General features: G+C 69.3%; 53 protein-coding genes (1 of these 53 running past the window's edge). 31 read left to right on the top strand and 22 right to left on the bottom strand.

All coding sequences use genetic code 11. The annotated features are described in order from the left end of the window. The coding region (locus CEP50_RS13835; protein ID WP_146134811.1) for a sulfite exporter TauE/SafE family protein at positions 1-476 on the top strand (476 nt) is incomplete at its 5' end. Between the two features lie 134 nt (positions 477-610). On the opposite strand, the gene CEP50_RS13840 is transcribed toward CEP50_RS13835, so the two are convergent. Further along, complete coding sequence (locus CEP50_RS13840) at positions 611-1,102, bottom strand: MarR family winged helix-turn-helix transcriptional regulator (protein ID WP_181188388.1); 492 nt, start codon at positions 1,100-1,102, stop codon at positions 611-613. A 149-nt stretch (positions 1,103-1,251) separates the two neighbouring features. On the opposite strand from CEP50_RS13840, the gene wrbA reads away from it, so the two are divergent. From wrbA to CEP50_RS13855, 3 genes are read left to right on the top strand one after another with little or no spacing between them, the layout of a single operon-like run. Further along, entirely contained in the window at positions 1,252-1,866 is a 615-nt protein-coding gene (wrbA, locus tag CEP50_RS13845; RefSeq protein ID WP_106114376.1) for an NAD(P)H:quinone oxidoreductase, read from the top strand. 28 nt (positions 1,867-1,894) lie between these two features. Next, positions 1,895-2,863 carry a ring-cleaving dioxygenase gene (locus CEP50_RS13850; RefSeq protein ID WP_106114377.1) on the top strand — a complete coding sequence of 323 codons (969 nt, stop codon included), beginning with the start codon at positions 1,895-1,897 and terminating at the stop codon, positions 2,861-2,863. After that, a complete protein-coding gene (locus CEP50_RS13855) occupies positions 2,860-3,528 on the top strand; it encodes an alpha/beta hydrolase (RefSeq protein ID WP_219905478.1) in 669 nt (222 codons plus the stop codon). The genes CEP50_RS13850 and CEP50_RS13855 overlap by 4 nt, the downstream gene beginning before the upstream one ends. Here the strand turns inward: CEP50_RS13855 and CEP50_RS13860 are convergent. Further along, positions 3,502-4,701 (bottom strand): hypothetical protein, encoded by a 1,200-nt coding sequence (locus CEP50_RS13860; protein ID WP_106114378.1) that lies wholly within the window; start codon positions 4,699-4,701, stop codon positions 3,502-3,504. The two genes, CEP50_RS13855 and CEP50_RS13860, sit on opposite strands and share 27 nt — an antisense overlap. A gap of 213 nt (positions 4,702-4,914) precedes the next feature. Between CEP50_RS13860 and cysC the strand changes: the two genes are divergently transcribed. From cysC to CEP50_RS13905, 9 genes are all read left to right on the top strand, one after another. Further along, positions 4,915-5,529, top strand: a complete 615-nt coding sequence (gene cysC / locus CEP50_RS13865) for an adenylyl-sulfate kinase (protein WP_258175235.1) — start codon at positions 4,915-4,917, stop codon at positions 5,527-5,529. Positions 5,530-5,814: 285 nt separating this feature from the next. Continuing rightward, a complete protein-coding gene (locus CEP50_RS13870) occupies positions 5,815-6,636 on the top strand; it encodes a CoA transferase subunit A (RefSeq protein WP_106114380.1) in 822 nt (273 codons plus the stop codon). After that, positions 6,633-7,433, top strand: coding sequence for a CoA-transferase subunit beta (locus tag CEP50_RS13875; protein ID WP_106114381.1), 801 nt, complete (start codon positions 6,633-6,635; stop codon positions 7,431-7,433). Before CEP50_RS13870 ends, CEP50_RS13875 begins: the two co-directional genes overlap by 4 nt. Then, complete coding sequence (locus CEP50_RS13880) at positions 7,430-8,611, top strand: thiolase family protein (RefSeq protein ID WP_258175237.1); 1,182 nt, start codon at positions 7,430-7,432, stop codon at positions 8,609-8,611. The genes CEP50_RS13875 and CEP50_RS13880 overlap by 4 nt, the downstream gene beginning before the upstream one ends. 69 nt (positions 8,612-8,680) lie before the next feature. Further along, positions 8,681-9,436 carry a protocatechuate 3,4-dioxygenase subunit beta gene (pcaH, locus tag CEP50_RS13885; RefSeq protein WP_106114383.1) on the top strand — a complete coding sequence of 252 codons (756 nt, stop codon included), beginning with the start codon at positions 8,681-8,683 and terminating at the stop codon, positions 9,434-9,436. Between the two features lie 102 nt (positions 9,437-9,538). After that, a complete protein-coding gene (gene pcaG / locus CEP50_RS13890) occupies positions 9,539-10,129 on the top strand; it encodes a protocatechuate 3,4-dioxygenase subunit alpha (RefSeq protein WP_106114423.1) in 591 nt (196 codons plus the stop codon). Further along, the gene (gene pcaB, locus CEP50_RS13895) at positions 10,101-11,489 is read left to right on the top strand and encodes a 3-carboxy-cis,cis-muconate cycloisomerase (RefSeq protein WP_219905480.1); all 1,389 of its coding nucleotides are present in this window, start codon (positions 10,101-10,103) and stop codon (positions 11,487-11,489) included. Before pcaG ends, pcaB begins: the two co-directional genes overlap by 29 nt. After that, positions 11,473-12,678, top strand: a complete 1,206-nt coding sequence (gene pcaDC / locus CEP50_RS13900; RefSeq protein ID WP_106114385.1) for a bifunctional 3-oxoadipate enol-lactonase/4-carboxymuconolactone decarboxylase PcaDC — start codon at positions 11,473-11,475, stop codon at positions 12,676-12,678. Before pcaB ends, pcaDC begins: the two co-directional genes overlap by 17 nt. Before the next feature lie 12 nt (positions 12,679-12,690). Then, positions 12,691-13,491 (top strand): IclR family transcriptional regulator, encoded by an 801-nt coding sequence (locus CEP50_RS13905; RefSeq protein WP_106114386.1) that lies wholly within the window; start codon positions 12,691-12,693, stop codon positions 13,489-13,491. Positions 13,492-13,641: 150 nt separating this feature from the next. Here the strand turns inward: CEP50_RS13905 and CEP50_RS13910 are convergent, their stop codons facing one another. Together CEP50_RS13910 and CEP50_RS13915 are read right to left on the bottom strand one after the other, a co-directional pair. Next, the gene (locus CEP50_RS13910) at positions 13,642-15,561 is read right to left on the bottom strand and encodes an ABC transporter ATP-binding protein (RefSeq protein WP_106114387.1); all 1,920 of its coding nucleotides are present in this window, start codon (positions 15,559-15,561) and stop codon (positions 13,642-13,644) included. Between the two features lie 107 nt (positions 15,562-15,668). After that, positions 15,669-16,076, bottom strand: a complete 408-nt coding sequence (locus CEP50_RS13915; protein ID WP_106114388.1) for a MarR family winged helix-turn-helix transcriptional regulator — start codon at positions 16,074-16,076, stop codon at positions 15,669-15,671. A gap of 188 nt (positions 16,077-16,264) precedes the next feature. On the opposite strand from CEP50_RS13915, the gene CEP50_RS13920 reads away from it, so the two are divergent. The 4 genes from CEP50_RS13920 to CEP50_RS13935 are packed head-to-tail and all read left to right on the top strand — an operon-like array spanning position 16,265 to position 18,863. Continuing rightward, positions 16,265-16,843: a UbiX family flavin prenyltransferase gene (locus CEP50_RS13920; RefSeq protein WP_106114389.1), complete on the top strand. Its 579-nt coding sequence runs from the start codon at positions 16,265-16,267 to the stop codon at positions 16,841-16,843. Between the two features lie 36 nt (positions 16,844-16,879). Next, positions 16,880-18,316, top strand: coding sequence for a non-oxidative hydroxyarylic acid decarboxylases subunit C (locus tag CEP50_RS13925; protein ID WP_106114390.1), 1,437 nt, complete (start codon positions 16,880-16,882; stop codon positions 18,314-18,316). Next, positions 18,313-18,588: a non-oxidative hydroxyarylic acid decarboxylases subunit D gene (locus CEP50_RS13930; protein ID WP_106114391.1), complete on the top strand. Its 276-nt coding sequence runs from the start codon at positions 18,313-18,315 to the stop codon at positions 18,586-18,588. Before CEP50_RS13925 ends, CEP50_RS13930 begins: the two co-directional genes overlap by 4 nt. Positions 18,589-18,596: 8 nt before the next feature. Next, entirely contained in the window at positions 18,597-18,863 is a 267-nt protein-coding gene (locus CEP50_RS13935; RefSeq protein ID WP_106114424.1) for a hypothetical protein, read from the top strand. A gap of 84 nt (positions 18,864-18,947) precedes the next feature. Here the strand turns inward: CEP50_RS13935 and CEP50_RS13940 are convergent, their stop codons facing one another. Together CEP50_RS13940 and CEP50_RS13945 are read right to left on the bottom strand one after the other, a co-directional pair. After that, positions 18,948-21,314 carry a Tex family protein gene (locus tag CEP50_RS13940; protein ID WP_106114392.1) on the bottom strand — a complete coding sequence of 789 codons (2,367 nt, stop codon included), beginning with the start codon at positions 21,312-21,314 and terminating at the stop codon, positions 18,948-18,950. A gap of 192 nt (positions 21,315-21,506) precedes the next feature. Continuing rightward, positions 21,507-23,333 (bottom strand): transketolase, encoded by a 1,827-nt coding sequence (locus CEP50_RS13945; RefSeq protein ID WP_181188389.1) that lies wholly within the window; start codon positions 23,331-23,333, stop codon positions 21,507-21,509. Between the two features lie 186 nt (positions 23,334-23,519). On the opposite strand from CEP50_RS13945, the gene CEP50_RS13950 reads away from it, so the two are divergent. The 9 genes from CEP50_RS13950 to CEP50_RS13990 all read left to right on the top strand — a co-directional run bounded on the left by CEP50_RS13950 (position 23,520) and on the right by CEP50_RS13990 (position 34,020). Continuing rightward, positions 23,520-24,383 (top strand): mechanosensitive ion channel family protein, encoded by an 864-nt coding sequence (locus CEP50_RS13950; protein WP_106114394.1) that lies wholly within the window; start codon positions 23,520-23,522, stop codon positions 24,381-24,383. Positions 24,384-24,425: 42 nt separating this feature from the next. After that, positions 24,426-25,232 (top strand): PRC-barrel domain-containing protein, encoded by an 807-nt coding sequence (locus CEP50_RS13955; protein WP_258175238.1) that lies wholly within the window; start codon positions 24,426-24,428, stop codon positions 25,230-25,232. A 154-nt stretch (positions 25,233-25,386) separates the two neighbouring features. After that, positions 25,387-27,153: a squalene synthase HpnC gene (gene hpnC / locus CEP50_RS13960; protein WP_258175239.1), complete on the top strand. Its 1,767-nt coding sequence runs from the start codon at positions 25,387-25,389 to the stop codon at positions 27,151-27,153. Continuing rightward, positions 27,150-28,502, top strand: coding sequence for a hydroxysqualene dehydroxylase HpnE (hpnE, locus tag CEP50_RS13965; protein WP_106114397.1), 1,353 nt, complete (start codon positions 27,150-27,152; stop codon positions 28,500-28,502). The genes hpnC and hpnE overlap by 4 nt, the downstream gene beginning before the upstream one ends. Positions 28,503-28,505: 3 nt before the next feature. Beyond that, the gene (locus CEP50_RS13970; protein ID WP_106114398.1) at positions 28,506-29,516 is read left to right on the top strand and encodes a polyprenyl synthetase family protein; all 1,011 of its coding nucleotides are present in this window, start codon (positions 28,506-28,508) and stop codon (positions 29,514-29,516) included. After that, positions 29,513-31,519 (top strand): squalene--hopene cyclase, encoded by a 2,007-nt coding sequence (gene shc, locus CEP50_RS13975; RefSeq protein WP_181188390.1) that lies wholly within the window; start codon positions 29,513-29,515, stop codon positions 31,517-31,519. Before CEP50_RS13970 ends, shc begins: the two co-directional genes overlap by 4 nt. 3 nt (positions 31,520-31,522) lie before the next feature. After that, positions 31,523-32,179, top strand: coding sequence for a phosphorylase family protein (locus CEP50_RS13980; protein WP_106114399.1), 657 nt, complete (start codon positions 31,523-31,525; stop codon positions 32,177-32,179). Continuing rightward, the gene (gene hpnH, locus CEP50_RS13985) at positions 32,146-33,147 is read left to right on the top strand and encodes an adenosyl-hopene transferase HpnH (protein ID WP_026449011.1); all 1,002 of its coding nucleotides are present in this window, start codon (positions 32,146-32,148) and stop codon (positions 33,145-33,147) included. The genes CEP50_RS13980 and hpnH overlap by 34 nt, the downstream gene beginning before the upstream one ends. 171 nt (positions 33,148-33,318) lie before the next feature. Next, complete coding sequence (locus CEP50_RS13990) at positions 33,319-34,020, top strand: VC0807 family protein (protein ID WP_106114400.1); 702 nt, start codon at positions 33,319-33,321, stop codon at positions 34,018-34,020. Between the two features lie 19 nt (positions 34,021-34,039). On the opposite strand, the gene CEP50_RS13995 is transcribed toward CEP50_RS13990, so the two are convergent. The 4 genes from CEP50_RS13995 to fdxA form a co-directional block, all read right to left on the bottom strand. Then, complete coding sequence (locus tag CEP50_RS13995) at positions 34,040-34,792, bottom strand: SDR family NAD(P)-dependent oxidoreductase (protein ID WP_106114401.1); 753 nt, start codon at positions 34,790-34,792, stop codon at positions 34,040-34,042. A gap of 7 nt (positions 34,793-34,799) precedes the next feature. Continuing rightward, the gene (locus CEP50_RS14000) at positions 34,800-35,720 is read right to left on the bottom strand and encodes a DMT family transporter (protein ID WP_106114402.1); all 921 of its coding nucleotides are present in this window, start codon (positions 35,718-35,720) and stop codon (positions 34,800-34,802) included. Further along, positions 35,717-38,233: a wax ester/triacylglycerol synthase domain-containing protein gene (locus CEP50_RS14005; protein WP_258175240.1), complete on the bottom strand. Its 2,517-nt coding sequence runs from the start codon at positions 38,231-38,233 to the stop codon at positions 35,717-35,719. Before CEP50_RS14005 ends, CEP50_RS14000 begins: the two co-directional genes overlap by 4 nt. 136 nt (positions 38,234-38,369) lie before the next feature. Continuing rightward, the gene (gene fdxA, locus CEP50_RS14010; RefSeq protein WP_106114404.1) at positions 38,370-38,693 is read right to left on the bottom strand and encodes a ferredoxin; all 324 of its coding nucleotides are present in this window, start codon (positions 38,691-38,693) and stop codon (positions 38,370-38,372) included. A 243-nt stretch (positions 38,694-38,936) separates the two neighbouring features. Between fdxA and CEP50_RS14015 the strand changes: the two genes are divergently transcribed. Then, positions 38,937-39,725: a DeoR/GlpR family DNA-binding transcription regulator gene (locus tag CEP50_RS14015; protein WP_106114405.1), complete on the top strand. Its 789-nt coding sequence runs from the start codon at positions 38,937-38,939 to the stop codon at positions 39,723-39,725. Positions 39,726-39,765: 40 nt separating this feature from the next. Here the strand turns inward: CEP50_RS14015 and CEP50_RS14020 are convergent, their stop codons facing one another. Together CEP50_RS14020 and CEP50_RS14025 are read right to left on the bottom strand one after the other, a co-directional pair. After that, a complete protein-coding gene (locus CEP50_RS14020) occupies positions 39,766-40,173 on the bottom strand; it encodes a DUF2267 domain-containing protein (RefSeq protein ID WP_106114406.1) in 408 nt (135 codons plus the stop codon). A 99-nt stretch (positions 40,174-40,272) separates the two neighbouring features. Continuing rightward, positions 40,273-40,929, bottom strand: a complete 657-nt coding sequence (locus CEP50_RS14025) for an O-methyltransferase (protein WP_106114407.1) — start codon at positions 40,927-40,929, stop codon at positions 40,273-40,275. A 152-nt stretch (positions 40,930-41,081) separates the two neighbouring features. On the opposite strand from CEP50_RS14025, the gene qcrB reads away from it, so the two are divergent. Together qcrB and CEP50_RS14035 are read left to right on the top strand one after the other, a co-directional pair. Then, positions 41,082-42,728, top strand: coding sequence for a cytochrome bc1 complex cytochrome b subunit (gene qcrB, locus CEP50_RS14030; RefSeq protein ID WP_106114426.1), 1,647 nt, complete (start codon positions 41,082-41,084; stop codon positions 42,726-42,728). Between the two features lie 214 nt (positions 42,729-42,942). Continuing rightward, on the top strand, positions 42,943-43,368 hold the full coding sequence (locus CEP50_RS14035) for an SPW repeat protein (RefSeq protein WP_258175241.1): 426 nt from the start codon (positions 42,943-42,945) through the stop codon (positions 43,366-43,368). A 107-nt stretch (positions 43,369-43,475) separates the two neighbouring features. On the opposite strand, the gene CEP50_RS14040 is transcribed toward CEP50_RS14035, so the two are convergent. Further along, on the bottom strand, positions 43,476-43,919 hold the full coding sequence (locus tag CEP50_RS14040; protein WP_106114409.1) for a universal stress protein: 444 nt from the start codon (positions 43,917-43,919) through the stop codon (positions 43,476-43,478). Between the two features lie 327 nt (positions 43,920-44,246). Between CEP50_RS14040 and CEP50_RS14045 the strand changes: the two genes are divergently transcribed. Together CEP50_RS14045 and CEP50_RS14050 are read left to right on the top strand one after the other, a co-directional pair. After that, complete coding sequence (locus CEP50_RS14045; RefSeq protein WP_106114410.1) at positions 44,247-44,555, top strand: hypothetical protein; 309 nt, start codon at positions 44,247-44,249, stop codon at positions 44,553-44,555. A gap of 311 nt (positions 44,556-44,866) precedes the next feature. Continuing rightward, positions 44,867-45,892 carry a DUF5914 domain-containing protein gene (locus tag CEP50_RS14050; RefSeq protein WP_106114411.1) on the top strand — a complete coding sequence of 342 codons (1,026 nt, stop codon included), beginning with the start codon at positions 44,867-44,869 and terminating at the stop codon, positions 45,890-45,892. Here CEP50_RS14050 and CEP50_RS14055 read toward each other — a convergent pair. The 9 genes from CEP50_RS14055 to CEP50_RS14095 all read right to left on the bottom strand — a co-directional run. Then, complete coding sequence (locus tag CEP50_RS14055) at positions 45,889-47,436, bottom strand: NAD(P)/FAD-dependent oxidoreductase (RefSeq protein ID WP_106114427.1); 1,548 nt, start codon at positions 47,434-47,436, stop codon at positions 45,889-45,891. The genes CEP50_RS14050 and CEP50_RS14055 overlap by 4 nt on opposite strands. Positions 47,437-47,486: 50 nt before the next feature. Next, positions 47,487-48,056, bottom strand: coding sequence for an isopentenyl-diphosphate Delta-isomerase (idi, locus tag CEP50_RS14060; protein WP_106114412.1), 570 nt, complete (start codon positions 48,054-48,056; stop codon positions 47,487-47,489). A 3-nt stretch (positions 48,057-48,059) separates the two neighbouring features. Next, positions 48,060-49,046: a phytoene/squalene synthase family protein gene (locus CEP50_RS14065; protein WP_106114413.1), complete on the bottom strand. Its 987-nt coding sequence runs from the start codon at positions 49,044-49,046 to the stop codon at positions 48,060-48,062. After that, positions 49,043-50,572 (bottom strand): phytoene desaturase family protein, encoded by a 1,530-nt coding sequence (gene crtI, locus CEP50_RS14070; RefSeq protein ID WP_106114414.1) that lies wholly within the window; start codon positions 50,570-50,572, stop codon positions 49,043-49,045. The genes CEP50_RS14065 and crtI overlap by 4 nt, the downstream gene beginning before the upstream one ends. Before the next feature lie 360 nt (positions 50,573-50,932). Continuing rightward, positions 50,933-51,631, bottom strand: a complete 699-nt coding sequence (locus CEP50_RS14075; RefSeq protein ID WP_106114415.1) for a fasciclin domain-containing protein — start codon at positions 51,629-51,631, stop codon at positions 50,933-50,935. 186 nt (positions 51,632-51,817) lie between these two features. After that, the gene (locus CEP50_RS14080; protein ID WP_106114416.1) at positions 51,818-53,419 is read right to left on the bottom strand and encodes a molybdopterin-dependent oxidoreductase; all 1,602 of its coding nucleotides are present in this window, start codon (positions 53,417-53,419) and stop codon (positions 51,818-51,820) included. Positions 53,420-53,527: 108 nt separating this feature from the next. Further along, positions 53,528-55,411, bottom strand: a complete 1,884-nt coding sequence (locus CEP50_RS14085; protein WP_106114417.1) for a helix-turn-helix domain-containing protein — start codon at positions 55,409-55,411, stop codon at positions 53,528-53,530. Positions 55,412-55,474: 63 nt separating this feature from the next. Next, positions 55,475-56,815 carry an MFS transporter gene (locus CEP50_RS14090; RefSeq protein ID WP_106114418.1) on the bottom strand — a complete coding sequence of 447 codons (1,341 nt, stop codon included), beginning with the start codon at positions 56,813-56,815 and terminating at the stop codon, positions 55,475-55,477. 42 nt (positions 56,816-56,857) lie between these two features. Next, positions 56,858-57,245, bottom strand: partial view of a 3-hydroxybutyrate dehydrogenase gene (locus CEP50_RS14095; RefSeq protein WP_106114419.1) — the 3' portion only. The gene runs 386 nt beyond the window's last position; 388 of the gene's 774 nt are visible here — the last part of the coding sequence; the start codon falls outside the window, past its right edge — the gene reads right to left on this strand; its stop codon occupies positions 56,858-56,860.

Here is a 57,245-nt window from a genome sequence, read left to right on the forward strand (position 1 = left end):
CCGTGGGGGGCGGCGGCTGGGGGCCGGTGACCACCTCCACGTTGTTGAGCACGGGTCGGGTTCTGCCGCGCCGTACGGTGGGCACGGTCAACACGAGCGAACTGATCGTCTCGCTCGGTGCCACCTCGGGTTTCCTGGCGCACAACGGTGGGCAGGCGTGGAAGTGGCCCGTCATTCTCGGCTTGCTGATCGGTGGTGTGCTGGCTGCTCCGCTGGCGGCGTGGCTGGTGCGGGTGCTGCCGGTTCGCGTCCTGGGGGTGGGAGCCGGTGGGCTGATCGTGTTCACCAACGCCCGTGTGCTGCTCGGTGTGGTCGGGGTCCCCACGGGGGCGACGGCCTTCGTCAGCGTGGTGGTCGGCCTGGCCTGGGTGGCCGGTCTGGTCTGGGCCGTGCGCACGGAGGTGTACCAGCGACGGCTGGCCAGGTTAGAGGCGGCCTCCGCGGATCCGGAATCGCTGTGTGAGAGGGCCCGATAGGAAGCCCTCACCCCGGCCCCGCCGGGAGGGTGCCCCGCGTCCCCGTCCGGGGCTCTCCCGGCACCCCGGCCCGGCGACGCGGTGCTCCGCCTCGTCGGGCCGGTCTCGTGTGCGGCCCGCTCTCCTCTGGGGCGTTACTCGGCGTTCGCCGCCCGCAGGGTGCGCATCGCCTCCGCGAGTCGTTCCGAGTTCTCCGGCCCCAGGGGGGCCAGCACGGTGCGACGCAGGATCTCGGCACAGGCGTGTTTGGCCTCCTCGGCGGTCCTGCGACCGTGGTCGGTCAGCACGACGTAGGTGACCCGTCGGTCGGTCTCACACGGTTCCCGCCGGATGAGTTCGGCCGCGACGAGTCGGTCGGCGACCTTGGTGAACCCTCCGCTGCTCAGTGCCGCCTCCTTGGCCAGCTTGGTCATGGGCATGCGGTAGTCCGGCGAACGCACCAGCCTCACGAGGATGTCGAAGGCTCCCGGGGTGAGGTCGAACCGCTCGGTGATCTCAGCCATGAGCCTTTCCTGGGTGGTGTGGTAGCCCTCGATCACAAGCCCCCACCAGGTGACGATCTCGTCGTCGGCGGCCTCGTCGTCGGTCTGTTGGGGGGGTGTGGTGGCGATGTCCTCGGTTCCCACCTGACCGCCTTTCTGCCTCGTGTCTGCTTCCCTGCTCGGAGTCTAACTACCAGTGCATTAACTCTTCCTAAGAAACTTCTTGCGAGCGAGATGTTTTCTGGTAGTCTCGTCCCGGAATCAACAGGAACCCGAATCCGGGAGTGAACAGGATGAGTGCACCGGTCAGGCTCGCGGTCGTCTACTACTCGGCGACAGGGGTCGTCGCAGAGATCGCCAACACGTTGACCTCCGAGGCGGAGGCGGCCGGCGCCGAGGTCCGGCTGCGCCGGGTCGCCGAACTCGCCCCCGACGCCGCGATCGACGCGAACCCGGCCTGGAGGGCCAACCTCGAAGCCACCCGACAGATCGCCGAGGCGACCCCGGAGGACCTGGTGTGGGCGGACGCGGTCGTCTTCGGCACCCCGACCCGGTACGGAAACGTCGCGGCGCAGCTCAAGCAGTTCATCGACTCGTTGGGCCCGCAGTGGCAGCAGGGACTGCTCGCGGACAAGGTCTACAGCGGGTTCACCTCGACCTCCACCAAACACGGCGGGCAGGAGTCCACCCTGCTGGCTCTCTACAACAGCGTGCACCACTTCGGGGGGATCCTGGTCACCCCCGGTTACACGGACGCGTCGAAGTTCGCCGACGGCAATCCCTACGGCACCGCCCACGTGGACGGCCAGGGACAGTTCAAGGTCGACACCGAAACGAGGCAGGCCGCCTCCGTGCAGGCGCGTCGGGTCGTCACCATCGCCCGTGCGCTGCGCGAGGGCCGCACCTGACCCGCCTTCGCCCCGGGAGGAGGAACACATGACCATCGCCACCAGCGGACTCCACCACGTCACGGCGATCGCGGGGGACCCGCAGCGCAACGCGGACTTCTACCTGCGCACGCTGGGACTTCGGATGGTCAAGACCACCGTCAACTTCGACGACCCCGGCACCTATCACCTCTACTACGGTGACGAGGCGGGACGTCCCGGTACGCTGATGACCTTCTTCCCGTTCCACGGAGCCCCACCGGGCAAACACGGCAACGGCCAGGCCACGGCGACGGCCTTCTCCGTTCCGGAGCACTCCCTCGGGTGGTGGCAGCGTCACCTGCACGAGGCCGGGGTGCACACGGAGCGGGCGCGGAGCCGGGAGAGCGAGGAGGTGCTGACGTTCCGCGATCCCGACGGTCTGGTGCTCTCGCTCGTGGCCCATCCCCAGCCCGACCCCAGGAGGCCGTGGGACAACGGGGTGGTTCCCGCCGAGCACGCGGTACGTGGTCTGCACTCTGTCACGCTCTCGGTCGACAGCGCGGAAGCCACCGTGGAGATGCTGGCGGGGATGGGGCTGAGCCTCCTCGCCGAGGAGGGGAACCGGCTGCGCTTCGCCGCGGCGCGGGGAGAGCCCGGAAGCCTCGTGGACGTGCTCGTGCGCCCGGGGGCGGAACGCGGTCTGGTGGCTTCCGGGACCGTGCACCACGTCGCCTGGCGCGCCCCGGACGAGTCCACCCAGGCCGCCTGGCGGAGCGAACTGGCGGAGAACGGGGTTTCGGTGACCTCGATCCTCGACCGCCAGTACTTCCGCTCCGTCTACTTCCGCGAGCCGGGGGGAACGCTCCTCGAGATCGCCACCGACGAGCCGGGCTTCACCGCCGACGAACCCCTGCTCGAACTGGGCCGGGCGCTCAAGCTGCCCCCCTGGCTGGAACCGAACCGGGAACAGATCGAGGCGATGCTGCCCCGCCTGGAGCTGCCCAGCGAGAACAATCCGCGCGGTGCAGTCTCGTGACCCCGGCGGATCCACCACTGCACCACCGCTACGCCGAAGGAGATCCTCGATCCCCGGTGCTGCTGTTGCTGCACGGCACCGGGGGCACCCCGGAGGACATCGCGGTGCTGGGACGTGAGCTGGACCCGACGGCGACGCTGCTGGCTCCGGCGGGCAGGGTCTCGGAGAACGGAGCGGCCCGGTGGTTCCGCAGACACGCCGAAGGTGTCTTCGACGAGGAGGACGTGCGGCAACGTGTCGAGGAACTGGCCGACTTCGTGCTCTGGGCCCGGGAACACTACGGGCTCTCCGGGCGGAGGACGGTCGCTGTCGGTTTCTCCAACGGCGCCAACATCGCCGCGGCGACGATGTTGGCGCGTCCGGAGGTGCTCGCCGAGGGAGTGCTCTTCGCGGCGATGCTGCCCCTGGGGCAGCCACCGGAGGTGCCCCCGGTCGGCGGCCGGGTGTGGATGTCCAACGGCACGCGGGATCCCATGGCACCGCTCGCCTCCGTGGAACGGTTGGTGGAGGCGTTCCGCGCGAACGGGGTCGAGGTGACCTCGGAACGGCACCCCGGAGGCCACGGGATCACCCCGGAGTCGTTGCGCGAGGCCGCCCGGTGGCTACGGAGACCAACGGGCCGCTCCGGCGCACGGTCGTCACCGTCCCCGGGTCCGCAGCAGTGATCCCTTGACGCGGCGGTACAGCGTCAGGGCGGCCCGCGGCAGCGGATGCTGCTCGCACAGGTGGACCAGGCTCCGACGGACGCCGACCGGGGCGGGTTGCCGCGGCTGCGGCGGAGGAGGAGCCGGTTCGCTGCGGGGCGGGTCGTACACCAGCTCGGCGAGTATCTCGACCGCCACCTCGGTGGTCTCCTCCGGATCGGCCTGGTCGGGATGGGACCCGGATGCGGCCGTTTCCGTGGAGGGACGAAGTTCGGCCAGGTCACCGACGACGTGGTAGTCGCTTTCACCGAGCTCGGTGATGATCCGCTCGGCCTGCTCGTTCAGCCACTGGCGGTGCTGCTCCGGAACCTCGATGGGAGTGCGCGGTTTCCTGCTGCCGAGCAGGTCGGCGGCGATGCGGGACTTGACCAGTTCGTCGTGGCGCCCCCAGCTGACGTGCCCCTCCAGCCGTTGGTTGAGTCGGCGGAGCACCTCGGTCTCGGCGACCCCGAGCGAGCGGTTCGGCCTGCTGACGCGGGTGTCGAACGCCTGCGGGTCGACACCGATCAGTTCGGCGAAGCGGTACCAGACCGTGTCCGGGTCGTTCCCCTTCGGGGGGACGGTCACGACGTGGACCCGCTCGGGAGGAAGGTGCGCGGCCCACCGGGCCAGGATCTCCGGGGTGTCCTGCCGGGGCCAGAAAAGCTCACTGAGCGGGTTCGTCTCGGAAGCCGTCCCCCGGATCCCGGAGACGAAATCCTCGAATGTGAGTGTGTGTCGATTTTTGACGTCCTCCTGCCACACGGCGGGCAGCTGCCGTAACAGATCCCGTGCCGTGCACACCAGATGAACCTCGGCGAAGGAGAGGTCCCGCATGGCGCGTTCGACCTGTTCCGGAGTGGCCGTGCAGAACAGCTCGTGGGAAATGACCACGGTTCCGGTCCAGGCCGCGGCCTCCTCGACGAGAGCGTTCCAGGCCTGCGGAACGTTCTCGTCGAACCAGTCGTGCTGGAACTGCTTTTCCTGCAGGTCCATGGCGGCGTGGAAGTGCGAGTCGGGACGTTTCCCCGGGTAGAGCACCCCCGAGTGCCGCAGGTCGGTCCGGTTGTTCCAGAGAATCTCCTGTAGATACGTCGTTCCGGTCTTGGGGGAACCGACGTGGAGGTAGACCCGTGTGGGGGCGCCGGTGCTCATCGCTTCTCCAGTCGCTGACAACATCGGGAAGGGAACTCGAAATCGAGCAAGACACCCTAGCAAGGTGTCGGGGAAACACCGGTGACGGAGGGGATCTCTCGTTCGTGCCTCGGGTATGGCCTAATTCCCGCGAAAGGATGAACAGAAGTGTCGCTGCTCTGTAGGGTGGTGGACACCGCACGTGCCGGCCGGGGCTTTCGAGGCGATCGCACCATGGCTTCCGGCTCAGTGTCGTTCGACGGGAAGGGACAGGCGATGGAGCTCGCGGGGGCCACGCTCTGGCTGACCGGTTTGCCGGGGTCGGGCAAGTCCACGATCGCTGAGGTGACGGCGGAGGAGCTGGTCCGTCGGGGCGCGCGCGTGGAGGTGCTCGACGGGGACCGCCTGCGGACGAACCTCTCCGCGGATCTCGGGTTCAGCATGGCCGACCGCAACGAGCACGTCCGACGCACCGGTTTCGTCGCCCAGTTGCTGGCCGCGCACGGTGTCACGGTGCTCGTGCCCGTGATAGCCCCGTACTCGGCCGCGCGTTCGGCGGTGCGTCGCCAGCACGAGGCCGCGGGCTGTCCGTATTTCGAGATCCACGTGGCGACTCCGCTCACCGAGTGCATGCGTCGTGACCCGAAGGGGCTCTACGGACGCGCGGCCGCCGGGGAGCTCTCGGGACTCACCGGCTACGACGCCGAGTACCAGGAGCCGGCGGAGCCCGAGCTGCGGGTGGACACCACCAGCACCGACATCATGACGGCACGGGACGAGGTGCTGGCTCTGCTCTCCGGTGACCGGGGTCCGCACGAACGGAGGAACAGAGCGGTCGAGTACGACTGAGCGGTCCTCGCGAAACGGACTTAGGAGCGCCCGACTCACGCGGCCCGTGGGACTCCCCCGGGCATACGGACAGTTCGTTCCGGAAGGGATCACGCAGACGCGTTCGCGTTCTCGGTGGCCCGGCGACGGTGTTCGCCGGGCCTTTTTCGTGTCCGGGGGCGGCGGGTCGCGGTGTTGACCGGAGCGGAGTCGCGGTTTATGTTCGCATAAAGCACGTACGTTCTCTCAGCGAACAAAACGGGGTACGTGTCGACACCGTGCGAACACCGCGGAACGGAGTGGCCAGTGGCACGCATTCTGCAGCTCGACACGGCCGTGGCCGAGCTCGTCAACGACGGGGACACCGTCGCCTTGGAAGGGTTCACTCATCTGATTCCGGTCGCGGCGGGACACCAGATCATCCGCGCGCGGCGCAGGAACCTGACCCTCGTCCGGATGACCCCCGACGTGATCTACGACCAGATGATCGGGGCCGGATGCGCGGACAAACTGGTGTTCTCCTGGGGCGGCAACCCCGGAGTGGGGTCGTTGCACCGGTTCCGGGACGCCATCCAGCACTCCTGGCCCGTTCCGCTGGAGATCGAGGAACACAGCCACGCGGGGATGGCCAACCGCTACGTGGCGGGCGCCTCCGGGCTGCCGTTCGCCGTGCTGCGGGGCTACGCCGGAACCGATCTTCCGGAGCACACCGACACCATCAGCACGGTGCGCTGTCCCTTCACCGGACAGGAACTGGCCGCGGTGGCCGCGCTCAACCCCGACGTGGGTGTCATTCACGCCCAGCGGGCGGACCGGGCGGGCAACGTGCAGCTGTGGGGGATCTCCGGAGTCCAGAAGGAGGCGGTGCTCGCCTCCAGGAGATCGCTGGTGACCGTGGAGGAGGTCGTCGAACGGCTGCCGGAACAGCCCGGTGCCGCGGTGATCCCCGGCTGGGCGGTCACCGCCGTGTCCGAGGTTCCGGGCGGGGCGCGTCCCTCCTACGCCCAGGGGTACTACGAGAGGGACAACGGCTACTACCAGGACTGGGACGCGATCAGCAGGGACCGGGACCGGTTCCTGGAGTGGTTGGAGACCGAGATCCACGGTGCGGAGAGGAGCCCACGATGAGCGGTCCGCGAACCGAGCCCGCGACGGGGGCGGAGTTCAGTTCGGACGAGATGATGACGGTGGCCGCGGCCCGCTCGTTGTCCGACGAGGCGGTGTGCTTCGTCGGGATCGGGCTGCCCAGCACGGCGGCCAACCTCGCGCGCCGGACCCACGCTCCGGGACTGGTGCTGCTCTACGAGTCCGGCACGTTGGGAACCCGCCCGGAACGACTTCCCCTGTCCATCGGGGACGGTGTGCTGGCCGAGACGGCCGACGCGGTGGTCGGTGTGCCCGAAGTGTTCAACTACTGGTTGCAGCCGGGGCGCGTGGACGTCGGCTTCCTCGGCGGGGCCCAGGTGGACCGCTACGGAAACATCAACACCACGGTCATCGGGGACGACTACCGTTCCCCCAAGGTCCGGCTGCCCGGTGCCGGGGGCGCGCCGGAGATCGCCGCCTCCTGCAAGGAGGTGCTCATCGTGATGCGCCACAGCCCCCGGGCGTTCGTCCCCGCCGTGGACTTCGTCACCTCGGTGGGTTACGGCAGGGACGGTCGGGCACGCGACCGACTGGGGCTCTTCGGCAGCGGTCCCGTCAGGGTGATCACGGACCTCGGTGTGCTCGAACCCGATCCCGAGACCAGGGAGCTGGTGCTGACCCGGCTGGCCCCCGAGGTCGAGGTGGAGCAGGTACGCGCGGCCACGGGATGGCCGCTGCGTGTCGCCGAGCGGGTGGAGGTGCAACAGCCCCCCACCGAGAACGAGTTGAGGATCCTGCGGGATCTGAAGGCAACCCTCGGGAACGGAGAGTCGTCGTGAGCAACGAAGTGTACGTACTCGACGCGGTGCGCACCCCGGTGGGGCGTTACGGAAAGGGACTCGCCGAGGTCCGCCCCGACGACCTCGCCGCGCACACGGTCAGGGAGCTGGTGCGACGTCACCCCGAGCTGGACCCGGAACAGCTGTGTGACGTGCTGTTCGGCGACGCCAACGGAGCCGGTGAGGACAACCGCAACGTGGCGCGGATGGCCGTACTGCTGGCGGGGCTGCCCACCAGCGTTCCGGGAGCGACGGTGAACCGGCTCTGCGGTTCGGGTCTCGAGGCGGTCGTCGAGGGCAGCCGTCTGGTGCAGACGGGTGACGGGGATCTGGTGCTCGCGGGCGGGGTCGAGTCGATGAGCCGTGCCCCCTGGGTGCTGCCCAAACCCGGCCACGCCTATCCGCGCGGACACGAGACCCTGCACTCCACGACGCTGGGCTGGCGGATGGTCAACCCCCGGATGCCGGAGAGGTGGACCGTGTCGCTGGGGGAGAGCGCGGACCTGCTCGCCGAGAGCTACGGGATCGACCGCTCCGCGCAGGACGCCTTCGCGGTACGCAGCCACGAGAAGGCGGACGCCGCCTGGCGGAACGGGCTGTTCGCCGACGAGGTGGTTCCGGTTCCCGGTACGGACCTCACCCGGGACGAGGGGATCCGCGCGGACACGTCACTGGAGAAACTCGGCGGGCTGGCCCCGGTGTTCCGTTCCGGAGGCACGGTGACCGCGGGCAACGCCTCGCCGATGAACGACGGGGCCGCCGCCGTGCTGCTCGGCAGTGCGCGCGGAGCGGAGCTGGCCGGTGCCGAACCGTTGGCGAGGATCGTGAGCAGGGCCTCCTGCGCCGTGGACCCCGACGTGTTCGGGATCGGCCCGGTGGAGGCCGCCCGCACCGCCCTGCGGCGCGCCGGGATCGGATGGGGCGATCTGGACGCGGTCGAACTGAACGAGGCCTTCGCGGCCCAGTCGCTGGCCTGCCTGGCCGAGTGGCCCGACCTCGATCCGGAGATCGTCAACCAGCAGGGCGGGGCGATCGCACTCGGCCATCCGCTCGGCGCCTCGGGCGCGCGGATCCTGACGACCCTGGCCCACCAGTTGCGCCGTCGCGGAGGCGGGTGGGGTCTCGCCGCGATCTGCATCGGTGTGGGGCAGGGCCTGGCCGTGGTGCTGCACGCCTGACCGCCCGGCCTCCGGCGGTCGGCCCACGGTAGGGGCCGACCGAGGCAACCTCGGACATCGGAAGTGAACATGGCCACTGACACCAACGGCAAACACACGGACGATCTCGTGCTCCCCACTTACGTGCGGGACGACACCAGTCACCCGGCACTGCACACCCCCGAGTACCGGTCCACGGCACTGCGCACCCCGCAGCGGCCCCTGCACCTGTTGCCGCAGAACCTCACCGAGGTCACCGGTCCGTTGCTGGGGCACGAACGGGTCGGTGAGCACGACCACGACCTGACCGTCCAGCACGAGGGCGAACCCCTGGGCGAGCGGATCGTGGTCAGCGGACGGGTGCTCGACTCGGACGGGCGGCCCGTCCCGGACACGCTGGTCGAGGTGTGGCAGGCCAACGCCGCCGGGCGCTACCGGCACTCGGGCGACCGACACCCCGCCCCGCTGGACCCGAACTTCTCCGGGGTCGGCCGCTGTATGACCGACGACCAGGGCAGGTACCGGTTCGTCACGATCAAACCGGGTGCCTATCCCTGGCGCAACCACGACAACGCCTGGCGACCGGCTCACATCCACTTCTCCCTGTTCGGGCGTGCCTTCACACAACGGTTGATCACCCAGATGTACTTTCCGGGGGATCCGTTGTTCTTCCAGGACCCGATCTTCCAGTCGGTGCGGGACCCGAAGGCGCGCGAGAGGATGATCTGCCGGTTCGATCTGGACAACACGGTTCCGGAGTGGGCGCTGGCCTACCACTTCGACATCGTGCTGCGCGGCAGCCGGGCGACCCCGTTCGAGAACGAGGACGACGACGATGACGACTGAACCCGGCCGGGCCGAGGCGGCTCCGGCGGTGCCCGGTGGCGTGTCGAACCGCCGGGCACCGCGACCGGGAGACGTCGAGAACGCGAATCCGTGGAGGCGGTCATGACGAACTCCCCGCGTGTCCGTCCCCAGCCGACGCTGGGGACCACCCCGTCCCAGACGGTGGGGCCCTTCTTCGCCCTTCCGGAAGGGTTGCCGTGGCCGGACGGTCCCGAACTCGTACCGGAGGACACCCCGCACGCCTTCGTACTGTGTGGACAGCTGGTCGACGGCGCCGGCGACCCGGTTCCGGACGGACTGGTCGAGATCTGGCAGGCCGACGAGCGAGGCCGTTTCGCCCATCCGGACGACCCTCGGGGAACGACCACCTCCTTCCGGGGGTTCGGGCGGTGCGCCACCGACCAGCGAGGACGGTTCTGGTTCCGCACGGTCCGCCCCGGCGGGCTTCCCACACCCCGTGGTGAGTGGGAGGCGCCGCACATCGACGTGACCGTGCTGGCCAGGGGAATGCTCAACCGTCTGGTCACCAGGATCTACTTCCCCGACGAGACGCGGGCCAACGCCGCGGATCCGGTGCTCGCCGCCGTGGATCAGCGGAGGCGGGACACCCTGCTCGCCGAGCACGACGGCACGGGATTCCGGTTCGACATCAGATTGCAGGGCGATGACGAGACGGTCTTCTTCGTACTCTGAACGGGCCGACGGCATGTTCGGCCCCACCTTCGTCACGGACCGGTTCGCCGAGTGCACCGGCCTCCGGGCATGGCTGACGGCCATGCTCGACTTCGAGGCGGCGCTGGCGCGGGCGCAGGCCGACACCGGTCTCCTGGACCGACAGACCGCGGAGCGGATCGCCCGGGAGTGCGTGCCGGAGAACTTCGACCCGGACTCGATCGCCGCGCGCGCGGCCGAGTCCGCCACCCCCGTGATCCCGCTGGTCCGGGACCTGGCCGAACGGTTGCCCCCGGAGGTGGCTTCCCGGGTGCACCGGGGGGCCACGAGCCAGGACGTGGTGGACACCGCCGCGATGCTGGTGGCACGCACGAGTCTGGACCTGGTGCTGGAGGAGCTGCGCGGGGTGGCCGACGAGTGCGCCCGCTTGGCCCGGGAGCACCGCCACAGCCTGATGACGGGACGGACCCTGCTGCAACAGGCGTTGCCCACCACCTTCGGCAGGAAAGCCGCCGGTTGGCTGACCGGCGTGGTCGAGTCCGCCGAAGCACTCGCGCGGGTGCGGCGACACCGCCTGGCCGTGCAGCTGGGAGGGCCGGTCGGCACGCTGGCCACCCTGGGAAACGAGGGGGACCGGGTGGTCTCGGCCCTGGCCGGCCGTCTCGGGCTCGCCGAGCCCGTGTTGCCGTGGCACACCGACCGCACGAGAGTCGGAGAGCTGGCCTCCGCGCTGGGTACCGTGGCCGGAACGCTCGGCAAGATCGCCGTCGACGTCGAACTGGGCGCCCAGACCGAACTGGGGGAACTCGCCGAGGGACACGCCGGGGGCTCCTCCGCGATGCCGCACAAGCGCAACCCTGTCCGCGCCGTGCGCGTGACCGCCGCCACGAGGCGGGTGCCCGGTCTGGTCGCCACCCTGCTCGGCGCCATGCCGCAGGAGCACGAGCGCGGGGCGGGAAGCTGGCAGTCCGAGTGGGAGCCCTTCACCGAACTGCTGCGACTGACCGGCTCGGCGGCCACCCTCACCCGCGAGCTCCTGACCGAACTGCGGGTGGACACCACCGCGATGCGCACCAACCTGGATCTCACCGGGGGCGCCCTACTGGCCGAGCGGGTCTCGGCGGAGCTCGCTCCGCATCTGGGAGCGCGGCGCTCCGAGCGCCTGGTGAGCGAACTCGCGGGCAGGGCCCGGGAGAACGCGGGCGGTCTGCGTGCCGAACTGCTCGACGATCCCACGGTGCGTTCGGTGCTGTCGCGGGAGAGGGTGACCGAGCTGACCGAACCGGGGGACTACCTGGGCTCCTCCGAGCTGTTCCTGGGGCGTGCTCTGGAGGCCTACACACGTTGGAAGGAGACGACCACCGGTGATCCCGGACTATGAGCTGACCGGCCCACCCCACGCGCCGGTGCTGGTGCTGTCCAACTCCCTGGGCACGGACCGGACTATGTGGGACGCGCAGGTGCCGCTGCTGAGCCGACGGTTCCGCGTGCTGCGTTACGACCAACGTGGCCACGGCCGCACACCGGCCACCGTCGGCCCCTACGACCTGGACCTGCTCGGCAGGGACGTGGTGGACCTGCTGGACCACCTCGACATCGACAGGGCACACTTCGCCGGGCTCTCGCTCGGCGGCATGACCGGGATGTGGCTGGCGGCCAACGTCCCGGACCGGATCGACCGGCTGGCCCTGCTGTGCACCTCCGCGGCGTTGGGACCGGCTTCCGCGTGGCGGGAACGGGCCGAGTTCGTGCGGGCAAACGGCACGGCCGCGATGGTGGAGCCCACCCTGAAGCGCTGGTTCACCGCCGAGCTGGCCGCGGACGAGAACGTGCGGGCCAAGTACGGGGCGATGATCGCCTCCTGCGACGACGAGGGCTACGCCTCCTGCTGTGAGGCCATCGCCACCATGGACCTGGAGCGGTGGCTGGGACGGATCACCGCGCCCACGCTCGTGGTGGCCGGATATGATGATCCGGCGACGCCGCCCCGGCACGCCGAGGCCATCGCGGGCGCTGTGGGGGGTGCTCGGCTGGAGGTGGTGGAACACGCCGCGCACCTGGCCAGTGTCGAACGTCACGAGCAGGTCGGTCGGCTGCTGTACGAGCACTTCACGGGAGACGATGAGCCTGTGTCCGCCGCGGGGACGCGTACCGACGGGGTGCTGTCCGGCTCCGGCGGTACGGGCAGCGGCACGGCCGTGCGCAGGCAGGTGCTCGGCGACGCCCATGTGGACCGGGCCCGTGAACGCACCACGGAGTTCACCGCCCCGTTCCAGGACTTCATCACCCGTTACGCCTGGGGGGAGCTCTGGGCCTCGGAGGAGATGGACCGGCCGACCCGCAGTTGTGTCACGCTGGCCATCCTGGCGGCCACCGGCAACCACGACGAGTTCGCCATGCACGTCCGGGCGGCACGGCGCAACGGCGTGGAGGCGGCGACCATCCGTCAGGTGCTCATGCACGTGGCGGTCTATGCCGGGGTGCCCAGAGCCAACAGCGCCTTCGCGGTGGCGGACCGGATCCTGTCCGAGGAGTCCGGGCGGGGCGCTGCCCGAGAGAACGACTCGTGAAGGAGTGCGGTGATGGAGCCCGAGGTCGATTCCGAGGTCGGTCCGGTGCAGTCCTTGGCGCGTGGACTGCGGGTGATCCGTGCCTTCGACGAGACACGGCCGGAGATGACCCTCAGCGAGGTCGCCCGGGCGACGGGGCTCTCCCGCGCCTCCACACGCAGGTTCCTGCACACGCTCGTCCAGCTCGGCTACGTGTGGACGGACGGTCGCCTGTTCGCGTTGACCCCCAGGGTCCTGGAGCTGGGGTTCTCCTACCTGTCGAGCCTCTCCCTGCCCGAGATGGCCCAGCCGCACCTGGAGCGGCTCGCCGCACGGGTGCACGAGTCCGTGTCCGTCTCGGTGCTGGACGGTGACGAGATCGTCTACGTGGGGCGCGTCCCGACCTCGCGGATCATGACCGTGGCCATCAACATCGGCACCCGTTTTCCGGCCTATGCGACCTCGATGGGACGCGTTCTGCTGGCGGGACTCCAGGACCGGGAGCTGGAGGACTACCTGGGCAGGTTGCGTCCCGAGCCGCTGGGGCCGCACACCGTGACCAGCGTCGACGAACTGCGGCGGGAACTGGAGCGGATCCGTTCCCAGGGGTGGGCCGTGGTCGACCAGGAGCTGGAGGCGGGACTGCGTTCGTTGGCCGCCCCCATCCGGGACCGCACCGAACGGGTGGTGGCGGCCGTGAACGTGTCCTCCCACGCCAGCCGGGCCACCACCGAGCAGGCGCGGGAGGAGCTGCTGCCGCCGCTGCTGGAAACGGCGGCCAGGATCGAGGCCGATCTGCGGGTGGCTCCCCAGGCGGTGCGGACAGCGCGGTGAGCGCTCCCCGGATCGACTCCGGACGGGGTGTTCCGTGAGGCGAGGAAGTCCGACCGAGCCACTGTTCCGCTCATAGGCGGGATACCCGCCTGGGCCGACCGTTCTGCGCTCGCCGGAAGCTCCCGGCCCCGCTGTTTCGGCCCGTTCGGATCATTCCACTGGCCCGGTCCTGTCCCCCGAGGGAAGGACCCGTTCCGGGGAGCCCTGCTCCTCCTCGGCGAACTGGGTGCGGTACAGCTCGGCGTACTGTCCGCCGTGTTCCAGCAGTTCCTCGTGGGTGCCCTGTTCGAGAACACGTCCCTCCGAGATCACCAGGATCCGGTCCGCCCGGCGGATCGTGGCCAGGCGGTGCGCGATCACCAACGAGGTGCGTCCGGCCAACGCCCGGTTCAGGGCCCGCTGCACCGCTGCCTCGGACTCCGAGTCGAGATGGGCGGTGGCCTCGTCCAGCACCACCACGGGCGGTTGTTTGAGCAACAACCGGGCCAGGGCGATGCGCTGCTTCTCGCCGCCGGACAGCCGATAGCCCCTGTCCCCGACGACGGTGTCCAGGCCGTCGGGAAGCTCGGAGACCAGTTCCCCCAGCTGCGCGGTGCGCAGGGCGTGCAGCAGTTCCTCGTCGGTGGCCTCGGGGCGGGCGTAGGCGAGGTTCGCCCGGATCGTGTCGTGGAAGAGGTGCGCTTCCTGGGTGACCACACCGACGGTGGAGTACAGCGAGGACAGGGTGACGTCCCGCACGTCGTGTCCGCCCACGCGGACGCTTCCCGAGTCCACGTCGTACAGCCGCCCCGCGAGCTGGGCGATGGTGGTCTTGCCAGCTCCGGAGTGTCCGACCAGTGCGATCATCTCTCCGGGGGCGGCGTGGAAAGAGACGTCGTGCAGTACCTGGTGGGGCGGAGTGCTCTCCTGTCGGGCCACCGACTCCAGGGAGGCCAGGGAGACCTCGTCCGAGCCCGGGTAGTGGAAGGAGACGGAGTCGAATTCGAGACTGCGCGCCTCCGGCGGCAGGTCGACGGCGTCCTCCTTCTCCCGGATCATCGGAGGCAGGTCCAACACCTCGAACACCCGGTGGAAGCTGACCAGGGCCGTCATCACGTCCACGTGCACGTTGGACAGCGAGGTCAGTGGACCGTAGAGCCGGGTGAGCAGTGAGGTCAGCGCCACCAGCGTGCCCAGCTGCAGGGAGCCGCCGATCACCAGCACCCCACCGAGGCCGTAGGCCACGGCGGTCGCCAGCGCGGCCAGCAGGGTCAGGCCCACGAAGAAGACCCGGCTGTACATGGCCGAGAGCACACCGAGATCACGCACGCGTGCCGCCTTGCCCGCGAAGTGCTCGGTCTCCTCGTCGGCCCTGCCGTAGAGCTTGGTCAACATGGCCCCACCGACCCCGAAGCGTTCGGTCATCAGCGAGCTCATCTCGGCGTCCACGGCCATCTGCTCCCGGGTCACACGTTGTAGCCTCCGACCGATCCAGCGCACCGGCAGCAGGAACAACGGCAGCAGGGCCAGTGCGATCAGTGTGATCTGCCAGGACAGGGCGAACATCGCCGCCAGCACCAGCACCAGGCTGAGCACGTTGGACACCACCGAGGACAGCGTGCTGGTCAGGGCACGCTGGGCTCCGATGACGTCGTTGTTGAGTCTGCTGGTCAGCGCGCCCGTCTGGGCGCGGACGAAGAACGCCAGCGGCATCCGCTGCACGTGGTCGAAGACCTCACGACGCAGGTCGTAGATCAGCCCCTCGCCGAGGCGGGAGGAGTACCAGCGTTGCAGCAGGGTGAGCACGGCCTCCAACAGGGCGACCCCGGCCACGCCCACGGACAGCCAGACGACCACTCCGGTACGTCCCGGCACGACACCACGGTCGATGATCGCCTTGAACAGCAGCGGGGTGACGACACCGAGCACCGCCGTGGCCGCGACCATGATCAGGAAGGGAACGATCACGCCCAGATAGGGGCGGGCGTAACCGAGGATCCGTGTGGCAAGTCCGGGAGGCAGCCGTTGTTTGGTCACCGAGCTGTCCCGGGTCAGTGAGCGCAGTGTCGCCCAGCTCACTCCACCATCCATGAGGTCACCTCCGGTTCAGCAGCAGCGGTCCGCTCGATCGTGTGAGTTGGAGTTCGCTGGAAGTCAACAGTGTGGACGAGGAGGTCCGGTGTCCTCCCCGGAAGGGATCACCCTTCCGTGAGTTTCCGCAGCAGTCGACGCAGCTGCTCCCGTTCGTCCTCGTCCAGGCGGGCCAGCATGGACCCGTTCACCGACTCGGCCACGGAGTCGGCGTGGCGCAGTGTCTCCCGCCCCAGCTCGGTCAGGTGGAGCTGTCGCCGCCTGCGGTCTCCGGAGTCGACCGTGCGGGACAGCAGCCCCCGCTGTTCCAGGCGGAGCAGCAGGGAGGCCAGCGTGGCCTTGTCGATGGCGGCGTGGTGGCCCACCGCGGCCTGCTCGATGCCGGGCTGTTGGTCCACGGCACGCAGCACCGCGTACTGCGGTTTGGTCAGCTCCGGCAGGTGGGCCTGCCAGGTGGCGGTGTGTTCCTGCAGTGCACGGCGCAGCAGGTGGAATACGGCCGCGTCCAGTTCCACGGTGGTCTCTCACTGGGAGTCGGGCTTGCTCGGGGCGCCCGTGCATCTTAGAGGTCGTCGGTGCGCTCGTCCGGGCGCCGGTCTCCCGTCCGAGGGGGCGGGGCGTCGGGGAGGGCGGTGTGCTTCCCGACGGCCCGAGCGGTGTTAGTATGTACACGAACATTCGTATACGAACTTTTGGAGCGGAAATGCGGTTGGTGGTGGGGGTCACCGGAGCCACCGGGGCACCGTTGGCCGCCGGACTGCTCGAGGAGCTGCGCGGCAGGCCGGAGGTGTACACGCACCTCGTGCTCAGCCGCTGGGCCAGGGCCACGGTCGAACTGGAGACCGGATACGACCTGCGGGAGTTCACCGCGCTGGCCGACGAGGTACACGCCCCCGGAAACCAGGCGGCCACGATCTCCTCGGGATCGGTGCACACCGACGGGATGGTCGTCGTGCCCTGCAGCATGAAGACCCTCGCCGGTATCCGCACCGGATACGCCGAGGGACTGATCGGGAGGGCGGCCGACGTCACGCTCAAGGAACGCCGCAGGCTCGTGCTCGTACCCCGGGAAACCCCGCTCGGTGAGATCCACCTGGAGAACATGCTCGCGCTCACCCGCATGGGAGCCGTGGTCGTTCCCCCGATGCCCGCCTTCTACAACCACCCCGGTTCCGTCGACGAGATCATCGCCCACGTGGTCACCCGCGTACTCGACCAGTTCGGAATCCCCGCGTCCGGGGCCGCACGGTGGCGCGGTCTCGACACCACACCCCGCGCGTGAACCGCTCCGTCCCTCCGCGACCAGGAGAGTACCGCCATGTCCTACGACGACCTGCGTTCGTACCTCGCTGCCCTCGACCGCCAGGGACAGCTGCTGCACGTCACCGAGCGGGTGGACCCGGAACCCGACCTCGGTGCGGCCGCCAACGCGGCCAACCGGCTCGGCGAGCGGGCTCCCGCCCTGTACTTCGACAACGTCACCGGTTTCGAGTCCGCCCGGATCGCGGTGAACGCCCACGGCTCGTGGGCCAACCACGCGATCGCCTTCGACCTGCCTCCCGAGACCCCCACCAGGGACCAGGTACGGGAGTTCATCCGGCGTTGGGAGAACTTCCCGGTGCCCGTCGAACGCCGGCAGGACCCGCCGTGGGCGGAGAACACCCTCGACGGGGCCGAGGTCAACCTCTTCGACGTGCTCCCGCTGTTCCGCCTCAACGACGGCGACGGAGGCTTCTACCTCGACAAGGCGGCCGTCGTCTCACGGGATCCGGAGGATCCCGACAACCTCGACAGACAGAACGTGGGCACCTACCGCATGGAGGTGAAGGGCACCAACCGGCTCGGGCTGCAACCGGTGCCGATGCACGACATCGCACTGCACCTCGACGCCGCCGAACGTCGCGGCGAGGACCTCCCCGTGGCGGTCGCGCTGGGCAACGACCCGGTGATCTCGGTGGTGGCCGGAACCCCGCTCGGCCACGAGCAGTCCGAGTACGAGATGGCCGGGGCGCTGCGCGGAGCACCGGCGCCGGTCTCCCGGGCACCGCGGACCGGACTCGACGTCCCCTGGGGCAGCGAGGTCGTGCTCGAAGGGGTGATCGAGGCCCGCGAACGCGAGCTCGAAGGACCGTTCGGAGAGTTCACCGGGCACTACTCGGGTGGGCGGAACATGCCCGTCCTGCGTGTGGACCGGATCTCCCACCGCACCGACCCGATCTTCGAGTCCCTGTATCTCGGTATGCCCTGGACCGAGGTCGACTACCTGATCGGACCGGCCACCTGCGTGCCGCTGTACCAGCAGCTGCGCGCCGACTTCCCCGAGGTGCGGGCCGTCAACGCCATGTACACACACGGGCTGCTCGCCGTCGTCTCCACCGGGAGACGCTACGGCGGCTTCGCGCGGGCGGTCGGGCTGCGCGCCATGACCACGCCGCACGGCCTCGGCTACTGCAAGACGGTCATCGTCGTCGACGAGGACGTGGACCCCTTCGACCTCCCCCAGGTCATGTGGGCGCTGTCCACCAAGGTCAACCCGGCCTGCGACCTGGTCAACCTGCCGAACATGTCCGTCCTGGAACTGGACCCCGGTTCGCAGCCCCCGGGGATCACCAACAAGCTCGTCATCGACGCCACCACTCCGGTGGCCCCGGACGAGCGGGGGCACTACGGCCAGCCGGTGACCGACCTGCCCGAGACCGCCGCCTGGATCGACAGACTCACGACACTGCTCGCCGAACGAGGAGGAGACCGGTGACCACCCCCCACGGAGAGACCGAGCAGCCCGCACCGACGACGGTGTGCCCCCGCTGCGCCGCGGCGGAGTTCGGCGAACTCGCCGTCTCCCCGGTGCCGGGAGCGTGGCGGGTGCTGCGCTGCGACCGGTGCCTGTACAGCTGGCGCACCACCGAACCAGCCCGGCGGAGCAGCCGCGCCGCCTACCCGGAGCGGTTCCGGATGAGCCGGGCGGACATCGACGAGGCGCCCCGTCTGCCCCCGGTCCCCGACATACGGGAGGACACGCGGTGAGGAGTCCGGTGAGCGAGACCCTCATGTGGGAGGCCAGGGCCGCTGTGGGCAGGCAGGAGGACCTGCTCGACTGGGCCGGAGAGGTTCTGGAGGGGATGCGGGACGACGTCACCTGCCGCTGTGCGGGACTGTACCGCGGTGGCGACCATCGCGTGGTGGTGCTCGTGGAGGCCGACGGCCTCCCGCCGGAACTGCCCTCTCCTCCCGAGGAACTGCTGTCCCGCCCGGCCCGACAGTGGTCGTTCCGACGAGTCCGCCGCCACGTCTTCCGGTGACACGTCCACGAGGTCGTGACGGGCGACGGGTGTCGCCGCGAAGCCCTCCGGTCTCCGCGGCGACACCCGTCTCCGGCAGAGGGGTCAGTCGGTCCCGTAGCCCGCCTGACGCAGGGCAGCGGCCAGACTTCCCTCGGCGTTGTCGCCGCGGTTCCCGCCGCGCCGTGAGCGGCCGGATCCCTTCGGCCCCCCGCCGTCGGATGAGCCCCCGCGCCTGGAGCGGGCCCCGCCGCTGGTCTCCGCCGCCCTCGTGCCCGGGGACTGCTCACCCGAGGGGGAGACCTCGTCCTCCAGCCGCAGGGTCAACGAGATGCGCTTGCGTTCCACCTCCACGTCCCGGACCTTGACGCGGACCACCTCGCCGGGTTTGACGACCTCACGGGGGTCCCTGACGAAGGACTTCGACATCGCCGAGACGTGCACCAGCCCGTCCTGGTGCACGCCCACGTCCACGAAGGCCCCGAAAGCGGCCACGTTGGTGACCACACCCTCCAACACCATTCCCGGCCGCAGGTCCTCCAGCGAGTGCACGTCCTCGGCGAAACGCGCGGTGCGGAACTCCGGACGCGGGTCACGGCCCGGTTTCTCCAGTTCGGAGAGAATGTCGGTGACCGTCGGCACTCCGAAGGACTCGTCGGCGAAGTCGTCGGGACGCAGTCCGCGCAACAGCTCGGTGTTGCCGATGAGCTCCGTCACCGAGCCGCCCGCCGACTCGGCGATGCGGTGCACCACGGGGTAGCTCTCCGGATGGACGCTGGAGGCGTCCAGCGGATTCTCCCCGTGGGTGACCCGCAGGAACCCCGCGCACTGTTCGAACGCCTTCGGCCCCAGGCGGGACACCTCCTTGAGAGCCCGCCTGGACCGGAACGGTCCGTGTGTGTCGCGGTGCTCGACGATGTTCTCCGCCAGTCCGGCGTTGATACCGGAAACCCTGCTGAGCAGGGGTGCCGAGGCGGTGTTCACGTCCACCCCCACCGCGTTGACGCAGTCCTCGACCACCGCGTCCAGGGAGTGCGAGAGCTTCGACTCGGACACGTCGTGCTGGTACTGGCCGACCCCGATGGACTTCGGATCGATCTTCACCAGTTCGGCGAGCGGATCCTGTAGTCGCCGGGCGATGGAGACGGCTCCGCGCAGCGACACGTCGACCTCGGGCAGTTCCCTGGAGGCGTAGGCCGAGGCGGAGTAGACCGAGGCCCCGGACTCGGAGACAGAAACCCGGGTCACGTTCCGGTGGGAACGGGTCACCTGGGCCGCGAGGTCGTCGGTCTCCCGGGAGGCCGTACCGTTGCCGACCGCGACGAGCCGGACGTCGTGCCGTTCGACCAGCCGTTCCAACGTGGCCACCGCCTCGTCCCACCGCCGTCGGGGCTCGTGCGGATGGATCGTGGCGGTCTCCACGAGCTTGCCGGTGCCGTCCACCACGGCCACCTTCACCCCAGCGCGGTAACCGGGATCCAGCCCGATCGTGGGAAGAGGACCGGCCGGGGCGGCCAACAGCAGGTCGCGCAGGTTGCTCGCGAAGACCCGCACGGCCTCGTCCTCGGCGTGTTGGCGCAGTCTGCCCCGCAGGTCGATGTCGATGTGCACCATGATCCTGGTGCGCCAAGCCCAGCGCACCGTCTCACGCAGCCACGCGTCCGCGGGACGGCCCTCGTCCCGGATGCCGAAGCGCGCCGCGATGGTGTTCTCGTACTCGCCCGGCCCCCGGTCCGGCTCGTGCTCGGGTTCCGGGTCGAGGGACAGTTCGAGGACGCCCTCCTTCTCCCCGCGGAACAGGGCGAGCACACGGTGGGAGGGAAGTGTGTCCAGCGCTTCGGTGAAGTCGAAGTAGTCCGCGAACTTGGAGCTTCCGGTCTCGGCCCCCTCCCGTGCCGTCGAGGTGATCCGTCCGCGCCGCCATGCGGTCTCGCGCAGCTGCCCGATCAGGTCCCCGTCCTCGGAGAACCGCTCGACGAGGATCGAACGGGCCCCGGTCAGCGCCGCCGCGGCGTCGGCGACTCCCTTGTCGGCGTCCACGTACTTCTCGGCCAGAACGTGCGGATCCTGGTGCGGGTCCGTCAGCAGCGTCTCGGCCAGTGGTTCCAGTCCGGCTTCCCGGGCCGCCTGTGCCTTGGTACGCCGTTTGGGCCGGTAGGGCAGGTACAGGTCCTCCAGGCGAGCCTTGGTGTCCGCGGCCGAGATCCTGGCGTGCAGTTCGTCGTCCAGTTTGCCCTGTTTGCGGATCTCTTCGAGGATCGTGGAGCGCCGCTGTTCCAGCTCCCGCAGATAACGCAGTCGCTGTTCGAGGGTACGCAGTTGCGTGTCGTCCAGCGCCCCGGTCGCTTCCTTGCGGTACCGGGCGACGAAGGGGACGGTCGCACCGTCGTCCAGCAGCCGAACAGCGGCTGTCACCTGTTCCGCGCCTACACCGAGTTCCTCGGCGATCCTGTGGTCAATCGACGTCGTCACGATCCTGTTCAGCCTTTCGACCGGCCTGGTTTACCCCTCGGAGTGAGGGCGTTCTCCGCACCATTGTCGCCGGTTCTCCGGGCTGAGGCGATCTCGGAGTGGCACGGACGGAGGAAACTGTTTCACCCGGGCGGAGGAGACCCGCGCAACCGGGATCCCGACCTCCGCCCGGGAAGGACCCGTCGAGTCCCCTCATCGCAGGAGGGAACGAGCCGCCGTCGCGATCGCGCCGGCGTCGATGCCGGCCTGTTCGAGCAGTTCCTCCGGTTTCCCCGAGCCGGGCATGCGGGAGACGGCGAGTTTGCGCACCGCCGTGCTCGCCCCGGTCTCGGCCAGCGAGGCCAGGACGGCGTCCCCGAGTCCCCCCTCGGGCCAGTGGTCCTCGACGGTGACCAGACCGGCTGTTTCCCGGGCCGCCGCGTCCAGCGTCGCGGAGTCGACGGGTTTGACCGAGTAGAGGTCGATGACCCGTGCCCGGATGCCCTCCGCGGCCAGGCGGTCCGCGGCCTCCAGTGACTCGTGCAGGGTCACTCCGGCACCGACGAGCGTCACGTGGTCGCCGTCGCGGACCGTTTTGGAGCCGCCCACGGGGAACTGTTCCTCGGGCCCGTAGATCACCGGGGAGGCTCCCCGACTGGCGCGCAGGTAGCTGATGCCCCTCAGGTCGGCCATCGGCTCCAGCAGCCGTGCGGTCTGGTTGGCGTCACACGGGTACAGCACCGTGCTGCCGTGCACCGCGCGCAGGGCGGCCAGGTCCTCCAACGCCATCTGGGAGGGTCCGTCCTCGCCGATGGCGACCCCGGCGTGGGACCCCATCAGACACAGGTCGGCCCTGCTGACGGCAGCCATCCGGATGAAGTCGTAGGCCCGGGTGAGGAAGGCGGCGAAGGTGGAGGCGAACGGTCGCCACCCGCGTACCTGCATGCCCACCGCCGTCGCCAGCATCTGCTGCTCGGCGATGTACATCTCGAAGTACCGCTCCGGATGACCCTCGCGGAACTGTTCCGAGTGGGTGGAGTTGGAGACCTCACCGTCCAACGCGACGATGTCCCCCCGACGGGATCCGAGGGCGCGCAGCGCCTGCCCGTAGGCCTTCCGGGTGGCCACCGAACTCCCCGTTTCGAAGACGGGGAGCTGCCCACCGGGGACCTCGAACGTGCGGGCGCGGGCGGTGCTCTCCGGAGCGGAGACGGTGACACCGAGATCGCGGTTGCCGCCGAGCTCGGAGATGGCGGCCTGCTCGTCCGCGACCGGTTTGCCGTGCTTGCCGGTGAGGTTCTCGACCTCGCTCACCCCTTTGCCCTTGACGGTCCGTGCGACCACGGCCGTGGGTCTGCCCAGGGTGTTCTCCGCTTCGGTGAGGGCCTCCTCGACGCGGTCGGGATCGTGGCCGTCCACTTCCACGGTGTGCCAGCCGATGGCGCGTGCCCGGTCGGAGTAGGCGCTCAGGTCCCACCCGTGCATGGTTTCGCCGGTCTGGCCGAGACGGTTGACGTCGATGAGCGCGACCACGTTGTCCAGGCCGTAGTACGCCGCGTGTTCGAAGGCCTCCCAGATCGATCCCTCGGCCATCTCGCTGTCGCCGCAGAGCACCCAGACCCTGCCGGGCAACTCGTCCAGGCGGCTGAGGGTCAGTCCCAGCCCGACCCCGATGGGAAGTCCCTGGCCGAGTGAGCCGGTGGCGACGTCCACCCAGGGGAGAACCGGGGTGGGATGACCCTCCATTCTGCTGCCGAACTCACGGAAGGTCATCAGTTCCGCGTCGTCGATCGCGCCCGCCGCCTTGAGGCAGGAGTACAGCAGTGGGGAGGCGTGCCCCTTGGAAAAGATCAGGTGATCATTGCCCGGGTGGTCCGGGCGGGTGACATCCATCCGCAGGTGCCCGTCCAGCAGTACCGCCATCAGCTCGGCGGCCGACATCGACGAGGTGGGGTGCCCGGAGCCCGCCGCCGAGGAGCTCCTGATCGAGTCCACCCGCAGTTGCTGGGCCAGTTCTCGTCTGAATTCCGCTCGTTCCACGCCGCCGGGGTTCCCACGCGCGATGGGGGACAAACCCGTGCCGCTCCGCGCGCGGAAGTGGTCCGCCGGACGCTGGGCGGTTCCATCCGGAAGGGCTCGCCCGAAAGTGTGAAGTACTTGCGTTTGCGTGCCCGGTGACCGGGAGTTCCAATCGGGCCACACGACGCCGGCAGTAGGAGGCGCACCATGGACATGGTCCTCGCGCAAGGTACCGGGTTCAACGTGTTGAACAGCCTGCAGAGCGGATTCACACAACTGGTCAGCTATCTGCCGCAGTTGATCGGTGCGCTACTGGTGCTGGTGATCGGCTATCTGGTCGCCAGGATACTGCGGGCTGTGATCACCCGAGGTCTGCGCCGACTGCATCTGGACGACCGCATGGCCCGTTCGGGGCAGGGAGCTCGCTACGTGGAGCGACTCAGCCCGCGGGGAAGTCCGTCGAGACTGGTCGGCACGGTGGCTTTCGCGGTGATCATGCTGTTCGTGCTGTCCTCGGCGATCGGCACGCTCGGCATTCCCGCGTTGACCGGTTTCATGAACGTGGTTCTGGGGTATCTGCCTCGCGTGCTGGCCGCGCTGGCCATCTTCCTGATCGCCGCCGCCGTGGCAGGAGCGGTGGGAACGCTGGTCGAACGCACCATGGGGGACAGCCCGGCCGGACGCATGGCGCGGACGGCGGCGCCGACCATGGTCATGGCCATCGGCGTGTTCATGATCCTCACACAGCTGCGGATCGCCCCCGTGATCGTCACCGTGACCTACATAGCCCTGGTGGGGGCGATCGCTCTCGGCTCCGCCATCGCTTTCGGACTCGGTGGGCGGGAAGCCGCCGCGGACATGATCAATTCCAGCTACCGCCGCGCCGCGCCCGAAGGAGCGCGCTCCGGAAGTGCCGGTGACAGCACCGAGACGGGAGAGCGGGAGCAGAGCTGGACCATGCGCGGTGCGGGCAGTACTCCCGAACCCCAGGGAGCTCCCGAGTCCGAACAGCGGGGATCCGCGGCGGGCGGAGGCTCCGGTGAGGGCGGGAGTTCCTACCGGGCGACGTAGAGGTTTCTTCAGCAACGCCCCTCAGTCGTGGAGGTGGTGGGTGTGTCCACGACACCCCAGGGCCCCGAGGAATCCCGGGGGCCGGAGCACGGTGACCTTTCCGGGAAACCCGTGGTCGACAGGAACGGTTCGAAACTGGGCACGCTGGAACACGTCTATCTGGCCCCGGATTCGGGCTCGCCCACCTGGGGCGTGGTGCGGGCGGGCAGGAAGCACCGCTTCGTCCCCCTGCACGACGCCCGTTCCGGCACACGCACGGTACGGGTGGACGCGAGCAAACAACAGGTCAGAACGGCCCCCAACGCCTCAGCGGACCAGGAGCTGAATCCGGAGTTCGAGGGTCGGTTGGTCGAACACTACACGGGAGAGGCCAACACGGCACGTGCCTCGGTGGTCTCGATGCGTCGTAGCCGGGGTGTGATGAGCGGGCTGGTTCTGGTGCTGTTGGGCGTCTGGACCGGACTCGTTCCCTTCGTGGGGCCCTACTTCGGTTACGGCTTCGGCGGCGGTCAGCCGTGGGTGTTCACGGTCGACCGGCTGTGGTTGTGCGTGCTGCCCGCTGCGGCGATCCTGGTGGGCGGTTTGGTCATGATTCCCGCGAGCAACCGTTTCCTGGCCGGAACGGGAGGGGTGTTGGCCCTGGCCGGAGGTGTGTGGTTGCTGGTCGGCCCGAGTCTGAGCCGCCTGTGGGGAACCGAGGGGGTGGCGACCCCGATCGGTTCGCCGCTGGGATCACCCGGCATGTGGGTGTGGGCCCAACTCGGCTTCTTCTTCGCCAGCGGTGCCCTGGCCACCATCCTGGCCTCCGTGGCCCTGGGGCGGATGAGCGTGCGTTCGGTCCGGGACTGAGTCCGTCGTCCTCCGTCGTGGAGGGGAGTTCGGGCCCGGCGCGCACCGCAACTCACCCGATCGGAGGAGGTCAACAGCCCTGCGCCGTGTCCATCAGCGATCTACGCTGTCGCCAATGGACTCCCTCAACAACTGTGCGGGGTAGGAGGTGGACATGGCTGCGATACCGGACCGTGCCCGCCCCGCTCGGCAACCTGCACGATCGTTCGAGGTGGTGCTGCCCGGTCAGCTCCCCGAGACGGGTGACGTGTTGGCACTGGCCCAGTCGGAGAACTTCACGGTCGCCGCTCGGGTGTTGCCGTACCGGATCAGACAGCACCTGATGGCCGTCTACGGATTCGCCCGCCTCGTCGACTACGCGGGAGACGAAGCCTGCGGTCCCAGGGAGAGGCTGCTCGATCTGCTGGAATCCGATCTGGCCCGCGTCTATGACGGAACCCCGCGGATTCCGTTGATGAGGGCGTTCGCGCCCACCGTGCACGAGTGCGGGATTCCACGTGAGGTTCCGGCGCGGTTGATCATCGCCAACCGGCGGGACCAGCACGTCCGTCGTTACGAGACGTTCGAGGACCTGCTGGACTACTGCGCCTACGCGGCCAATCCGGTGGGAGAGCTCGTGCTCCACGTCTTCGGCCGGGCCGATCCCGAGCTGACCGTGCTCTCCGACCGGATCTGCTCGGCGCTGCAGATACTCGAACACTCCCAGGACGTCGCCGAGGACTATCGCAGGGGCCGGGTCTATGTCCCCGCCGAGGACCTGCGGGACTTCGGGTGTGACGAGTCCGAGTTCGCCGGCGGCACCGCCTCCAACGAATTACGCGCCCTCGTCTGGTTCGAGGTGGACCGGGCCGTGTCGATGCTGCGTGCCGGGCAGCCGCTGGTGGCCCGGCTGTCCGGCCTGTCGCGGCTGGCGGTGGCGGGATACGTCGCGGGCGGGCTGGCCACGGCCCGCGCCTTCCGACCGGCCGGTTACGACCCGCTGGCGGTCGGTGTCCGACCGCGCCGCGCACGGATACTCGGCGAGTGGGTCCGGCTCTCCCTGGCCCCGGCACGGGGGAGGGACGACCGGACGCGACGGGCCTACGAGTACTGCGAACGGATCACCCGGGAGCAGGCCCGCAACTTCTCCTACGGGATCAGGTTGCTGCCCCCGACCAAGCGTCGGGCCCTGTCCGCCGTGTACGCCTTCGCGCGGCTGGTGGACGACATCGGGGACGGAACTGCCTCCACCGAGGACAAACTGGTGAGACTGCAACGGGCCAGGGACTCGTTGCGCAACGTCCACCAGGACGCCAAGGACCCGGTGCTGGTGGCGTTGGCCGACGCTCGGAGGAGACTGCCGGTTCCCCTGGAGGCCTTCCACGAACTCATCGACGGTTGTGAGGCCGATGTCCGGGGGAACAGTTACGAGACCTTCGAGGAGCTCGTGCACTACTGCCGATGCGTGGCCGGCTCCATCGGGCGCCTGTCCCTGGGGGTGTTCGGCCAGCGGGTCACCGGAGTGGCCGCGGAACGCGCCGACGCCCTCGGAGTGGCGTTGCAACTGACGAACATCCTGCGTGACCTGTTGGAGGACCGCCGTTCCGGACGGATCTATCTGCCCCGGCAGGATCTGCGCCGCTTCGGAGTGCGCCTGGACCTGGACCGACGGGGAGAGTTCACCGACGAGGAGTCGAGAATCGCCGAACTGGTGCGCTTCCAGGGACAACGAGCCGAGCGCTGGTACGCCGAAGGACTGCGTTTGCTGCCCATGCTGGACCATCGAAGCCGAGCCTGTTGTGCGGCCATGGCCGGGATCTACCACGAACTGCTCCGCCGCATCACGGAGGACCCCGGCCTCGTGACGCGGTCGAGGACGAGCCTGCCCGGTTGGCAGAAAGCGGTCGTGGCCGCGCGTTCCCTGGCCGGGATGACCTCATGAGCCCGGGACGAGTCGTGGTCGTCGGCGGAGGACTCGCCGGCATCGCCGCCGCTTTCGGGTGTCGGGAGGCGGGACACGAGGTCACCCTGCTGGAGACGCGTTCCCGACTGGGAGGAGCCACCTACTCCTTCCGCCGGGGTGAGCTGACCGTCGACACCGGACAGCACGTCTTCCTGCGCTGCTACTCCGAGTACACCGAGCTGCTGCGTCGTCTGGGAACCGCGGACAGGGTACGGATCCAGCCACGGCTGCGGGTGCCGGTGGTCACCCCGCGGGCGCGGTGGACGTTGCGGCGCAACGGACTGCCCGCCCCGGCACACCTGGTTCCCGCCCTGTTCGGACACCGCGCCCTCTCCCCTCGGGAACGGATCGCCGCGGCCCGTACCGCGTTGGCCCTGCGCACGCTGGATCCGGACGATCCGGCGCTGGACAGCACGGACTTCGCCTCCTGGCTGCGGTCCCGGGGTGAGCCCCGGGCGGCGGTGACGGGACTGTGGGAACTGTTCTGCACCGCCGCGCTCAACGCCCGTCCCGAGCACGCCTCGCTGGCCTCGGCGGTGAAAGTGTTCCGCACCGGGATGCTGGACACCACCACCGGTGGCGACATCGGAATCATCGAACGCCCCCTCGGCGAGGTACACGGCGACGCCGCCCACACCGCCCTGTGCGCGGCGGGGGTGACGGTGTTGCCGCGGAACAAGGTCTCCGGGATACACGGGGAGCTCGGGGACTACCGCGTCCGGGCGAGTGAGGGGGGACGTAACCACGAGATCGCGGCGGACGCCGTGGTGCTGGCCGTGCCCAACGTCGCCGCCGCGAAACTGCTGGGCGACTCGCAGCGGTACGAGCACGGAGGGCAGGCGCTGGAACGTGCCCCGATCGTCAACATTCACGTCCACGTGGAGGATCCGGTCACGGATCTGCCCATGGCTGCCGCACTCGACTCCCCGGTGCAGTGGTTGTTCGACCGCACGGAGGCGGCGGGGGCGGACAGGGGACAGTACCTGGTGGTGTCCCTGTCGGCGGCCCAGGAGCTGATCGAGGCTCCCTCGGCACGGTTGCGTGCCGAGTACCTGCCCGCCCTGGAGACCCTGTTCCCGGCGATCCGCCGCAGCCGGGTACTGGACTTCTTCGTCACCCGGGAACCCGCTGCCACGTTTCTGCCCGCGCCGGGAAGCCGTCGGCTACGCCCTCCGGCCGAGACGGAGTGTCCCGGTCTGGTGCTGGCCGGCGCCTGGACCGACACCGGATGGCCGGACACCCTCGAAGGGGCGGTGCGGAGCGGAAACGTGGCGGCACGGACCGTAGTTCGAGCGATGGACAGCCAGCCCAGTGCGGCGTGGAGGTGACGCATGACCACGACGGTGCCCTCAGCCCTGGTCAGTGCCAGGGAAACGGTCGATCCGCACCTGCGCCGGGCCGTCGCCCGCCTGGATCCGGACACCCGCAGGGTCAGCGAGTACCACTTCGGCTGGGTCTCCGCCGACGGAACTCCCGAAGTGCGCTCCGGCAAAGCACTGCGTCCGGCGCTGGTGCTGTTGTCGGCCAGAGCGGGCAACGGCGACGAGCGGGCGGCACTGTCCGGGGCCGCCGCGGTAGAGCTGGTGCACAACTTCTCGTTGTTGCACGACGACCTGATGGACGGTGACCTCTCACGCAGACACCGCCCCACGGCCTGGAGCGTGTTCGGGCGCTCCACGGCCCTGTTGGCGGGGGACGCGTTGCTGGAGCTGGCCCACGACGTGGTTCTGGAGGACGACTCCCCCCAGGCGTTGCGGGCCGCCCGAAGTCTGTCGGGTACGGTGCGCAGCCTCATCGCGGGTCAGGCCGCGGACCTGGACTTCGAGCAGCGTCTCGACGTGGGAATAGCCGAGTGCCAGCGTATGGTCGCCGGGAAGACGGCGGCCCTGATCGCCTGCTCGTGTTCGATGGGGGCGTTGTTGACGGGCGCCTCCGAACACACGGTGCAGCGGCTGCACGAGTTCGGGTTCGAGCTGGGAATGGCGTTCCAACTGGTCGACGACCTGCTCGGGGTGTGGGGGGACCCGGAGGAGACCGGAAAACCCGTGCTGTCCGATCTGCGGGCGCGCAAGAAGTCGGTGCCCGTGGTGCACGCCCTCAATTCCGGAACCCCAGAGGGGGAGCGGTTGCGGAAGCTCTACGAACAGCCGGAACCGCTCACCGAGTCCCAGGTGGAACAGGCCGCTGAGCTGCTGCGCGGCGCGGGATCCGCGGAATGGACCCGTGCCGAGAGCGAACGCAGGTTGCAGGCGGGGTGTCGCCAGCTGCGCCGCGCCGACTGCGAAGGCACGACCGAGGGACTGACCGAACTCGCCGATTTCGTTCTCCGGAGGAACCAGTGACCGGATCACTGCGCCACACCGAGGTATCGACTCCCGAGGAGGTCGAGGCAGCGGAACCATCGAGTGTCGAAACGGGAGGGTGGGAGCTCTCCCGGACGACGGAGCACCACGAACAGGAACCGGACTGGTTGGGTGCCCTGGAGGCGGCGCGTGACCACCTGCTTTCCCGGCAGCACGAACGAGGCTGGTGGCAGGGGGAGCTGCAGACCAACGTGACCATGGACGCCGAGGACCTCATGCTGCGCCAGTTCCTCGGCATCCGTACCGCCGAGGAGACGGCCGAGGCCGCCCGGTGGATCCGCTCCCAGCAGCGTTCCGACGGGACCTGGGGACCCTACTACGGGGCTCCGGGGGATCTCTCCGCCACGGTCGAGGCCTATGTGGCGTTGAAGCTGGCCGGGGACGACGTCGCCGACGAGCACATGGTCGGTGCCCGGGACTGGATCCTGCGTCAGGGCGGGATCGAACGCACCAGGGTTTTCACTCGGATGTGGCTGGCCATGTTCGGGCAGTGGTCCTGGGACGAACTGCCGTGCATGCCTCCCGAGATCGTGTTCCTGCCCTCCTGGTTCCCGTTGAACCTCGCGGACTGGGGATGTTGGGCGCGTCAGACGATCGTGCCGCTGACCGTGGTGAGCGCCCTCCGCCCACACCGTGAACTCGGGGTCCGCACCGACGAGCTGCGCACCGGCGGTCCCGTGGGGCGGTTGTCGGGCAGGGAGGAGACCTCCTGGGACAGGTTCTTCCGGGTACTGGACAGGGCGCTGCACGCCTACGGGCGGCACCCACTTCGACGGGTACGGGAGCAGGCCATACGCCGTGCGGCCGAGTGGATCGTCGCTCGGCAGGAGGCGGACGGATGCTGGGGCGGGATCCAGCCACCGTGGGTGTACTCGCTCATCGCCCTGCACCTGTTGGGGTACCAACTGGACCATCCGGTGCTGCGTTCGGGGATCGAGGGCCTGGAGGGCTTCCTGATCCGGGAGGACACGCCGGAGGGAAGGGTCCGCAGGATGGAGGCCTGTCAGTCCCCCGTCTGGGACACCGTGCTGGGCATCCAGGCCCTGCACGACGCGGGGGTCTCCCGGGATCACCCGGCGATGCGGAAGGCGCTGGACTACGTCCGCTCCGAGGAGATCACCGTGAGGGGGGACTGGGCCGTGCGGCGGCCGCAGCTTCCGGCGGGAGGCGGTTGGGCCTTCGAGTTCGAGAACGACAACTATCCCGACATCGACGACACGGCCGAGGTGCTGCTGGCGTTCGTCCGCACCGGCTACGCCACGGAGCAGGGAGCCGCCCAGGCCGTGTCCCGCGGTCGTCGGTGGCTGCGCGGCATGCGTTCCTCCAACGGTGCCTGGGGCGCCTTCGACGCGGACAACACCCGGTGGCTGGTCACCGAACTGCCGTTCTGCGACTTCGGTGCCGTGATCGATCCGCCCTCGGTGGACGTGACCGCGCACGTGGTGGAGGCCTTGGTCGAAACCGGTGACGACCGCAGCGACCGGGTGGTGCGTGACGGGGTGCGCTGGCTGTTGGAGCAGCAGGAGAACGACGGATCCTGGTACGGACGCTGGGGGGTGAACCACGTCTACGGAACGGGAGCGGCGGTTCCGGCCCTGGTGCGCGCGGGGGTGTCCGCCGGACACAGCGCACTGCGTCGCGCGGTGCGGTGGTTGGAACAGCACCAGAACCCCGACGGGGGCTGGGGAGAGGACCCGCGTTCCTACGTGGACCCGGCATGGGTGGGCCGAGGGGAGTCCACCGCCTCGCAGACGGCCTGGGCGTTGTTCGCCCTGCTCGCGGTGGGCAGGCACGAGACCCCAGCCGTCCGTGCGGGGATCGCCTTTCTGGTGCGGACACAGCACGAGGACGGCAGCTGGTCGGAACCGCAGTTCACCGGTACCGGTTTTCCCGGAGACTTCTACATCAACTACCACCTGTACCGGCAGGTTTTCCCGCTGGCGGCGCTGGGCCGGTATCGACGTGCCGTCCGGGGGGAGTAGCCGATGCCCCCGGAGCTGCTGGTCTGCGCGCCCCTGCGGGTGGAGGCCCGTGCCCTGCGTCGTTGCCCCGAACTGTGGGTGAGGCGCACCGGTTACGGACGGCGGCGCAGCGTTCGCGCCGTCGAGCGGATCTCCGGGATCGGGTTCGGTGCGCTGGCGGTGGCCGGGTTGGGGGGTGGTCTCGATCCCACACTTCGTTCCGGGGACGTGGTCGTGGGAACCGAGGTGCTTTCGGCGGGGCGGCGACTGAGTTCGCACGCCCCCGAAGTACTGGCTCGTGAGTTGCGTCGTGTCGTACCACGAGTTCGCCTCGGGGTGGTGGTCACCAGCGACCACCCCGTGCTCGGAGCGCAACGCCGGGTGCTGGCGGAGAGCGGCGCGACGGTGGTGGACATGGAGTCGGGGGAGTTGGCCGCGGCCGCGGGGAAACATCCGTTCGCGGTCGTGCGTGTGGTGTTGGACACCTCCGAACAGCCCCTGGTCGCCCCGGGGGCACCGCGGCGACTGGTCGGGGCGTTGCGACGACTGCGCGATACCGGCCTCCCGTTGCTGCGCTGGTCACGCGCGGTGGCGGGGGACGGTTCGCTGGAAACTGTTCGATCTCGCTGGAGCAAAGAGGTTCCGTCATGGGCATCCCAGTGCGGCAGGCCGTCCGCGTAGGGGCGTATCTGGCCAAGCAAAAGATTCTCCGTCGAAAGAAGTTCGCTCTGACGTTGGAGCTGGAGCCGCTGTTCGCCTGCAACCTCGCCTGCGCGGGGTGTGGCAAGATCCAGCATCCGGCCAATGTGCTCAAGCAGCGTATGCCGGTGGACCAGGCGCTTTCCGCGGTCGAGGAGTGCGGGGCCCCGGTGGTGTCCATCGCGGGTGGGGAACCGTTGATGCACCCCGAGATCGAAGTGCTCGTGGCCGAGCTGGTCAAGCGGAAGAAGTTCGTCTACCTGTGCACCAACGCGCTGTTGATGCCGCGCAAGATCGACAAGATCGAACCCTCGCCGTACTTCTCCTGGGCGGTGCACATCGACGGGCTCGAGGAGCGCCACGACGCTTCGGTGAGCAAGAAGGGCGTCTTCGCCCAGGCGGTGGACAACATCAAGGACGCCCAGCGGCGTGGTTTCCGCGTGACGACCAACAGCACCTTCTTCAGCACCGACACCCCCAAGACCGTGGTGGACGTCCTGGACTATCTCAACGACGAACTCCAGGTCGACCAGATGATGCTGTCGCCGGCCTACGCCTACGACAAGGCTCCGGACCAGGAGCACTTCCTCGGCGTGGAAGAAACCCGAGAGCTGTTCAAGAAAGCTTTCGCGGACGGGCGTCGCAAGAAGTGGCGGCTCAACCACTCGCCGCTGTTCCTGGACTTCCTCGAAGGAAAACGGGACTTCGCCTGCACGGCCTGGGCCATCCCCTCGTACTCGTTGTACGGCTGGCAACGCCCCTGCTACCTCATGGCCGACGGCTACGCCCAGTCCTACCGTGAACTCCTCGAGGAGACCGACTGGGAGTCCTACGGCCGGGGGCGGGACTCGCGCTGCGCGAACTGCATGGCCCACTGCGGCTACGAGCCCACCGCCGTGTTGGCCACCATGGGATCGTTGCGGGAGTCACTGCGGGCGCTGCGCGGATGACGTCGCTCGGTGTGGCTGTACTCACCGGGAACGGTCCGTTAGGGTGCTGCCGGGATACAGTGAGTCGCGGGTGAGCGTCCGTCGCGCCGCTTTCGCCACGCCCACAGCGCGATGAAACCGTCCACGGCACCGGATGCGGGAGGTCTCCCGGCCGTGCCGCGTGAGGTAGGCATGCACACATCGACCACCGTTCAGCTGGGTGGGATCCGGGCCCAACTCGTCCACGCGGGTAAGAAGCTGCTCGAAACCACCCTCGCTCCCCTCGGGTTGTTCTACCTGTTGCTCAACCTGACCGATCTGACGGGAGGTCTGCTGGCAGCCCTCGGGTGGGTACTCGCCGCCGTGGGCTGCCGGCTGGTGCTCCGGACACCCGTCCCCGCGGCTCTGGTGCTGACCACGGCCCTGTTGGTCGTGCGCACGGTGGTCGGCCTGCTGTCCCAGAGCACGTTCCTGTACTTCCTCCAGCCGAGCCTGCAGAACTTCCTGATAGCGGCTCTGCTGCTGGTCACGGTTCCCTTCGAACGGACCTTCCTCGCACGGCTCGCCGACGACTTCTGCGTCTTTCCGCCCACGCTGTTCGGCCACGTGGCGATCCGACGCTTCTTCAGGCGGGTCTCCCTGCTGTGGGCGGCGGTGTTCACGGCCAACGGCGCGATCACGTTGTGGATGCTGGCGCAGCGTACCGTCGAGGAGTTCCTGCTGGTGAGCACGGCGGGTTCGTACGGTCTGATCGCGCTGGCCGCCCTGTTCTCCCTGGTGTGGTTCCGCAGGGAACTGCGGGGGCACGGGATCAGGCTGCTCTTCGGTACCGGGACCCCGGCGTCGTTTCCGGGGTGGGCACGGCCGCTTCCCGAGCCTTCCGCCCTGCGCTGAGAGGAACGTCGACCGACGCTCAGGCCGTGGGGCCGAACCACCTGCTCAGTCGGTGGAAGGTCCCGGGCAGCAGCCCGTTCGCCCGACAGGCGAGCCCCAGCCACCGGGGCAGGAAGCACTCCTGCTCGCCGCGTTCGACGGCACGGAGCATCCGCTCGGCCACCTCCTCCGGGGGGAGCATCCGGGGGAAGCTCCTCGTGTACTCCTGCCCGCGGCGTCGGAAGAAGGGAGTGCGCACCGCTCCGGGGAACACCGTGGTGACCGCGACGTGCTTCCCGGCGAGTTCGTCGCGCAGTGCGGCGGCGAAGGCACGCAGCCCGGCCTTGGTCGCCGAGTAGACCGCCTCGGTGCCGACACCGACGGTGGCTATCGAGGACACGAACACGATGTGGCCCCCGCCCCGGGAGCGCATGGCGGGAAGCAGCATCCGGGTCAGTTCCACCGGAGCGGCCAGGTTCACCGCCAGCAGGCGACGTACCTCCGTGCCCGGCATGGTCTCCGTCTCTCCGGACCACCCCAGGCCGGCGTTGTTGATCAGCACGTCCGGAGGACCGGCCTCCTCGACGAGGCGGGCGAGCCCCTCCGGGGAACCGAGGTCGGCAGCCAGGGGACGTGCCCCCGTCCGGGCGGCCACGGCACGCAGTGCCCTCTCGTCGCGTCCGGTGACGACGACCTCACAGCCCCGCCGTGCCAGTGCCAGGGTCGTGGCGGCTCCGATCCCGGAGGACCCCCCGGTCACCAGTACTTTCCTTCCGCGCAGCACCGTGGTCACCGGTGTTTCACCCCCATGTCGGTTCGGACCGGTCCCCGGGGTCGACCCGCTCTATCTCCCGGCGCAGGACCTCTCCGCGGTGGGTCAATAGCACGATCCCGCCGACGATGACGAGGGAGGCCAACGCCTCCCCGCCGAGCACGGCCGGGGTGGCGGTGACCCGTTCACCGAACCAGTTGATGCCGATGGCCACCCCGACCAGCGGGTCGACGGTCGTGATCACGGCGAGGGCGGGGGATATCAGCTTTCCCTGTTGGAAGGCGTTCTGGCTCAGCAGGAAACCGCAGGGGCCGATCAGGCAGACCGCGTAGAGCACCCAGTGCTGGAAGGGTTCGGTGATCCCGCCGGCACGGAACTGGCTGGCCACCACCTTCATCAGTGCCGCCGTGACCCCGTACAACACCCCGGTGGCCAGGGCGAGGGCGATCACGCGGATCTCGCCGGGAAAACGGGAGGCGGCCACCAGACACACCACCGTGAGCACCCCCAGCAGCACGCCCAGCGGTATGGCCTGGGGCTCGATGGTCTCGTCCCCTCCCCGGGGCCGCGCCAACAGCAGGAAGGCGGACAGTCCCCCCATACAGGCGAGCGCCCCGAGCACCACCAGCCGGTCCAGCCTGCGGTGGGCCAGCCACGCGGCGTGCACCGCCGCGAACAGCACACTGGTGACCAGCAACGGCTGAACCAGCATCAGCGGACCGTAGGCCAGGGCCACGACCTGCAGGGACAGCCCGATGATCACCGTTGCCACGCTGGCCAGCCAGATGGGCTTGCGCACCAGCTCGAACAGCAGACGAGGGTGGAGCGTGCGGATGTTCGGGACCTGTTTGGTGGCCCGCTGCTGTACCGCGCTCGCCATGCCGAAACTGGCCGCTCCGACCAGGGCCGCCGGTACGGCCACCACGAACCAGGTTCCGGTGTCGCTCAACGTCGTCCTTCCCGGTCGCGAGGAGGAGTCGCGGACTCGGTGGTGGAGCCCGTCAGTTCCGTGGACACGTCGTGGATCCGCCCGGCCAGTCGTTCAGCGGTCCCCCCGAGGCGCGCGTCGGCGGTCACTCCGATGCCGACCGTCTCACCCCAGTTGATCACCCCGGTGGCCACTCCCACCCCGGAGGCCAGGGGGAGAACGGGTACCACCCCGGCCACCAGGGCGCCCCACACGTGCGGTGGACGCGGCGAACCGGGCATCACGGAGAGGATCGTGTTGAAGAACCGGCTCCGGTAGACGGCCCGGACCGCACGCCGGTGTACCGGGGTGGGCAACAGGCCGAGCGCCCTCATGACCACCCCGGCGGCCAGCGGTTGGCCGTCGTGCTGTCCGGCTCGGAGCAGGTTGTTCACCTGCTCGATACGTTCCGCCGTGCTCATGGGACCCACCGGCAGGTCGACCGAGACGGCCACGGTGTGGTTGCCGAACTCCGCGGAGTCCGTCACCGACCGTGACTCCCGCGTGGTGCGGGGAACCATGACCCGCAGCCGTTGTCCGGTGCGGGTGCCCTCGCGTTCGGCGAGCTCCCGGTGCAGCGCCTCGGCCACCAGGGCGATCAGCAGGACTGTGCGCGGCACACCGTGGGCGCGTGCCGCCGCACGGACCGAGCGCGTGGGAAGTTCGAGAGTGCCGAAGGAACGTGCCGGCGTGCTCGGTCCGTTCAGGGAGCAGGACGGGGCTCTTCCCGCTCGGGCCAGGCTGAGGAAACCCCGTGCCGCCGTGCGGATCCCACCGAGCAGGGCCCGGGGGTTGGTGGAGGGCAGGAGCGTGCGTGTCCGTTTCCCGCCCGGTTCCGCGGACCGGGGGTCCGTCGGGCGGGGCGGCTCCTCGTCCCGCAACAGTCGGACCAGTGTGTCGGTGACGGCGATGCCGTCGCCGAGGCAGTGGTGGAGTTTGGCCAGGATGAGCGTGCTCTGCGGGGTGCACAACACCATGAGCTGCCACGGTGGCCGGTCGGTGGGGACCGCCGAGGTGAAGAACTCGCTCCGCAGCCGCTCGGCGGAACGTTCGTCGGTGTCGTGGTGGCTCAGGTGCCGCCACGGGTCGACCTCGGGGACGGTGTGCCACCTCGGGGCCCCGTGGCGTCCTCGCACGAGGACACGGCACAGCATGGGTAGCTCGCGGGCGCGTTCCCGGACGAGCCCGGCCAGGTGCTCGGCCCAGTCCCGTGCCGTGCGTTCCGGAGGGGATCCCCTCATCCGCAGCACGGCCCCGGTCTGCTGGGGAACCGCCGGGGTGGCGGCGTGGACGAAGAACCGGTCCTGGGCCCGGAGCGGACGACTGCCCTCGTGGCGGGCAAGCCGTGCCAGCCGCGCTGTCTGCTCGGTGAACTCACCGGAGCTCGCGTGTTCCAGCACCCGCCGTTCGTGGTTGCGCAGGTGCTGCTCGTTCTCGGTGAACCGGTGCAGGGCCGCGGCCAGGGCCTCCGTGTCGGGGCACAGCTCGGCCAGTCCCGCACGGGCCATGAGCTCGGCGTTGGCACGTCCGTGCCCGGCGATGGGCTCGAACATGATCATGGTGCGACCGCAGGCCATGGCCTCCAGGGCGGTGGCTCCGCCCGCGTTGGAGAGCACGAGGTCGGCGGACGCCGTCAGCGCCGGCATGTCCTCGACCCAGCCGAGCGGTATCAACCGCCTCCGCGGATCCCGTCGGCGCAGCAGCCGGTCACGCAGCTGTTCGTTGCGTCCGCACGCCACCACCACGTGGTCGACCCCGGGAACGGTCAGGGCGGTGTCCACGGCTCGTTCCACGGACCCGAAGGCCAGCGAGCCGCAGGAGACCAACAACTGGAAACCCCCGGTCGGCAGTCCGGTGGACCGGCGGGCGCTCTCCCGGTCCCTCGGGCGGAACCGCGTGGAGACGGGAGGAACACAGACCGCGCCGGCCGCGTCCGGTTGTGCGCGGTGCAGACAGCGCAGGCTGGCCTCACTCATGACGTAGTGGAGGTCGATCTCCGGATACACCCAGAAGGGGTGGGGGCAGAAGTCCGAGACGATCGCCGAGGTCGGCACGTCGAGTTCCCCACGGCGCCGCAGATGGTCCAGCCCCGCCGTGGCCATCGGATAGGTGGAGATCACCACGTCCGGGTTCCAGGCGTCGACGTACCTCCGCAGCAGGGGGCCGACCCAGGCACCCACGAAACGGCGTGAGGCGTCGGCGAACCAGCGCTGACGCCACAGCGCGTTGTAGAACAGGTCGTACAGCCACGGGGTGGACTCGACGTTGCGGACGTAGATCCACCGGAACAACGGCCCCACTCCGGGGCCCATGACCTCCAGGGTGTCCAGCCGACGGGTCGCGCACCCCGGCCACAACGTCCGGGCGGCCTCCTCGACCGCGCTGGCGGTGGCGTTGTGCCCCTCGCCGATGTCGGCGCTGAGCAACAGCACACGACCCGGGGGGCGGTCTGATGGTTCGTGCGGGTGCGGGGTCACCGGTCTGGGTCCCTCCACCGGTCTCGGTCCTTCGGCGTGACGGCTGTCCCGGGGATCCCGCGGGTTCGCCGGGGCCGCGTACCGCAGCACGGTACCGCCTGCGTGCACGTGTGGCGATCATACTGTCGCTGTGTGTCGCGTTCCGGGGTCGGGGTCACGCCTGGGGTGGCAGCTCGGAGATCGGGGGCACGTCGGTTCCGGTTCGTCCGACCCTGGCCGCCCCACCGGGGGAGCCGAGACCGGTGGTGGTGAAGAACTCGGCGTTGGCCACGGTGTAGCTCTCCCACTCCTCGGGGACGTCGTCCTCGTGGTAGATGGCCTCCACCGGACAGACCGGTTCGCAGGCGGCGCAGTCGATGCACTCGTCGGGATGGATGTACAACATCCGGTTTCCCTCGTAGATGCAGTCCACCGGGCATTCGTCGATGCAGGACCTGTCCAGCACGTCCACACACGGTTGGGTGATTACGTACGTCACGGAAACCACTTTCCTTCGGAGAGCTTTCCCGGGCGGGATACCCAATCCCGGGGGCGGTGATGCCGCCGGTGAAGATCGACGCGGGCGGGCGGTGAACGGGTTGATAGGTTGGCCGTGTCCGGTTGCCCGTGACGGTGCCGGTCGCCGATGGGAGCATCGTCGGCCCTCCGGGGAGTCCTTCCGCGGCGGCCGTGTGCCGCGGTCGTCACCACCCGGGGTGGCTGCCACGTGAGCGTGAGGAATGTGAGCAGGACATCCAGGGGAACGCGCTCGAGGGAGCAGCGTCAACAGCAGATCGTCGACTACGTGCTCGACCGGGGCTCGGCCAGTGCCGCCGAACTCGCCGACCTGGTCGGTGTCAGTCTGATGACGGTGCACCGCGACCTGGACGAGTTGGCCAGGCGCGGGCTGCTGCGCAAGTTCCACGGCGGTGTGTCCGCCCAGCCCTCCACCGTGTTCGAGGGAAGTTCCGAATACCGGATGGGGGCGAACCGTGAACTCAAGGAGGCCATCGCCAGGGCTGCCCTGGAGTTCGTCGAACCGGGTTCGTCGATCCTGCTCGACGACTCGACCACGGCGCTCACACTCGCCCGTTCCCTCGGTGGAGTCGGACCGCTGACCGTGGCCACGAACTACCTTCCCACGATCGAAGTGCTCAAGGGGTTCTCCGAGGTGCACCTGATCTGCCTGGGGGGGAACTACTCCGCGACCCACGACTCCTTCCTCGGGCTGCCCTGCATCGAAGCGGTGGGAGCCCTGTCGGTGGACATGGCTTTCGTGTCCACCTCGGCGATGAACGCGAGCATGACCTTCCACCAGGAACACGAACTCGTCCAGGTGAAAAGAGCCATGCTGGCCGCGGCCAGCACGAACGTGCTGCTGATGGATTCGAGCAAGATGCCGCGCAAGGCGCTGCACCGTATGGCACCGCTGCGCGACTACGACAGGCTCGTGGTCGACGACGGGGCCGACCGGGAGCTGCTCGCCGCGGCCTCCGAGGCGATCGAGGTCACCGTGGCGCCCACGGAGTGAACATGGTGGTTCCGGGGACGGCACCGGACGGGGTGCGCCCTCAGGGCGCCCCACGGAACATCTCGGCCAGGTCCGGTGGGAGCTGGGCGATGGTGTCCTCGATCTCCTCCCCCGGGGCCCACGCGAGCAACACGCCGAGCACCGCGCTGACCCGCCTTTCGACCTCGTCGACGTCGACCGTGTCGATCTCTCCGCTGACCTGGTCCAGAAAGGTCTCCTTGTCGAACGACACCGCCTGCCCCCCGAAACTGTGCAGCTCCTCGCGGAGTTCCGGGGGAAGGGCGGGTTCCAGGTCGTTCAGTTGGCCCGCGGCCAGACGTTCGGACAACGCCCGGATCGTCGCCCTGGTCAGCCGCTCGATCTCGGTGGTATCGGACAGCCCGGTCCGTTGCCCCACCTGTTCCTCGAAGGCGGTCATCGTGCGACCGACTGGTTCCGGTCGGGTCATGGATTCGCCCCTTCCCGTCGGAGAACTCCGGTGGAGTGGTACCCGGATCCGCGGTGATCGAAACGCGGAGTGGCCGTCCCGGGACACCGGGACGGGGACTCAGAGCTTGCGCGCCAGGGTGATGCCGTCGCTGATCGGCAGCATGGTCAGCTCCACCCGGTGGTCACGGAGCACGTACCTGTTGAACTCGTGGATGGCGTGGGCGGTGGGGTCGTGCTGTTCGGACAGCACCCTTCCGCCCGCGAGCACGTTGTCCACCACCAGCAGCCCACCGGGGCGGGTACGGGGAACCAGCTCGTTCCAGTAGGCGATGTAGCTCTCCTTGTCGGCGTCGACGAAACTCAGGTCGATCGTCGGTTCGGGGTCGAGCGCGCGCAGGGTCCGCAGCGCGGGAGCGATGCGCAGCTCGATACGCTCCTCCACCCCCGCGCGTCGCCAGTAGTCCCGTGCCACGTCGGTGTATTCGGTGCTGATGTCACAGCACAGCAGACGGCCGTCCCTGTTGAGGCCGCGGGCTATGGCCAGCGCGGAGTAACCGGTGAACGTCCCGACCTCCACGGCGGTTCCGGCGCGGACGCTCTTGGCGAGCAGGGTCAGCAGGGAGCCCTGCTCCGGCGAGATCTGCATCTCGGCGCTGTCCGGCCACAGACGCGCGGTGTCGGCGATCAGTTCCCGTTGCAGTTCATCCGGTCTCGCCCCGTGTTCCACCAGGTAGTCGTGCAGTTGGTCGTCGAGCTGGGCCGACTTGCGAGTCACGCCGCCGACGCTACCCGTGCCGGACCCGCACGCAACCGGGCCGGGGCAGGCTCCGTGGCGCAGTCGCGTACTCCGGGACGGCTGTTTACGCTGACCCGAGAATGGCGAAAACCGCCGACGGGGTGTCCGGAAGGGCAGGCGTGATCGTCGCGATGAGCAGATTGACACGACCGACGAAACAGGCGGGCACGACCTACAGAATGGCGGCCTCCCAGGCGAACGAGATCGACGAACGTCTGCAGCTGGCCTCCGGAGCGCGGCGACAGCTGAACAAGGTTTTTCCCACCCACTGGTCCTTCCTGCTCGGCGAGATAGCGCTGTACAGTTTCATTCTGCTGATCATCACCGGCACCTACCTCGCGTATTTCTTCGACCCTTCCATGGAGGAGGTCACCTACACCGGGGTGTTCACCGACCTGCGGGGTGTGCAGATGTCGCGGGCCTACGAGTCGGCCCTGAACATCTCCTTCGAGGTGCGCGGCGGAATGTTCGCCAGGCAGATCCACCACTGGGCCGCGCTGATATTCGTGAGCGCCATCGTGGTGCACATGTTCCGCATCTTCTTCACCGGGGCTTTCCGCCGTCCGAGGGAGACGAACTGGGCCATCGGCGTGCTGCTGTTCGTGGCGGGAATGTTCGAGGGGTTCACCGGATACTCCCTTCCGGACGACCTGCTTTCCGGAACGGGGGTGCGGATCGCCTCGGGAATCACCCTGTCCGTCCCGGTCGTGGGAACCTGGCTGCACTGGATCCTGTTCGGCGGGGAGTTTCCGGGGGACGCGATCATCCCGCGTTTCTACATGATTCACGTTTTCCTGCTTCCGGGCGTGATCGCGGCCCTGATCGCGGTACACCTGGCCCTGGTCTGGTACCAGAAGCACACGCAGTTCCCCGGGGTCGGGCGCGGTGAGCGCAACGTGGTGGGCGTACGGATCATGCCGGTCTTCGCCGTGAAGTCGGGAGGATTCTTCGCCGCGGTCGTGGGAGTCACGGCCGTCATGGGCGGGATCTTCCAGATCAATCCCATCTGGAATCTGGGACCCTACGTGGCTTCGAAGGTCTCGGCGGCCTCCCAACCCGACTGGTACATGATGTGGACCGACGGAATGGGGCGTCTCTGGCCGCCCTGGGAGATCTATCTGGGTGGCGCCTTCACCGTTCCGGCCCCCTTCTTCCCGCTCATTCTCGGGCTGGGGCTGGTTTTCACCCTGGCTCTCGTCTACCCGTTCCTGGAACGGAAACTGACCGGAGACGACGCGCACCACAACCTCCTGCAACGCCCCAGGGACGTGCCGGTGCGTACCGGCCTGGGGGCGATGGCGATCACCTTCTTCGTGATCGTGCTGGTCACCGGCGCCAACGACATAGTCGCCTTCAAGTTCGACATCTCGCTGAACGCGATGACCTGGATAGGCCGTATCGGGGTGCTGGTCGGTCCTCCGCTGGCCTACTACCTGGCCTACCGCATCTGCGTCGGACTGCAACGCGCCGATCGTCACGTGCTCGAACACGGGGTGGAGACCGGGATCATCCGCAGGCTGCCCCACGGGGAGATGGTCGAGGTCCACCAGCCGCTGGGCGGCAGCGACGAACACGGTCATCCCGAACCGCTGTCCTACCAGGGGGCGCCGGTTCCCAAGAAGATGAACAAGCTCGGTGCCGCCGGAAGGCCACTCCCCGGCAGCCTGCTGCTGCCGGATCCCGCGGAGGAGACCGAACGACTCCGCCGTGCCCGCCAGAGCTCCGAGGAGGACGAGGAGCGAACCGAGGAACTGCCCGGTGACCAGACACGGGAGTGAACCCGTCCGGGCCGGGCCCGTCGTGCCGGGAACGCGGAGTTCGTTCGTGGGGACCCGCTGGACATACGCGGTTTCCGGGGTCACAGTAGCGGTGCGGGCTCCTCGACACGACCGCCGTGGACGCGAAACGTGGTCCATCCGGCCAGATGCCCGGCGGAGCGGGGAGACCGGGAAAGGGACCGTTTGCGCAGGCGAACGGTGAGGGGTGATGGAGATGGCACAAGCAGGCCCGATCGAGAAACATCCCGATCTCGCCGAGATGCGGGCGCGTTACGAGGAGGCGAGCGAGACCCCACAGGGGCAGACCCTGGAAGGGGCCACACTGCTGGCCGGGGTCTATCTGGCCATGTCGCCATGGGTGATCCAGTTCAGCGCCACCAGCTTCGACGTGGCCATGGGCAACCTGATCGTCGGTGTGACCGTGGCGGTGCTGGCGTTGGCGTTCGCCTCGGCGTACAGCCGCACACACACCGTGTCCTGGGTGGTTCCGCTGCTCGGCGCGTGGACGGTGATCGCACCGTTCGTCGTGCTCGGTTCCGCCGTGGGACTCGGGATGATGCTCAGCAACGTGATCACCGGAGCGGTGATCATTCTGCTCGGGCTGGGTATGAGCGCACTGACGCTCATGCGTCGCGAGTGACGCGGACCGGTGAACTTCCGCGTCTCCCCCGTGCCGGTGAGGCGGCCCGGGCGTTCGTGCACGGGGCCACCGGGCCGGAGCGGAGTGTGTGGCGCTTCGGCCCGGGGTCACTCGGTGTCCCGGGCGGCGTGCACGATCACCACCGGACAGCGGGAGTGGTGGGTGCACCTGTGACTGACCGAGCCGATCAGCGCACCCACGAACCCTCCGTGCCCGCGGCTGCCGACCACGAGCAGTTCCGCGTCCCGGGCGGTGTCCAGCAGCACCTGGGCGGAGTCGCCCTGGGTGACCTTGGTGCGGACCGGCGGGGGAGAACTCCGGCGGTCGACGGCCCTGTCCACCGCATCCTCGACGGTCTGGCTGGCCGCGCTCTCGAACTCGCGGGGGGAGATGGCACCTCCCTCCCAGCTGTAGAACGCCGGGTACTCCCAGGCCGTCACGGCCTCGACGGTGGCGCCGGTGAGTTCGGCCTGGCCGAGCGCCCAGTCCAGGGCGGCCAGTGAGGGAGCCGAGCCGTCGACGCCGACGACGATTCTGTTCTCTTCGCTCATGGCATCGTCCGTTCCGGCTTGTGGTGTTGCGGTGTTTTCGGAAGGCGGGTCCGACGGGATCGCCCCTGTTCAGACTGTCGCACGAATCAGGGGGCGCTGCCGAGTCGGTCCCGGAAGGTTCGCGTATTTTCGCGATTGTCGCCGAAATCGAATTGTGATCTGAATGCTTCATGGCTACGTTCGCCGATACCGGCGACACATTCCGTGCCGGGGAAACGGTTTTCGGACCCGAGGCCAGACACGAGTGACGTGTCCGGACGAAACCGGGTGGAACCCGGATCGTTCGTGAGTGCGCGGCAACCCGGGGGAAGAGCATTGACGGATCGGATGACGGACGCGCCCACCTGGAGCGTCATAGCCCATGACGCCGATCGGCTCAGACAGGCCGTTCGGGAGCTCGACACGGAACGGGGAGCCGCTGCCAAGCACGACCTCGCCCGGGAGGTGCTCCGTACGGTCACGGTGATCGGTGAGCGGCTGACGGACCTGGTGGACGGTCTGGCCAAGCACTACGAGAAGCCCGGTGTGCCGGAACAACGGAGCGCCTACCTCGCCATGGACCAGGCGGCGGCCGCCGCCGAGGACCTGGGGGAATGCGCACGCCGGGCCATTCAGACCCTGGAGGAAGAGGAGTGAGCCGGAAAAGAGCCCACCTCGACCCGGTCGTCGTGACGCAGCCCCTTCGTCCCTCGAACGGGGGGAGTTTCGGGGCGACGAGGGTGGGGCCTGCCGGAGCGTGTCCCCGAGACCTCCTTCCTCCACGGCCGGACACGCGGATCAGCCGGGAAAAACCGCGGGACACGTGCTCGAACGGAGCGGTCCGGCGGGCCTTCCCACGCGGTGTCCGCACGACCGGGGACCACGCGCGGAACCGCCGCGAAGGCGTTAGGCTCGCCTCCCGTCCGGCTCGTCCGCCGGACGCCGTACGGTGAGCGAAGGAGTCCACGATGGGCGGGCGCTCGGATCGGGCCCGGCCACGGAGCCGTGTCCTGCCCCTGCGGCGGCTGAGTGCGCCCGCCTGGGCCGAACAACGGGGAACATGGCGCCAGGCCCGCCCCGAGATCATCAACGCCGCTCTCGACCGCTGCCGGGCACGTCCTTCGGGGAACTGGTACGTCCTGGCCGCCAGCACTCGGATCACCGGGAACGAGCCGTTCGCCCGCACCGTCGGTGGAACCGAGATCGTCGCGTGGAGAACGCCGGACGGGCGGGCGCACGCCGGCCCGGGAATCTGTCCGCACCTCGGCGCCCCGCTCGGCACGGCCGTCGTCGACCGGGGGCAGCTCGTCTGCGCCTGGCACGGACTCCGCCTGACCGAACGCGGAGGCCCCGGATGGTCCCCGCTGCCGACCCACGACGACGGGGTGCTCACCTGGGTACGGCTCGACGGGATCGGCGGGGAACGGCCCCTGAGTTCGCCCGTGGTGCCCCGCAGGCCCGTCCTTCGGGAGAGTCTCGTCGAGGTGGCGACCACGAGCGGTGTCTGCGAACCGGAGGACATCGTGGCCAACCGGCTGGATCCGTGGCACGGCGCGTGGTTCCATCCGCACTCGTTCGCCGAGCTCGGGGTGCGTCACGCCCCGGAGGTCGGATGCTCCGAGGAGGAGGACTTCTTCGAGGTCTCGGTGACCTTCCGCGTCGCCTCTCGTCTCGGGGCCCCGGTCACGGCCGTGTTCACCTGCCCGGAGCCGCGGACCGTCGTCATGCGCATCCTCGACGGTGAGGGAGCGGGCAGTGTCGTGGAGACACACGCGGTCCCGCTGGGCCGGGACGCCCACGGCAGACCGCGCACCGCCGTGGTCGAGGCCGTGCTGGCCCACTCCGAGCGTCCCGGTTTCCGGCGGGCCGTGCTGCCGGCTGCCCGGCTGCTGCGTCCGCTGGTCCGGCGGGCGGCGCTGCGGCTGTGGAGCGACGACATGGCCTACGCGGAACGGCGCTACCAGCTACGGTCGGCGGGGCTCTTCCCCGGCTAGGGTGAGGCGTTCAGCGACCGCAGGAGGGCCGAACGCCCCCTGGTGGGAACGCTCCACAGCGGGTGCCCGCGCAGGCCCCAGTCGTGCAGCAGTGCGTTGGCGGCACACACCCCGGTCGTGGCGGCACGTTCCATCAGCGCGACCGGCAGATCCACCCGGACCGCGTCCCCGGCCAGCACCAGGCCGCGTTCCGGGGTGGTGACCGTGGGACGGCCGGAGAACCCTCCCGGGGGGAAGAGCGGGCAGTCCGCGCGCAGTTCGTGGCGTTCGTCGATGACGCCCGCCTGTCGGGTCTCCGGATAGATCCGGTGGAGCTCGGCGAGCATCCTCGTCCGCAGTTGCCGTGGTCGCACGTCCTCCCGGAGGGCGTAACCGTGCAGTTCGAGTACCGAACCGCCACGTCGCCCCGCCCACCAGGCGGCCTGGCGTTCGTAGCGCTCCAACACGCTGATGTTGTCCAGCGGTCCGTAGCCACTGGTGCCGAGGAACGCCGGCCGGTCCCGCCGCACCGGACGGTCCAGCCACAGTCTGGACACCAGGAAGGGGGGAGCCTCCCGCATCCGGGAGAGGGCTCTCCGCCACCACGGTCGCCCCAGCTCGGGTGAGCGGTGGACGATCCCGCGCAGCCCGGCCGGGTCCGGCGCGAGGACCACGGCGTCCACCTCGGCCTCCCGACCGGCGGAGGTCCACAGCACGAAACGACGGTTCGTCCCGTGCCCCAGGGAGCTCACCGGGGTGGACGTGCGCAGTTCGACACCGAGGTCCTCGAGGTAGTCCCCCAGCGGTTCCCACAACGCCTCGGGAAAGGAGTCCGCCACCGTGTCGAACAGCAGCCCCTCGCTGGAACCGAGGAAGTAGATGTGGAACATCGTGGCCAGCTCGGCCGCGGACAGCTCGTGCGGGGCGGCGAAGAAACTCCGGGAGAACACCTCGAAGGCGAGGTGTTTGGCGGCGGCGGGGAAGCCGATGCGGCCCAACAGGGCGTCGGCGTCCAGATGGTCCAGCCTGTGATAGATCTCCGGAACGGAGACCTGGGCCAGGGGAAGCGCGGCCCGGACACCGAGCCGGGGCAGGTCCCGCCATCCGAACGTGGGGCTGCGGGCGACGAACGCGAGGGCGTTCCAGGGAAACGTGCGGGGCAGTTCGGCGAAGGTGTCCCGGTAGCCGGCGCTGTGCACCAGCGGGTAGTCGGGGAGGGCGACCAGCCCGGAGAGTCTGGGGTCGGCGCGGCGCAGCAGCGCGCGCAGGTTGTAGTACTGCCGGAAGAACGCGTGGAACCCTCGGTTCATCGTCGCCCGTGAACCGTCGGCCAGTTCGGTGGACCAGCCGCCCACCCGTCCACCCAGGTAGTTCTCCCGCTCCATCAGGGTCACCGTGACCCCCCGTTCGGCCAGGCAGGTGGCCGCGGACAGCCCCGCGACGCCGCCACCGACCACAGCCACCCGTACGTCCCCGGTGAGGTCACCCGCGTCGGGATGACCGTCGCGCGCCGGGTGCAGCACGGCTCGCGGGTCCCGACCGGGAAACTCGTGCTCGGCGTGGATCCTCCTCCGCGCCGGGCGGGGTTCCCCGACGGCGGGGGAGGTCCCGGTGCTCACGGTTCCTCCCGGGAAATCCTCTCCCCGAGCTGGTCCGCGAGCAGGGGAACCTGCTCGGCCGCCCACGGGCTGACCGCCCACGGGGTGCGGCGGACGAGGCTCACGAAATCGGACCAGTCCACCCAGGTGGAGTCCACCGTCTCGGCGGGGTCGGGACGGATCGTGTCGGCGGTGACGGCGGTGTAGACCGGGCACACCTCGTTCTCCACCACTCCCGTCACGTCGACGGCGCGGTACCGGAAGTCGGCCAGGCGCAGTCGCACGTCGTCGATCCCGATTCCCAGTTCCTGCGCGACCCTGCGGTGGACCGCCCCCTCGGGATCCTCACCGGGGGAGGGGTGGCCGCAGCAGGAGTTGGTCCAGACACCCGGCCAGGTCCTCTTGTCCAGGGCACGACGGGTGACCAGCACTCTGCCCGCCCGGTCGAACACGTAACAGGAGAAAGCCAGGTGCAGGGGAGTGGAGCCGTGGTGCACCTCGGCCTTGGGGGCCGTACCGACGGGCTTCGCGGTTTCGTCGAGCAGAACGACCAGTTCCGTCTCGGACGCGGACAGGGTCGATTTCATCGCCTAGCGGCCACCCAACGTCGAATAGGACGACACGTGTTTGCCCGTTCCCGGCGACCGGGAACGGATCCGAGCGTTCGCCACCCCCGCGGCGCCGGCCAGTGCCACCCCGAGTCTGCGGGGGCCGGGCACCGATATCCGATGAGCGAACACGTCGTAGTCGGATTCCACGATCCGGTCCAGTATCTCACCGTAGAGGGTGTAGGCGGTGGACACGCACGGTCGCGCTATCGGGTCGAGCAGGTCGATGCCGGGGGCGGCGTAGTGGTACACGGCCCTGGTGCGGGCCACCTGGTCGGCGAGCGCGCGCCGCACCTGGCGGTCGGGGCGCCCGTCGAGCAGACACTGCTGGAGTCGTCGGCGGTCGACCCCGAACACGGCGAGCTCGTCGGCGGGAAGGTACACCCGCCCGCGACGGAGGTCCTCGCCGACGTCCCGCAGGAAGTTGGTGAGCTGGAAGGCGTTGCCCAGCGCGGCCGCGTAGGGAGCCGCCTGCTCCGCCGGTACCTCCGTGCCCAGGACGGGAAGCACCTGGAGACCGATGACCTCGGCGGAGCCGTGCACATAGGCGTTCAGACTCGCTCGGTCGGGGTAGTCGGACACCGTGAGGTCCTGCCTCATGGAACGCATGAAGGAGTCGAAGTACTCCTTCCTGATCCCGTAGCGGCGCGCCGTGTCGACCACGGCGGTGACCACGGGGCTGTCGCCGTGACCTCCCGACAGGGCGGCGTCCAGCTCGTCCGCCAGCTCGTCGAGCAACCGACGGCGGGTCTCGGGGGCCAGCGTGTTCGTCGGATCGTCGACGATGTCGTCCACCTGACGCGCGAGTCCGTACAGCGCGTGCACGGCCGGACGCCGGGCCGCGGGCAGCATCCTGGTCGCCAGGAAGTAGGTGCGGCCGTGCGCGGAGTTGAGGGACCGGCAGTGCCGGTAGGCGGTCCGCAGCGCGGGGTCGTGGATGCCGGCCGCGTCCAGCTCGTGCGCGCTCATCGCGAGCCGGCTCCGAGCGACACGGTCCGTGGGAGCGCCGCTCCGGCGACGGAGCCGCCGACTATCCGCTCGGCGGCGAGCTTGCCGGAGATCAGCACCGGTGGGACGCCGACCCCCGGTGTGGTTCCGCAGCCGGCCAGGACCACGTTGTCCAGCCCGCGCACCAGGTTGCGGGGGCGGAACGGGCCCGTCTGCCGGAAGGTGTGCGCCAGGCTGAACGGGGAACCGGCGATCATGCCCTGTTCCGCCCAGTCCGCCGGGGTCACGACACGGCTCACCTCGACGGAGGGGCCGAAGCCCGGCATGAGCCTGTCCTGCAGCAGCTCGATCGTCTCCCGCACGTAGCCGTCGGCGATGCGGGGCCAGTCGTGTCCGGCCAGGTCCAGGTTCGGGCAGGGGACCAGGACGTGGTGCAGGTGTTTGCCCGGTGGGGCGAGTTCCGGGTCGGTACGCGTGGGGTTGGTGATCAGCACCGAGGGGTCGCTCATCAGCGTGCCCCGACGGGTGAGCTCGTCGAAGGTGCGTTTCCACGCGTGTCCGAAGGACAGGGTGTGGTGCGCCAGTCGGGGTTGTTCACGGTCGGTGCCGGTGTGGAGCAGCAGGGCCGAGGGGGCGGCACGCGGTCGGGGGAAACCTCGCGGGGAGATGTCGAGCAGCCGTCGGGCGACCGGCAGGTCCGGGGTGAGCACCACCGCGTCGCACGGAACGCGTTCCCCCTGCTCGGTGTGCACGGCCGTCACGCGCCCGCCGTGGCGTTCCAGCCGCCGCACCACGTTGCCGTAGCGCAGGTGTGCTCCCGCCCCCTTTGCGGCCCGGGCCAGCGCGTCCGGGACCGCGCGCATCCCTCCCCGGGGGAAGTACACGCCTCCCACGGTGTCCATGTAGGAGATCACCGCGTAGGCGGCCAGCGCCCGGTGGGGGGAGACCCCCGCGTACAGGGACTGGAACGAGAAGACACGACGGAGCCGCTCGTCGGTGAGGAACCGGCCGATCGCCCGGTGCAGGGTGCCGAACCCTCCGAGCGCCGCCAGTCGTGCCAGGTTCGGTTCCACGAGGTTCAACGGTGAGTCGAAGTTGGCGTCGATGAAGCTGGAGTACTGGGTGCTGTACAGCCTGCTCAGCCAGTGCCGCAGTCGTCGGTACCCCGCAGCCTCGGCAGGGCCCGCGAAGTCCCGCACCTGCTGTTCCATCGCGGCGCCGTCGGTGAGTACGTCCAGTGTCGAGCCGTCGGCGAAGCAGGCGCGGTAGGCGGGGTCCAGCGGCAGCAGCTCCAGCTGTTCGTGAACGGACTGCCCGACGGCGGCCAGGGCCTCGTCCAGCAGCTCCGGCATGGTCAGCACGGTGGGGCCGGTGTCCATGTGGTAGCCGGCGACGTCCAGCCGTCCGGCACGTCCACCGGGAACCCGTTCCCGTTCCAGGAGGGTCACCTCACGTCCCGCCCCGAGCAGGTGCAGGCTGGTGGCCAGCCCGGAGAGTCCCGCTCCCACGACGACCACGTGATCGGTGGGACCGGTGACTGTCCGCATGTGTCGTGTCCCTCCGAGTGATGGTTTCGTGGCCGCCGGGGTGGGCGCGTTTCGGGGTTGTCTGGTCGGTGCGGCTCAGTCTAGAAACCCGTTCGGAAGCCTTCAAACGCGCACCCTTCACTTGTTCGTGTGAAGATGGAGCTCAGTGGGGGCCGGGGCCGCTCCGGCACGAGTCCCTGGGCAGCCGAGTGTGGTCGACGGCACCGAGCACGGGCCGCCGACGACGTGAAAACGTCCCGGGCACAACCCCGGGACGTCGGTACGTCTCTTTCGTGGTGTCCCCTGCGGGCCCCTCCCGGGTTTGTCACCGGAAGGGGCCCGCCGACCTGGTTCGTCGGCAGAGACGTCGTGGCGGACTGGTTATCCCTGCTCGGGCATCAGTACCTTGTCGATGACGAACACGGTCGCGTTGGCGGTGGGAATGTTGCCCACCAGTACCTTCGCGTCCCCGATCTCGATGTTCTCACCGCTGCCGCTGATGCTGACCTTCTCACCGTTGACCGTGGGGACCTCTCCCGCTTCCCCGAGGTCCTGGGCGTCCATGCGTTCGGGAACCACGTGATAGGTGAGGATGCTGCGCAACTGCTCCTTCTTGGCCGGATCGTTCAACAGCGCCTTCAGCGTGTCCGGAGGCAGTTCCTCGAAAGCCGAGTTCGCCGGGGCGAACACGGTGTACTGCTGGTCCTGGTTGTTCAGGGTGTCGACCAGGCCGGCGGTTTTCACCGCTTTGGTGAGATCGGACAGCAGCGGGTTGTTGCTCGCCGCCGTGGCCACCGGGTCGTCGACCATCCCCTTGGCGGATCCCTCGTCGTTCGGGTCGGTCGGAACCTGGGAAGCGGCGGGACCGTAGATGTCGTCGACCGTGGTCGTCCCCTGTTTGCCCGAAGTCTCGTCACGGCTCTGCTGCCCACGCTCGTCGCCGCTTCCGGACTCCATGGAGGAGGACTGGTCCTGCTGCTGGTTCCCGGTTTCCGTCTCGGCACCGCCACAGGCGGTGAGCAGCAGGGCCAGCGACGCGACGGCACCCGTGACGGCGGCTTTGGCTCGACTGTGTGTCATGCTCTTCCGATCTTCTCGTCACACTCGATCCCTCGTGGATCGAGAAGTCCTTTCACGGGTTCTTCGGAGCACCCTCTTCGACCGATTGGTCGAGGCGGTGATTTTGTCGAACTCTCTTCGCGGTGGTGGGCACGTGCTCGGGAAGAGGCTCCCGAGTGGGAGATCGGGGGACTGTCCGTCGGTCCGTCACTCGGCGGTGAAAAAGACCGAGTGCCATCCCGTGGCCCCGTCCGGAACGGTGGGGGAGCGTTTCCGGGACTGGGTGTACCCGGAGCGGTCCGTGGCCCGGGACTCCACCGTGTGTCCGCCGGGAGGCAACTCCAGTTCCGTGCGCCACATGCGCCAGGTGTCCCGGTTCACCGGTGCCGAAAGCTCGGCCGTTCGCCAGTCCGCTCCGTCGACACGCACCTCGACACGTTCGACGCCCGTGTGTTGTGCCCAGGCCACACCGGCGACCGTGACTCGTCCTGCCGGGACCTTCGCGAAGCCGGAGGGAGTGTCTATGCGGGACTGGGTCTTGATCGGAGCCTCCCGGGCCCACCCGCGGGTCCTCCAGTAGGACTCCCGGTCCCAGGTGGTCAACTCGAGATCCGTCACCCACTTGGTGGCCGAGAGATAACCGTACAGCCCCGGTGTGACCATCCGGACCGGGAAACCGTGTTCGATCGGCAGTGGGCGTCCGTTCATTCCGAAGGCGAGCAGGGCGTCCCTGTCCGGGTCGGTCAGCACGTCCACCGGGGTGCCCGCGGTGAAACCGTCCGCGCTGGTGCTGAAGACCTGTTCGGCGTCCTCGTGGACCCCGGCTTCGGCGAGCACGTCCCGAAGGGGGACCCCGATGAACTCGGCCGTGGAGACGTAAGGGCCGCCGACGGGATTGGACACGCAGGTCATGGTGATCGGTTTCTCCACCGTGTTCCGCGATCTCAGATCGGCGAAGGAGAGGTCGAGTTCCCGTTCGACCATGCCGTGCACGCGCAGTCGCCACTGCTCCGCGGTGATCCGGGGAACGCGCAGCGCCGTGTCGACCCGGTAGAACTCCGAGTTCGGTGTGAGGAACGTCGGGGTGCCGGACTTCGCGAAATCGGACCCGGGCGGGATCGGTGCCGCCCGGGTGTCCGGGGTGAGTCCGCCGAGCGCGGCCCGGGAACGTTCGACCCGCCCCCCTGAGGAGAGTCTCTGCCCGGTGAGGGCGGCCACGGCCGATCCCGTGGCGACGGACAGTGTGGAGACCAGCACTCGCCGGCGCCCGTGCGACCTACGCCCGCTCCGCTCCGGGGAAGGCGTCTCCGCCGTGGTCGCGTTCTCGTCGTGGGCAGGCCCGGCTCTCTCCGCGGCCGCCGTCGTGACCGTCCGACGCAGAAACAGGAGCACGCCGAGGCCGACGAGCAGGGAGGCCACAGGAGCCCACAGTCCGCCGACCCCCACGGCGGGCCGCGCCAGTACCGCGACCACGCCGAGCACGCCGAGGATCGCGACGAGGAGCACGCCCGCCCGTGCCGAGGTTCGGGAGAGCAGCCCGGCCCCGGCAGCCAGCAGGGCCAGGACCACGGCCATGCCGATCAGCAGGGCGAGCTTGTCCGCGGTGCCGAACAGCTCGATCGCCAGGGACTTGAGCGGTTGGGGAGCCAGATCGATGGCGGTGTTGCCCACGGCCAGGTAGGGGGAGGAGGCCGGTACGGTCAGGGCGGCGACCAGATGCCCCGCCGCCAGCGCAGCGGCCACGCTCAGCAGGCCGATCAACGCGGCGACGCCCTTTCCGATCCGGACCGGCTCGGGTACGTGTTCCATACCCTGTGTTCGGAACCGATCCCTTCGGCGCGTGGTCCCGACGGTGTTCGACCGTGAATCGTCGCGGCGGGACGTGTCCTCGGTAGTTCAGGGCCGATATGGGTTCCTTCAGTGCCGCAGCCCGTGCAGTCTCAGCGCCACCTGGATCTCCAGAAGCTGCTCGGGAGAACGCCACTGCTCACCGAGCAGGCAGGAGATGCGTTCCAGCCGTTGACTGACCGTGTTCACGTGCACGTGCAGGGACCGGGCGGTACGCGTGAGATTACGGTCGCAGGAGAAGTATCCGCGCAGCGTGCGCAGCAGTTCGGTGCCGCGTCGCGCGTCGTGCTCCAGCAGGGGACCGAGCGTACGTTCGACGTAGCCGTCCAGGTCGCCGCGTTCCCCCAGCAGCACACCGAGAAAACCCAGGTCTGCCGGTGCCGCTCCCGCACCCGTCCGTCCCAGGGCGGACAGCGCCCGCAGACAGCGACACGCCTCCTCGTAACCGTGGGCCACCTCCGTGAGTCCCACCACCGGGTCGCACGCTCCGATGTTGACGGATCGGCCCGTCGAGGCACTCAGTGCCCGTGCGGCGTCCTTCGCGGTGCCCCCGGCATCGGTGCCGGGCAACAGCATCACCAGATGGTCGAGGTGTGTTCCCGCCAGTCCGGCACGGCGCGCAGCGTAGCGGGAGGCCGCCGGAAGCAGCCGTTCCCGTTCGACCTCCTCGACCGAGGCGACCAGCACCACCTTGCTGCCCGCCGGGTCGACACCCACACGGCGCGCCCTGGTCACCAGCCCGTCGTGTTCCGGGCGGGAGGGGCTGAGCAGCTCGCTGAGCAGCTCCTCCCGCTCCCGTTCCCGTGCCTCGTCGCTCCGTCTGCGGAGCAGTAGGACCAGGGCGGTGACCACACCGGCCCGTTCGAACAGGCGCCGATCGGCCTCGGACAGCTCGGTGTCCCCCACGAGGGTGAGGCTGCCGAGCAGTTCCGGGCCGGCCAGCGCCGCACAGACCAGATGGTTCCCGTGGGGAACCGCCTTCCCGCTGCCGCTCGAACGACGGACGGCCGAACGCGGCCACGGCACGGGGGACGTCCCCGCGCACGCCAACCGGTTCCCCTCCGCGTCGTGCACCACGATCCCCCCACCGAGCACCCCGGACACCGCCTCGGCCACGTCGGTGAGTGTCCCGCCGCGCAGCACGAGGTCGGTGAGTCTGTCGTGGGCTCGTTCGGCCCTGTGCAGCGCGGCGTTGTGCTCACTGATGGTCTCGTGCGCGGTGTGCAGTTCCGCCAGGGCCTGACGGGTCTCCTGCAACAGCCGCGCGTTGTCGATGGCGATGGCGGCGTGATCGGCCAACGAGGACAGCAGGGCTATCTCACCGGGGGAGAAGCTCCGCCGGTTGCGGTCCGCCGCGTAGAGCACCCCGATCACCGAACCCCCCACGGTGAGCGGAACCCCGAGGATGGCCAGCAGACGTTCGTCCCGCACCGCGGCGTCGATCTCCTCGGTGTGGGTGAAGCGGGTGTCCTCGAAGTAGGAGGGGCTGGCGTAGGGGCGTGCCGTCTGGGCCACCAGCCCGCCCAGGCCCTCACCCATCCCCAGCCGTACCTGCTGGAACAGTGCCGAGGTGCAGCCGTCGGTGACCCGCATGTAGGTGGTTCCGGACTCGTCGTCGTTGAGGCTGAGATAGGCGACGTGGGTGCCCAGCAGCGTCCTGGCCCGGTGCACGATGGCCCCGAGCACCGCGTCCTGGTCCCGCACGCGGGCCAGGTCTCCCGCGGTGTCGAACAGTGCGGTCAGCTCGGACTCGCGCCGTCGTCGCTGCTCCAGGATGTCCCGCAGCCGCAGCGCCAGCTCGCCGGCCCGTTCGACCAGCCGGACGTTCCGCTCCTCGGACTGGTCGGCACGTGCCCGCGCGATCGTCCTGGCCAGTTTCTCCCCGCCACCGTCGACGAGGGACTCGAACACCCGCACCAGGGACTCCGCCGGCTCGTCGCCCATGACGATCATCCTCGGTTCTCCGGGGCACGGGGAACAACCCCGAGCCCCGTGCCGGTGTCCCCGCTCGGCTCGTCAGGCTGAGGTGGGGGCGGCGTCGGTGGTGTCGGCACGCAGTGAGCTGCCACTGGTCTCACTCGCGAACAGGATGGCCACCGACGTGAGCACGGCACCGAGCGCGAGATACACGGCGATGGGAACCCAACTGTCGAACGCCGCCAGCAGACCGGTGGCCACGGTGGGAGCGAGTCCGCCGGCCACCACGGAGGCCAGTTGGTACCCGATCGAGGCTCCCGAGTAGCGCACCCTGGTTCCGAACAACTCGGACATGAACGCGGCCTGGGGACCGTACATGGCCCCGTGCAGCACCAGCCCACCGGTGATCCCCAGTGTGATCATGGAGAGGGTTCCCGTGTCCAGCAGCGGGAAGAACACGAAGGCCCACACCCCGGTTCCGACAGCGCCGAACAGGTAAACCCCCCTGCGTCCGAACCGGTCGGACAGGGCACCCCACAGCGGGATCACGACGAAGTGCACCAGCGAGGCGATCAGCACCGCCCGCAACGCCACGTCCTCCCGCAGGTCGAGCTGGTCGGTGACGTAGGTGAGCACGAAGACCGTGATCACGTAGTAGGACACGTTCTCCACGAACCGGGCACCCGAGGCGATCAACACCTCCCGCCACTGGTGACGCAGCACGCGCACGATCGGAGGCTGTTCGGGCGTTCCCCTCCGGGCGGCCCGGTTCGCCGCCTCCAGGAAGACCGGGGACTCGCTGACCGACAGTCGGATCCACAGCCCCACCAGCACCAGCAGTCCGGACAGCAGGAACGGTATCCGCCAGCCCCACGCGAGGAAGGCCTGCTGGGACTGGACGGTGGCCAGCAACGCCAGCACGGCCGTGGCCAGCAGATTGCCGGTGGGCACTCCCGCCTGGGGCCACGAGGTCCAGAAACCGCGTCGGTCGGTGTCGGTGTGTTCGGAGACCATCAGCACGGCGCCGCCCCACTCGCCGCCCAGGGCGAACCCCTGGACCACCCGCAGGAAGGTCAGCAGCAGCGGCGCCGCGACACCGATCGCCCCGTAGGTGGGCAGCAGTCCGATCGCGAAAGTGGAAGCGCCCATGGCCAGCAGGCTGATCACGAGCAGTTTCTTCCGCCCCAGCCTGTCTCCGAAGTGCCCGAAAACCAGCCCGCCGAGAGGACGGAACACGAATCCGATGGCGAAACTGGAGAAGGCCAGCAGCGTACCGCTCAACGAGTCCGCGGCGGGGAAGAAGGCCTTGTTGAACACCAACGCCGCCGCCGACCCGTACAGGAAGAAGTCGTACCACTCTATGGTGGTGCCGATCATGCTCGACCCGACGACCCGGAGCACTGCTCTCCGGCTCGGTGCGGGGGAGTGTTCGGAACGCATGGTGCCACCCCTTTTCCCCGCCGGAGCGGGTTCGCTCGGTTGTCAGTGCGCCGTCCAGGCGCCGTCGATGGGAACGGAGGCCCCGGTGAGGTAGTCGGTTTCCGGCCCGGCGAGCCAGGCGACCACGGCGGCGACCTCCTCCGGTTCGATCAACCGTTTGATCGCGCTGTCCCGCAGGAACACCCGTTCGGCCACCTCCTGTTCGGAGAGACCGTGGGTCTCGGCCTGGGCGCTCAGCTGCCCCCACAGCAGGGGAGTGCGGACGTATCCCGGATCCACGCAGTTGCTGGTGACCCCGTGCTCGGCCGCTTCGAGGGCGGTCACCTTGCTCAGCCCCTCCAGGGCGTGCTTGGCGGCCACGTAGGCCGATTTGTTCGGGCTGGCACGCAGACCGTGCACGCTTGAGATGTTCACGATCCGTCCCCAGCCA

Origin of the sequence: Actinopolyspora mortivallis (assembly GCF_003001495.1) — a bacterium.
In the GTDB taxonomy this organism is placed as follows: Bacteria; Actinomycetota; Actinomycetes; order Mycobacteriales; family Pseudonocardiaceae; genus Actinopolyspora; species Actinopolyspora mortivallis_A.

Bases quoted from the DNA above. Each gene is read 5' to 3' on its own strand.
- CEP50_RS14075 (WP_106114415.1), bottom strand. From the start codon at position 51,631: ATGACACACAGTCGAGCCAAAGCCGCCGTCACGGGTGCCGTCGCGTCG.
- hpnH (WP_026449011.1), top strand. From the start codon at position 32,146: ATGGGCATCCCAGTGCGGCAGGCCGTCCGCGTAGGGGCGTATCTGGCC.
- pcaG (WP_106114423.1), top strand. From the start codon at position 9,539: ATGACGAACTCCCCGCGTGTCCGTCCCCAGCCGACGCTGGGGACCACC.
- CEP50_RS14040 (WP_106114409.1), bottom strand. From the start codon at position 43,919: ATGAGCGAAGAGAACAGAATCGTCGTCGGCGTCGACGGCTCGGCTCCC.
- wrbA (WP_106114376.1), top strand. From the start codon at position 1,252: ATGAGTGCACCGGTCAGGCTCGCGGTCGTCTACTACTCGGCGACAGGG.
- CEP50_RS14045 (WP_106114410.1), top strand. From the start codon at position 44,247: ATGACGGACGCGCCCACCTGGAGCGTCATAGCCCATGACGCCGATCGG.
- hpnE (WP_106114397.1), top strand. From the start codon at position 27,150: ATGAGCCCGGGACGAGTCGTGGTCGTCGGCGGAGGACTCGCCGGCATC.
- CEP50_RS13860 (WP_106114378.1), bottom strand. From the start codon at position 4,701: ATGAGCACCGGCGCCCCCACACGGGTCTACCTCCACGTCGGTTCCCCC.
- CEP50_RS14085 (WP_106114417.1), bottom strand. From the start codon at position 55,411: ATGATCGTCATGGGCGACGAGCCGGCGGAGTCCCTGGTGCGGGTGTTC.
- CEP50_RS14080 (WP_106114416.1), bottom strand. From the start codon at position 53,419: ATGGAACACGTACCCGAGCCGGTCCGGATCGGAAAGGGCGTCGCCGCG.
- crtI (WP_106114414.1), bottom strand. From the start codon at position 50,572: ATGCGGACAGTCACCGGTCCCACCGATCACGTGGTCGTCGTGGGAGCG.
- CEP50_RS13925 (WP_106114390.1), top strand. From the start codon at position 16,880: ATGTCCTACGACGACCTGCGTTCGTACCTCGCTGCCCTCGACCGCCAG.
- CEP50_RS13910 (WP_106114387.1), bottom strand. From the start codon at position 15,561: ATGGATGGTGGAGTGAGCTGGGCGACACTGCGCTCACTGACCCGGGAC.
- pcaB (WP_219905480.1), top strand. From the start codon at position 10,101: ATGACGAGACGGTCTTCTTCGTACTCTGAACGGGCCGACGGCATGTTC.
- CEP50_RS14065 (WP_106114413.1), bottom strand. From the start codon at position 49,046: ATGAGCGCGCACGAGCTGGACGCGGCCGGCATCCACGACCCCGCGCTG.
- CEP50_RS13920 (WP_106114389.1), top strand. From the start codon at position 16,265: ATGCGGTTGGTGGTGGGGGTCACCGGAGCCACCGGGGCACCGTTGGCC.
- CEP50_RS13950 (WP_106114394.1), top strand. From the start codon at position 23,520: ATGGACATGGTCCTCGCGCAAGGTACCGGGTTCAACGTGTTGAACAGC.
- pcaH (WP_106114383.1), top strand. From the start codon at position 8,681: ATGGCCACTGACACCAACGGCAAACACACGGACGATCTCGTGCTCCCC.
- CEP50_RS13990 (WP_106114400.1), top strand. From the start codon at position 33,319: ATGCACACATCGACCACCGTTCAGCTGGGTGGGATCCGGGCCCAACTC.
- CEP50_RS14050 (WP_106114411.1), top strand. From the start codon at position 44,867: ATGGGCGGGCGCTCGGATCGGGCCCGGCCACGGAGCCGTGTCCTGCCC.
- CEP50_RS14020 (WP_106114406.1), bottom strand. From the start codon at position 40,173: ATGACCCGACCGGAACCAGTCGGTCGCACGATGACCGCCTTCGAGGAA.
- idi (WP_106114412.1), bottom strand. From the start codon at position 48,056: ATGAAATCGACCCTGTCCGCGTCCGAGACGGAACTGGTCGTTCTGCTC.
- CEP50_RS14090 (WP_106114418.1), bottom strand. From the start codon at position 56,815: ATGCGTTCCGAACACTCCCCCGCACCGAGCCGGAGAGCAGTGCTCCGG.
- qcrB (WP_106114426.1), top strand. From the start codon at position 41,082: ATGAGCAGATTGACACGACCGACGAAACAGGCGGGCACGACCTACAGA.
- CEP50_RS13970 (WP_106114398.1), top strand. From the start codon at position 28,506: ATGACCACGACGGTGCCCTCAGCCCTGGTCAGTGCCAGGGAAACGGTC.
- CEP50_RS13850 (WP_106114377.1), top strand. From the start codon at position 1,895: ATGACCATCGCCACCAGCGGACTCCACCACGTCACGGCGATCGCGGGG.
- CEP50_RS13875 (WP_106114381.1), top strand. From the start codon at position 6,633: ATGAGCGGTCCGCGAACCGAGCCCGCGACGGGGGCGGAGTTCAGTTCG.
- CEP50_RS14035 (WP_258175241.1), top strand. From the start codon at position 42,943: ATGGCACAAGCAGGCCCGATCGAGAAACATCCCGATCTCGCCGAGATG.
- hpnC (WP_258175239.1), top strand. From the start codon at position 25,387: ATGGCTGCGATACCGGACCGTGCCCGCCCCGCTCGGCAACCTGCACGA.
- cysC (WP_258175235.1), top strand. From the start codon at position 4,915: ATGGCTTCCGGCTCAGTGTCGTTCGACGGGAAGGGACAGGCGATGGAG.
- CEP50_RS13980 (WP_106114399.1), top strand. From the start codon at position 31,523: ATGCCCCCGGAGCTGCTGGTCTGCGCGCCCCTGCGGGTGGAGGCCCGT.
- CEP50_RS13905 (WP_106114386.1), top strand. From the start codon at position 12,691: ATGGAGCCCGAGGTCGATTCCGAGGTCGGTCCGGTGCAGTCCTTGGCG.